The sequence below is a fragment of the Streptomyces sp. NBC_00503 genome (assembly GCF_036346895.1).
Lineage (GTDB): Bacteria > Actinomycetota > Actinomycetes > Streptomycetales > Streptomycetaceae > Streptomyces.
This window is the reverse complement of sequence record NZ_CP107855.1, coordinates 3179742-3237412: the sequence shown is the minus strand read 5'-3', so window position 1 is coordinate 3237412 and position 57671 is coordinate 3179742. Positions and strand designations below refer to the sequence as shown.

Annotated in this window: 48 protein-coding genes and 1 tRNA gene (2 of these 49 cut by a window edge); 32 read left to right on the top strand and 17 right to left on the bottom strand. The window is 72.1% G+C overall.

Translation table 11 applies throughout. The features are described from left to right. Together OG490_RS14975 and OG490_RS14970 are read left to right on the top strand one after the other, a co-directional pair. Positions 1–578, top strand: partial view of a TetR/AcrR family transcriptional regulator gene (locus tag OG490_RS14975; protein ID WP_330296780.1) — the 3' portion only. The gene continues 13 nt to the left of window position 1, outside the view; only the last 578 of its 591 coding nucleotides appear in the window; the start codon falls outside the window, past its left edge; it ends in the stop codon at positions 576–578. Positions 579–750: 172 nt separating this feature from the next. Then, positions 751–2961, top strand: a complete 2211-nt coding sequence (locus OG490_RS14970; RefSeq protein ID WP_330296779.1) for an MMPL family transporter — start codon at positions 751–753, stop codon at positions 2959–2961. Between the two features lie 96 nt (positions 2962–3057). Here OG490_RS14970 and OG490_RS14965 read toward each other — a convergent pair whose 3' ends face one another. Further along, entirely contained in the window at positions 3058–3474 is a 417-nt protein-coding gene (locus OG490_RS14965) for an SsgA family sporulation/cell division regulator (protein WP_330296778.1), read from the bottom strand. 202 nt (positions 3475–3676) lie between these two features. Between OG490_RS14965 and OG490_RS14960 the strand changes: the two genes are divergently transcribed. From OG490_RS14960 to OG490_RS14940, 5 genes are all read left to right on the top strand, one after another. Next, positions 3677–4741 carry an energy-coupling factor ABC transporter permease gene (locus tag OG490_RS14960; protein WP_330296777.1) on the top strand — a complete coding sequence of 355 codons (1065 nt, stop codon included), beginning with the start codon at positions 3677–3679 and terminating at the stop codon, positions 4739–4741. Between the two features lies 1 nt (position 4742). Further along, positions 4743–5504 (top strand): cobalt ECF transporter T component CbiQ, encoded by a 762-nt coding sequence (gene cbiQ / locus OG490_RS14955; protein ID WP_330296776.1) that lies wholly within the window; start codon positions 4743–4745, stop codon positions 5502–5504. Further along, the gene (locus OG490_RS14950; RefSeq protein WP_330296775.1) at positions 5492–6277 is read left to right on the top strand and encodes an energy-coupling factor ABC transporter ATP-binding protein; all 786 of its coding nucleotides are present in this window, start codon (positions 5492–5494) and stop codon (positions 6275–6277) included. The genes cbiQ and OG490_RS14950 overlap by 13 nt, the downstream gene beginning before the upstream one ends. Before the next feature lie 173 nt (positions 6278–6450). Then, the gene (locus OG490_RS14945) at positions 6451–7608 is read left to right on the top strand and encodes a serine hydrolase domain-containing protein (RefSeq protein ID WP_330296774.1); all 1158 of its coding nucleotides are present in this window, start codon (positions 6451–6453) and stop codon (positions 7606–7608) included. 48 nt (positions 7609–7656) lie between these two features. Beyond that, positions 7657–8130: a YbaK/EbsC family protein gene (locus tag OG490_RS14940; RefSeq protein ID WP_330296773.1), complete on the top strand. Its 474-nt coding sequence runs from the start codon at positions 7657–7659 to the stop codon at positions 8128–8130. 63 nt (positions 8131–8193) lie between these two features. On the opposite strand, the gene OG490_RS14935 is transcribed toward OG490_RS14940, so the two are convergent. Both OG490_RS14935 and OG490_RS14930 read right to left on the bottom strand, forming a co-directional pair. Beyond that, positions 8194–9834 carry a penicillin-binding transpeptidase domain-containing protein gene (locus OG490_RS14935; RefSeq protein WP_330296772.1) on the bottom strand — a complete coding sequence of 547 codons (1641 nt, stop codon included), beginning with the start codon at positions 9832–9834 and terminating at the stop codon, positions 8194–8196. Positions 9835–9999: 165 nt separating this feature from the next. Beyond that, the gene (locus tag OG490_RS14930; protein WP_443065817.1) at positions 10000–11793 is read right to left on the bottom strand and encodes a dolichyl-phosphate-mannose--protein mannosyltransferase; all 1794 of its coding nucleotides are present in this window, start codon (positions 11791–11793) and stop codon (positions 10000–10002) included. 305 nt (positions 11794–12098) lie between these two features. Between OG490_RS14930 and rsmI the strand changes: the two genes are divergently transcribed. From rsmI to OG490_RS14865, 13 genes are all read left to right on the top strand, one after another. Beyond that, positions 12099–12962, top strand: coding sequence for a 16S rRNA (cytidine(1402)-2'-O)-methyltransferase (gene rsmI / locus OG490_RS14925; protein ID WP_330300934.1), 864 nt, complete (start codon positions 12099–12101; stop codon positions 12960–12962). Positions 12963–13244: 282 nt separating this feature from the next. Next, positions 13245–13622 (top strand): hypothetical protein, encoded by a 378-nt coding sequence (locus OG490_RS14920; protein WP_330300933.1) that lies wholly within the window; start codon positions 13245–13247, stop codon positions 13620–13622. Positions 13623–13632: 10 nt separating this feature from the next. Continuing rightward, positions 13633–14511: a TatD family hydrolase gene (locus OG490_RS14915; protein ID WP_330296771.1), complete on the top strand. Its 879-nt coding sequence runs from the start codon at positions 13633–13635 to the stop codon at positions 14509–14511. Between the two features lie 156 nt (positions 14512–14667). Then, the gene (locus tag OG490_RS14910) at positions 14668–16275 is read left to right on the top strand and encodes a ubiquitin-like domain-containing protein (protein ID WP_330296770.1); all 1608 of its coding nucleotides are present in this window, start codon (positions 14668–14670) and stop codon (positions 16273–16275) included. Beyond that, positions 16272–17183, top strand: coding sequence for a 16S rRNA (adenine(1518)-N(6)/adenine(1519)-N(6))-dimethyltransferase RsmA (gene rsmA / locus OG490_RS14905; RefSeq protein ID WP_330296769.1), 912 nt, complete (start codon positions 16272–16274; stop codon positions 17181–17183). Before OG490_RS14910 ends, rsmA begins: the two co-directional genes overlap by 4 nt. Beyond that, a complete protein-coding gene (locus OG490_RS14900) occupies positions 17180–18076 on the top strand; it encodes a 4-(cytidine 5'-diphospho)-2-C-methyl-D-erythritol kinase (protein ID WP_330296768.1) in 897 nt (298 codons plus the stop codon). Before rsmA ends, OG490_RS14900 begins: the two co-directional genes overlap by 4 nt. Before the next feature lie 159 nt (positions 18077–18235). Beyond that, positions 18236–19603 (top strand): acyltransferase family protein, encoded by a 1368-nt coding sequence (locus OG490_RS14895; protein WP_330296767.1) that lies wholly within the window; start codon positions 18236–18238, stop codon positions 19601–19603. Positions 19604–19631: 28 nt separating this feature from the next. Continuing rightward, on the top strand, positions 19632–21431 hold the full coding sequence (locus OG490_RS14890; protein WP_330296766.1) for an ABC-F family ATP-binding cassette domain-containing protein: 1800 nt from the start codon (positions 19632–19634) through the stop codon (positions 21429–21431). Between the two features lie 152 nt (positions 21432–21583). Further along, positions 21584–23287: an outer membrane protein assembly factor BamB family protein gene (locus OG490_RS14885; RefSeq protein WP_330296765.1), complete on the top strand. Its 1704-nt coding sequence runs from the start codon at positions 21584–21586 to the stop codon at positions 23285–23287. A 55-nt stretch (positions 23288–23342) separates the two neighbouring features. Continuing rightward, positions 23343–25145 carry an outer membrane protein assembly factor BamB family protein gene (locus tag OG490_RS14880; protein WP_330296764.1) on the top strand — a complete coding sequence of 601 codons (1803 nt, stop codon included), beginning with the start codon at positions 23343–23345 and terminating at the stop codon, positions 25143–25145. A 149-nt stretch (positions 25146–25294) separates the two neighbouring features. Continuing rightward, the gene (locus OG490_RS14875; protein ID WP_330300932.1) at positions 25295–25984 is read left to right on the top strand and encodes a response regulator transcription factor; all 690 of its coding nucleotides are present in this window, start codon (positions 25295–25297) and stop codon (positions 25982–25984) included. A gap of 96 nt (positions 25985–26080) precedes the next feature. Beyond that, positions 26081–27067, top strand: a complete 987-nt coding sequence (galE, locus tag OG490_RS14870; protein WP_330296763.1) for a UDP-glucose 4-epimerase GalE — start codon at positions 26081–26083, stop codon at positions 27065–27067. Positions 27068–27556: 489 nt separating this feature from the next. Then, positions 27557–28357 carry a response regulator transcription factor gene (locus OG490_RS14865; RefSeq protein WP_330296762.1) on the top strand — a complete coding sequence of 267 codons (801 nt, stop codon included), beginning with the start codon at positions 27557–27559 and terminating at the stop codon, positions 28355–28357. Here the strand turns inward: OG490_RS14865 and OG490_RS14860 are convergent. Then, entirely contained in the window at positions 28316–28813 is a 498-nt protein-coding gene (locus tag OG490_RS14860) for a MarR family winged helix-turn-helix transcriptional regulator (protein WP_330296761.1), read from the bottom strand. The genes OG490_RS14865 and OG490_RS14860 overlap by 42 nt on opposite strands. 161 nt (positions 28814–28974) lie before the next feature. Here OG490_RS14860 and OG490_RS14855 point away from each other — a divergent pair, with 161 nt between their 5' ends. Then, positions 28975–29835, top strand: coding sequence for a trans-aconitate 2-methyltransferase (locus OG490_RS14855; protein WP_330296760.1), 861 nt, complete (start codon positions 28975–28977; stop codon positions 29833–29835). 2 nt (positions 29836–29837) lie between these two features. Further along, a complete protein-coding gene (locus tag OG490_RS14850) occupies positions 29838–30203 on the top strand; it encodes a VOC family protein (protein WP_330296759.1) in 366 nt (121 codons plus the stop codon). Positions 30204–30281: 78 nt separating this feature from the next. Here the strand turns inward: OG490_RS14850 and OG490_RS14845 are convergent, their stop codons facing one another. The 3 genes from OG490_RS14845 to OG490_RS14835 all read right to left on the bottom strand — a co-directional run bounded on the left by OG490_RS14845 (position 30282) and on the right by OG490_RS14835 (position 33980). Next, positions 30282–32045, bottom strand: coding sequence for an FG-GAP repeat domain-containing protein (locus OG490_RS14845; protein WP_330300931.1), 1764 nt, complete (start codon positions 32043–32045; stop codon positions 30282–30284). Positions 32046–32328: 283 nt separating this feature from the next. Next, positions 32329–33000, bottom strand: a complete 672-nt coding sequence (locus OG490_RS14840) for a TetR/AcrR family transcriptional regulator (protein ID WP_330300930.1) — start codon at positions 32998–33000, stop codon at positions 32329–32331. Next, positions 33000–33980 carry an acyl-CoA desaturase gene (locus OG490_RS14835; protein ID WP_330296758.1) on the bottom strand — a complete coding sequence of 327 codons (981 nt, stop codon included), beginning with the start codon at positions 33978–33980 and terminating at the stop codon, positions 33000–33002. Before OG490_RS14835 ends, OG490_RS14840 begins: the two co-directional genes overlap by 1 nt. A gap of 364 nt (positions 33981–34344) precedes the next feature. Between OG490_RS14835 and ppc the strand changes: the two genes are divergently transcribed. Beyond that, positions 34345–37110, top strand: coding sequence for a phosphoenolpyruvate carboxylase (gene ppc / locus OG490_RS14830; protein ID WP_443065816.1), 2766 nt, complete (start codon positions 34345–34347; stop codon positions 37108–37110). Positions 37111–37210: 100 nt separating this feature from the next. Here ppc and pth read toward each other — a convergent pair whose 3' ends face one another. From pth to OG490_RS14805, 5 genes are all read right to left on the bottom strand, one after another. Next, the gene (gene pth / locus OG490_RS14825; RefSeq protein WP_330296757.1) at positions 37211–37801 is read right to left on the bottom strand and encodes an aminoacyl-tRNA hydrolase; all 591 of its coding nucleotides are present in this window, start codon (positions 37799–37801) and stop codon (positions 37211–37213) included. A 91-nt stretch (positions 37802–37892) separates the two neighbouring features. Continuing rightward, positions 37893–38468, bottom strand: coding sequence for a 50S ribosomal protein L25/general stress protein Ctc (locus tag OG490_RS14820; RefSeq protein ID WP_330296756.1), 576 nt, complete (start codon positions 38466–38468; stop codon positions 37893–37895). 194 nt (positions 38469–38662) lie between these two features. Beyond that, entirely contained in the window at positions 38663–39640 is a 978-nt protein-coding gene (locus tag OG490_RS14815) for a ribose-phosphate diphosphokinase (protein WP_215025702.1), read from the bottom strand. 133 nt (positions 39641–39773) lie between these two features. Continuing rightward, positions 39774–41219: a bifunctional UDP-N-acetylglucosamine diphosphorylase/glucosamine-1-phosphate N-acetyltransferase GlmU gene (gene glmU / locus OG490_RS14810; protein ID WP_330296755.1), complete on the bottom strand. Its 1446-nt coding sequence runs from the start codon at positions 41217–41219 to the stop codon at positions 39774–39776. A gap of 110 nt (positions 41220–41329) precedes the next feature. Beyond that, positions 41330–41401 (bottom strand) — tRNA-Gln (locus tag OG490_RS14805). A gap of 206 nt (positions 41402–41607) precedes the next feature. Between OG490_RS14805 and OG490_RS14800 the strand changes: the two genes are divergently transcribed. Both OG490_RS14800 and OG490_RS14795 read left to right on the top strand, forming a co-directional pair. Beyond that, complete coding sequence (locus OG490_RS14800) at positions 41608–42864, top strand: sensor histidine kinase (RefSeq protein WP_330296754.1); 1257 nt, start codon at positions 41608–41610, stop codon at positions 42862–42864. A 4-nt stretch (positions 42865–42868) separates the two neighbouring features. Next, positions 42869–43057 (top strand): hypothetical protein, encoded by a 189-nt coding sequence (locus OG490_RS14795; RefSeq protein WP_330296753.1) that lies wholly within the window; start codon positions 42869–42871, stop codon positions 43055–43057. Here OG490_RS14795 and OG490_RS14790 read toward each other — a convergent pair. Together OG490_RS14790 and OG490_RS14785 are read right to left on the bottom strand one after the other, a co-directional pair. Then, positions 43054–43563, bottom strand: coding sequence for an SUKH-3 domain-containing protein (locus tag OG490_RS14790; RefSeq protein WP_330296752.1), 510 nt, complete (start codon positions 43561–43563; stop codon positions 43054–43056). The genes OG490_RS14795 and OG490_RS14790 overlap by 4 nt on opposite strands. A 5-nt stretch (positions 43564–43568) precedes the next feature. Further along, positions 43569–44135: a YwqJ-related putative deaminase gene (locus tag OG490_RS14785; RefSeq protein ID WP_443065954.1), complete on the bottom strand. Its 567-nt coding sequence runs from the start codon at positions 44133–44135 to the stop codon at positions 43569–43571. Positions 44136–44470: 335 nt separating this feature from the next. Between OG490_RS14785 and OG490_RS14780 the strand changes: the two genes are divergently transcribed. The 3 genes from OG490_RS14780 (at position 44471) to OG490_RS14770 (ending at position 49036) form a co-directional block, all read left to right on the top strand. Then, on the top strand, positions 44471–45484 hold the full coding sequence (locus OG490_RS14780) for an SMI1/KNR4 family protein (RefSeq protein ID WP_330296751.1): 1014 nt from the start codon (positions 44471–44473) through the stop codon (positions 45482–45484). Positions 45485–45491: 7 nt separating this feature from the next. Beyond that, positions 45492–48020 (top strand): SUKH-4 family immunity protein, encoded by a 2529-nt coding sequence (locus tag OG490_RS14775; protein WP_330296750.1) that lies wholly within the window; start codon positions 45492–45494, stop codon positions 48018–48020. A gap of 143 nt (positions 48021–48163) precedes the next feature. Then, entirely contained in the window at positions 48164–49036 is an 873-nt protein-coding gene (locus tag OG490_RS14770) for a DivIVA domain-containing protein (protein ID WP_330296749.1), read from the top strand. Between the two features lie 101 nt (positions 49037–49137). On the opposite strand, the gene OG490_RS14765 is transcribed toward OG490_RS14770, so the two are convergent. Continuing rightward, the gene (locus OG490_RS14765) at positions 49138–49701 is read right to left on the bottom strand and encodes a CGNR zinc finger domain-containing protein (RefSeq protein WP_330296748.1); all 564 of its coding nucleotides are present in this window, start codon (positions 49699–49701) and stop codon (positions 49138–49140) included. A 96-nt stretch (positions 49702–49797) separates the two neighbouring features. On the opposite strand from OG490_RS14765, the gene OG490_RS14760 reads away from it, so the two are divergent. Further along, positions 49798–50664: an alpha/beta fold hydrolase gene (locus OG490_RS14760; RefSeq protein WP_330296747.1), complete on the top strand. Its 867-nt coding sequence runs from the start codon at positions 49798–49800 to the stop codon at positions 50662–50664. Positions 50665–50701: 37 nt separating this feature from the next. On the opposite strand, the gene OG490_RS14755 is transcribed toward OG490_RS14760, so the two are convergent. Both OG490_RS14755 and OG490_RS14750 read right to left on the bottom strand, forming a co-directional pair. Then, a complete protein-coding gene (locus OG490_RS14755; RefSeq protein ID WP_330296746.1) occupies positions 50702–51523 on the bottom strand; it encodes a hypothetical protein in 822 nt (273 codons plus the stop codon). A gap of 125 nt (positions 51524–51648) precedes the next feature. Then, positions 51649–53262 carry an MFS transporter gene (locus tag OG490_RS14750; RefSeq protein WP_330296745.1) on the bottom strand — a complete coding sequence of 538 codons (1614 nt, stop codon included), beginning with the start codon at positions 53260–53262 and terminating at the stop codon, positions 51649–51651. A gap of 354 nt (positions 53263–53616) precedes the next feature. Here OG490_RS14750 and OG490_RS14745 point away from each other — a divergent pair, with 354 nt between their 5' ends. The 3 genes from OG490_RS14745 to mfd form a co-directional block, all read left to right on the top strand. After that, complete coding sequence (locus OG490_RS14745) at positions 53617–54393, top strand: ABC transporter ATP-binding protein (RefSeq protein WP_443065815.1); 777 nt, start codon at positions 53617–53619, stop codon at positions 54391–54393. Continuing rightward, positions 54390–56963 (top strand): ABC transporter permease, encoded by a 2574-nt coding sequence (locus OG490_RS14740; protein WP_330296743.1) that lies wholly within the window; start codon positions 54390–54392, stop codon positions 56961–56963. The genes OG490_RS14745 and OG490_RS14740 overlap by 4 nt, the downstream gene beginning before the upstream one ends. A gap of 203 nt (positions 56964–57166) precedes the next feature. Continuing rightward, on the top strand, positions 57167–57671 hold the 5' end (the start) of the coding sequence (gene mfd / locus OG490_RS14735) for a transcription-repair coupling factor (protein ID WP_330296742.1). The gene runs 3032 nt beyond the window's last position; only the first 505 of its 3537 coding nucleotides appear in the window; it begins with the start codon at positions 57167–57169; the stop codon falls past the right edge of the window.

The window sequence follows — 57671 nt, the reverse complement described above, 5'->3', positions numbered from 1 at the left end:
TCATGTCGCGCCGCAGCCGGATCACCCCCGAGCGGGAAGCCGAACTCCACGGGGCGGTCCTCGACCTCCTGCGCGAGGTCGGCTACGAGGCGCTGACCATGGACGCGGTCGCCGCCCGTACGAAGTCCAGCAAGGCCACCCTCTACCGCCAGTGGGGGAGCAAGCCCGAACTGGTCGCCAAGGCCCTGCGCTGCACCCAGCCGGTCTCCCTCCGGGAGATCGACACGGGCAGCATCCGCGGGGACTTCGCCGTCATGGTCGAGAACTCCGACGACGCCCAGATGGCGAAGGACACCGCGCTGATGCGGGGTCTGACCCATGCGGTCCACGAGAGCCCGGAGCTCCACAAGGCGCTGCGGGAACTGCTGGTCGACCCGGAGATCACGGGTCTGCAGGCGATGCTCCAGAGGGCGGTGGACCGGGGCGAGATCGCCGCGGGCTGTCCGGCCCTGGCCTTCGTCCCGCACATGCTCATCGGGGCGTTCATCGCGCTCCCGCTCATCGAGGACCGGTCCGTCGACCGGCGTTTCCTCGGTGACTTCATCGACGCCGTGGTCTTCCCCGCCCTCGGCGTCTGATCCCACACCGTCCGGTCCCACACCGTCCGGTCCCACACCGTCCGGTCCCCACACCGTCCGGCCGAGCTGTCCCCGCGCTCGATTCCTGCTGCCTCTGACACGCCGCTCTCGTCGTCGGAACGGCATTCCATGCCCTGATCCATCCCACGACCCGAACGGGAGAACCACCGACGTGGCCACCTTCCTCTACCGACTCGGCAGGGGTGCCTTCCGGCGCCGCCGATTCGTCGCACTCGTCTGGGTGGCGCTGCTGTTCGCCGCCGGCTTCGGCGCGGCTACGGCTTCCGCACCCACCTCAGGCTCGTTCTCGATACCCGGCACGGAGGCCCAGAAGGCCTTCGACCTGCTGGACCAGCGCTTCCCGGGGATGGCCGCCGACGGCGCCACCGCCCGCATCGTCATCAAGGCCCCGGCGGGCGAGAAGGTCGACTCCCCGGCCTCCAAGGCCCAGGTCGAGAAGATCGTCACCAGCCTGAAGGACGGCGCCGGCAAGGACCAGGTCTCCTCGGTCGCCGACCCGTACGAGGCGAAGGCCGTGAGCCAGGACGGCTCCACCGCCTACATCAGCGTCAAGTACAAGGTCAGCGGTATGGAGCTGACCGACCCGACCCGAGAGGCCCTGACGGGCGCCGGTACGCAGGCCAAGGCCGCCGGGCTGAACGTCCAGATCGGCGGAGACGCCCTGATGGCGGCCCCGAAGACGGGCTCCGGCGAGATCATCGGCGTCGTCATCGCCGCGATCGTCCTGGTCATCACCTTCGGCTCGCTGATCGCGGCCGGACTGCCGCTGCTGACCGCGCTGATCGGCGTGGGCATCGGCGTCTCCTCCGTCACCGCGCTCGCCAACGTGCTGGACCTCGGCTCCACCACCTCCACCCTCGCGATGATGATCGGCCTCGCGGTCGGCATCGACTACGCGCTCTTCATCGTCTCCCGCTACCGCGCGGAGCTCGCCGAGGGCCGCGAGCGCGAGGAGGCCGCAGGCCGCGCCGCCGGAACCGCCGGCTCCGCCGTCGTCTTCGCCGGTCTGACCGTGGTCATCGCCCTCGTGGGCCTGGCCGTCGTCAACATCCCGATGCTGACCAAGATGGGCTTCGCCGCCGCCGGCACCGTGGTCATCGCCGTCCTCGTCGCCCTGACGCTGGTCCCGGCCCTCCTCGGTTTCGCGGGCAAGAAGGTCCTGCCCGCCGGCACGAAGAGCAAGCTGTTCGGCAAGGGCAAGCCGGCTCCCGCCCAGGGCGTCGAGCCCAAGCCCAACGGCGGCACCCGCTGGGCCCGCTTCATCCTGCGCCGCCCCGTCATGGTGCTGCTCGCGGGTGTGATCGGCCTCGGCGTCATCGCGATCCCGGCGAGCAAGCTGGAGATGGGCCTGCCGGACGACGGCTCGCAGCCGGTGTCCACCTCGCAGCGCCAGGCGTACGACCTGCTCTCCGAGGGCTTCGGCCCCGGTTTCAACGGCCCGCTGATGGTGGTCGTGGACGGGGACAAGGCGCTCGCCGACAAGACGGTCGACCGGGTCAAGGGCCTGGACGGCGTGGTCGCGGTGACCCCGCCGCAGCTCAACAAGGCCGGGGACGCCGCCATCATCACGGTCATCCCGAAGGACCGCCCGTCCTCCGTGGAGACCGAGAACCTGGTCCACGAGATCCGTGCGGGCAGCGGTGACGACGTCCTCGTCACCGGTGCGACCGCGATGAACATCGACTTCTCGCAGAAGATGAACGACGCGCTGGTGCCCTACCTGGCACTCGTCGTCGGCCTCGCCTTCCTGCTCCTGATGCTCGTCTTCCGCTCGATCCTGGTTCCGCTCAAGGCGGCCCTCGGCTTCCTGCTCTCGGTGGTCGCCGCCCTCGGCGCCGTCGTCGCGGTCTTCCAGTGGGGCTGGCTCGGCTCGCTCTTCGGGGTGGAGCAGACCGGTCCGATCATGTCGATGATGCCGATCTTCATGGTGGGCGTCGTCTTCGGTCTGGCCATGGACTACGAGGTCTTCCTGGTCACCCGCATGCGCGAGGCGTACGTCCACGGCGAGCGGCCGGGCCAGGCCGTCGTGACCGGGTTCCAGTACAGCGCCCGGGTGGTCGTGGCCGCGGCCGTCATCATGATCGCGGTGTTCTCGGGCTTCATCGGAGCCAGCGAGCAGATGATCAAGATGATCGGCTTCGGTCTGGCCGTCGCCGTCTTCTTCGACGCGTTCGTCGTCCGGATGACCATCGTCCCGGCCGTCCTGGCGCTGCTCGGCCACAAGGCCTGGTGGCTGCCGAAGTGGCTCGACCGGATCCTGCCGAACGTGGACGTGGAGGGCGAGAGCCTGCGCAAGCACCTCGGCGAGTCCTCCGACGGCTCCGACGGCTCGGACAAGGACCGCGAGCTGGTCAAGGTCTGACCCGTCGGGCGCCGGGCACTGCCCGGCGCACCAGGCACACGAGGCCGGCCCCGCACCCGAGAGGTGCGGGGCCGGTCCCGTTCGGGCGGGTTGGGCCTAACGGGTGGCCGAGGCCGTGGCGGCGGATGCGGCCGCGGGCGCGGGTGCGTTCGTACGGCGCAGGAAGCGGCGCAGCGCGGCGATGTCGAACTGGACCACCGCGACGCCCTCGGGGGAGTGGAACTCGACCACGGCCTGGACCCGCCCGCAGGGCCAGACGCGTACGTCGCCGGTCCCGGTCGGGGCCTGCAGACCGGCCTCCAGGAGGGCGCGGGGGAAGACCCACTCGTTGTCGGTGCCCTCGGGGGAGAGATCGGCGGGGAAGACGATCCGCACGGCCAGGGGTTCGGCGGGGACGAAGCGCAGCGCGACCGGGATGGCCCGGTAGAGCGGGTCGTCGGTGATCACGCGGGCCCGCACCCGCTCCTCCACGTAGGGCGTGGTCGCGGGCGGATTCTCGGCGGTCGCTGACATCGACAAGACTCCTCGAATCGGAACATATGCGTCCGTATTTCCCCCCAGCCTTGCACATTCCGACGAATCCGCACGAACCTATTTGTGGCACGGCCGCTGTTGCCAACGGTTCGCAATTGGGCACTATTCTTGAACGGTTAAAGATTTTCCCGGTTCAAGATCGCTTCAGGGACCGCCGGACCGCAGGAAGCGGAGCAAAACCATGCATGTGCCCGACGGCTTCATCGATGCCCCCGTCTCCGTGGCCGCAGGTGTCGTCGCCGCCGGAGCCGTGGCGGTCAGCCTCCGCGGCGCCCGCCGCGAACTCGACGACCGCACCGCCCCGCTCGCCGGCCTCGTCGCCGCCTTCATCTTCGCCGTCCAGATGCTGAACTTCCCCGTCGCCGGCGGCACCAGCGGCCACCTCCTGGGAGGCGCGCTCGCCGCGATACTCGTCGGCCCCTGCACCGGCGTGCTGTGCGTGTCCGTGGTCCTCCTCATGCAGGGCGTCCTCTTCGCCGACGGCGGCCTGACCGCCCTCGGCGTCAACATCACGAACATGGGCGTCGTGACCGTGGTCGTCGCCTACGCCGTCTTCCGCGGGCTCCTGAAACTGCTGCCCGACACCCGCCGCTCGGTCACCGTCGCCGCCTTCGCCGGAGCCCTGCTCTCCGTCCCCGGCGCCGCCGTCATGTTCACCCTCTTCTACGCCCTCGGCGGCACCGCCGACGTGTCCACGGACAAGGTCTTCGGCGCCATGGTCGGCGTCCACGTCCTCATCGGCATCGGCGAGGCCGTCATCACCGCAGCCACCGTCGGCGCCGTGATCGCCGTACGCCCCGACCTGGTCCACGGCGCCCGCGGGCTGTCCGCCCCGCTGAAGCTGCGCATCGGCGGCGAACTGGTCGACGCCCCGGTCGCCGCCGCGCCGGCCGCCCCGGCAGGCCTCGCCGCCCGCTCCACGAAGCCCGTGTGGATCACCGGCCTGGTCACCGCCCTCGTCCTGGCCGGCTTCGTCTCCTTCTACGCCTCCTCCAGCCCCGACGGACTGGAGAAGGTCGCCGCCGACAAGGGCATCGACCAGAACGTCACCGAACACGCCTCCGCCGACTCCCCGCTCGCCGACTACAGCGTCAAGGACGTCTCCGACGCCCGCCTCTCCGGCGGCCTCGCCGGGATCATCGGCGTCGGCGCGACCGTCCTCGTCGGCACCGGGATCTTCTGGACCGTGCGGCGCCGCCGCAGCGCCGACCTGACGGCCGCCGCCACGACCGCACCGGTCGCCTGACGTGGGCGCGGGCCACGCCCACCGGCTCTACCGGCACGGGCACTCGCCGGTCCACGACCTGCCGCCGCACTGCAAGCTGGCCGCGACCTTCGCCTTCGTGGTCGTCGTCGTCTCCACCCCGCGCGAGGCGGTGTGGGCCTTCGGGCTGTACGCCGTCCTCATCGCGGCGGTGGCGGCCGTCGCCCGGATCCCGGCCGCCTTCCTGCTGCGCCGGCTCCTGATCGAGGTGCCCTTCGTCGCCTTCGCCGTCCTGATGCCCTTCGTGGCGCAGGGCGAGCGGGTTGAGTTCCTCGGCATGTCGCTCAGCGTCTCCGGCCTCTGGGGCGCCTGGAACGTCCTGGCCAAGGGCACCCTCGGCGTGGCCGCGTCCGTGCTCCTGGCCTCCACCACCGAACTGCGGGCCCTGCTGCTGGGCCTGCAACGGCTCAAGCTGCCGCCGCTCCTCGTCCAGATCGCCTCCTTCATGATCCGGTACGGCGACGTGATCACCGACGAGCTGCGCCGGATGTCCATCGCCCGGCGCTCCCGCGGCTTCGAGGCGAGCGGGATCCGGCACTGGGGGGTCCTGGCCAAGACGGCCGGAGCCCTGTTCATCCGCTCCTACGAGCGCGGCGAGCGGGTCTACCTCGCGATGGTCAGCCGCGGCTACGCCGGGTCCATGCCCGTGATCGACGAAGTGGCCGCCACCCGCACCCAGTGGGCGTACGCGGCCGCGCTCCCCGTGACGGCGCTCGCCGTCTGCCTGATGGGATGGACCCTGTGAACGCACCCTCCGCCCCCGCACCCTCGCTCGAAGTGGCCGGCCTGGCCTACGCCTACCCCGACGGCCACCAGGCCCTCTTCGGGGTCGACCTGACCGTCGGACAGGGCGAGCGGGTGGCGCTGCTCGGACCCAACGGCGCCGGCAAGACCACGCTCGTGCTGCACCTCAACGGCATCCTGAGCGGCGGCGTCGGCACCGTGTCCGTGGCGGGGCTGCCCGTGGAGAAGCGCAACCTCGCGGAGATCCGCCGCCGGGTCGGGATCGTCTTCCAGGACCCCGACGACCAGCTCTTCATGCCGACCGTCCGGGAGGACGTGGCCTTCGGCCCGGCCTCCGCCGGGATGCGCGGCGCCGAGCTCCAGGAGCGGGTGCGCGAGGCCCTGGACCTGGTCGGCATGACCGCCTTCGCGGACCGGCCCCCGCACCACCTGTCCTTCGGGCAGCGCCGCCGGGTCGCGGTGGCGACCGTACTGGCCATGCGGCCCGAGATCCTGGTCCTGGACGAGCCCTCCTCCAACCTGGACCCGGCCTCGCGGCGGGAGCTCGCGGACATCCTGCGCTCCCTCGACGTCACGGTGCTGATGGTGACGCACGACCTGCCGTACGCGCTGGAGCTCTGCCCGCGCGCGGTGGTCCTCAGCGACGGCACCCTCGTGGCGGACGGCCGGACGCAGGACCTCCTGTGCGACGAGGAGCTGATGCGCGCGCACCGGCTGGAGCTGCCCTTCGGCTTCGACCCGCGCACGCCCCTCTTGGCGCGCCCCTCGCACTGATCGGCACTGGCGCGCCTCCCAGGCTTCGGGCCGCTGCGTCGGACTCCGTCCGCCGGTCGGGGGCCGGGCCCGGCGGGCCGCCTCGGGGACTCGGGAAGCAGGGCCGTCAGGCGGGCGTTGCATCCTGTCGTAGGCGCCGTCGGGGCGTCGCGGCACAGTGCTGGGAGTCAAACGTGGATGTCCACGGGACGGTGGCGGAGGGCTTCGAGCCCGTCAGGGACGCGTTCGTACGCAACTTCCAGGTGCTGGGGGACCGGGGCGCGGCCGTGTCCGTGTACCGGGACGGGCGCAAGGTCGTGGACCTGTGGGGCGGTACCAAGGACGCGAACGGCACGGAGCCGTGGGCCGAGGACACCGTGCAGATCGTCCGCTCCGTGACCAAGGGCGTGGCCGCCGCCGTACCACTGCTGCTCCAGCAGCGCGGACTGCTCGACCTGGACGCGCCGGTGGGCTCGTACTGGCCGGAGTTCAAGGCCGGCGGCAAGGAGCGCACCCGGGTCAGGGACCTGCTCGCGCACCGTGCGGGAGTCCCGGCCCTGGACCGCGGACTGACCGTGGCCGAGGCCGCCGACGGGGTCTCGGGACCGCGCGCGGTCGCGGCCCAGCACGCCTTCTGGGAGCCCGGCACCGAGCACGGCTACCACGCGCAGACCTTCAGCTGGCTGCTGAACGAGCTCGTGCTGCGGGCGACCGGCCGTTCGCTGGCCGGCATCCTGGCCGAGGAGATAGCCGAGCCGCTGGGCCTGGACTTCTGGATCGGCCTGCCGGAGGCCGAGGCCCACCGGGTGGGCCGGGTGGCGCCCGTCGATCCGCCGGAGGGCGCCGGCACCTTCAGGACCCGGCCGAGGCGAAACGTTTCCGAGGCCTACGCCGATCCGGACTCACTCACCCGCCGCGCCTTCGCGGCCGTCTATCCGCTGCCGGACGAGAACGACCCCGCCTACCGCGCCGCCGAACTGCCGGCCTCGGCCGGCATCGGCACGGCCCGCGCACTGGCCCGCTTCTACGCCGCCACCATCGGGGTGGTCGAAGACGGCGCGCGGATCTTCACCCCGGCCACCACCGCGCTCGCGGGCAAGGAGTTCTCCTCCGGCCCGGACCGCGTGCTGGTGGTCAACACGCGCTTCGGCCCCGGCTACATGCTGCACGGCCCCGCCTCACCGCTGCTGTCCCCGACCTCCTTCGGGCACCCCGGGCGCGGCGGCTCGCTCGCCTTCGCGGACCCGGAGTCGGGCATCGGCTTCGGCTACGTCACCAACGCCCACGCCAAGTCGGTCACCGCCGACCCCCGCGCCCAGGCCCTGGTCCGGGCCCTGCGCTCGGCGCTGTAGCGCGCAAATGGCCCGCACGGGCCCGGCGTGCCGCGTTAGCGTGCCCGTATGACGACGACCATGCATCCGCGTTTCGCCGAAGCCCTCGCCGAGCTGGGCCTGGAGCCGGACGTACGCACCTTCCCCGACGGCACCCGGACCGCGGCCGACGCGGCGGCCGCGATCGGCTGCGAACTCAGCCAGATCGTGAAGTCGCTGATCTTCGCGGCGGACGGGGTCCCCGTGCTGGTGCTCATGGACGGGGCCTCGCGGGTGGACGTGGAGGCGGTCCGAAAAGAGCTCGGCGCGACCGCTGTGACCAGGGCCGACGCGGCGCTGGTCCGAGAGACCACCGGGTACGCCATCGGCGGCGTACCGCCCTTCGGGCACCGGACCCGCACCCGGGTCCTGGCCGACCGGGCCCTACTGGCCCACACGCAGGTGTGGGCGGCGGCCGGGACCCCGCACACGGTGTTCCCGATGGCCCCGCGCGAGCTGATCGCGCACGCGGGGGCCGTACTGGCCGACGTACGGGAGCGCTGACCGGGGCGGCCTGCCCGCCGCCGGTGTCAGCCCGCCGCGACGTCGGCCTGCTGCCGGGCCGTGTCAGCCCGCGTTCAGGACCGTCGCCACGATCGGGCCGGCCGCGTCGCCGCCGTGGCCGCCGCCCTCGACCATCGCGGCGGCCGCGACGTCACCGCTGAACCCGGTGAACCAGCTGTCCGGGTTCTGCGCGCCGTCGACCTCCGCCGAGCCGGTCTTCGCTCCCTTGTCGGAGCCGCCGACCGCGGACATCGCGCCCCGGGCCGTACCGCTGGTCGCCGTCAGCTTCATCATCCGCACCAGCTGCGCCGTCACCGACGGCTTCATCGGCCGGGAGGCCCTGGCGAGCTCGCGGTCGTCCATGGAGGCCTTGACGACGACCGGCTGACGGAACACCCCGGTCCGGGCGGTGGCCGTGATCGAGGCCATGGTCAGCGGGTTCATCTGGATCTGGCCCTGGCCGATGTACGCGGCGGCCGCCGACGCACCGGTGGCGTCCGGGACCTTGCCGTCCACGGTCGCCACCCCGACCTTCCATTCGACGCCGATGCCGAAGACCTCCCGGGCCTCCTTCGGGAGCGCGCCGTCGTCGTTGACGGGCTTGATCTGCTTGATGAAGGCGGTGTTGCAGGACTGGGCGAAGCTCGTCGCGAAGGTCTCGTTGTCGAGCTTGAAGCCGTTCAGGTTCTTGAAGGTCCGGCCTCCCCACGACACTTCCGCAGGGCATTCGGCGACCTTGTCCGCGGAGACCAGGCCCCGGTCCAGCAGCATCGCGGCGGTCACGATCTTCATCGTGGAGCCGGGTGCCCGGCCGCCGCTGATGGAGGCGGAGAAGCCGTCCGACCGGTGGTCGGCGATGGCCAGGACGTTCCCGGTGCTGGGCTGGACGGCGACCACCGAGGCCTGCGGGAACTTCAGGACCGCCTTCTCGGCCGCCGCCTGCACATCGGCGTCCAGGACGGTCTCGATCCGCCCCGGGGTGCCTTCGACCAGCGTCAGCAGGGACCGCCGGGGGGCGTCCGCGGCGGCCGGCTGGATCCACAGCTCGGCGCCGCCCGTGCCGCCCAGCTTGGCCCCGTACTTCTGGCGCAGGTCGTCCAGGACCTTGCGCAGCGAGGGGTACTTCTCGGCCGTCAGCTCCTTGCCGTTGCGGTCGACGGCCTTGACGGGCGGGCTGGCGGGGGTGCCCGCGCGCAGCCGCTCGTCCTTCTGGAGCTGCGGGTGGAGCACCGAGGGCTGCCAGTCGACCAGCGGCTTGCCGGAGGTGTTGCCGCGCACCACGGTGAGCTTGGACTCGTAGGCGAGGGGCTTGGTGATCCCCTCGTACGTCACCTCGGCGGCGACGGAGTACGCGATCGTGGTCCCGGTCTGTGCGCCGGGGGTGATCGCGACCTTGGACACGTAGGCCGCGGTCTTGAAATCGCCCAGGGCGCCCTGGGCCGCCGCCGGGTTGTTCGTCAGGTCGGCGCCCGCCCGGGAGTCCCCGGCCGACCAGGCGGCGAAGAAGGCCTTGGCCGTCTCCGCCGTCTCCTTGTCCGTGACCGGCCCGGTGCCCTTCCCGGGCACCGGGGCTCCGGTCGTGCTCGTGCTCTTCGCGTCGTCCCCGCCGTCGCCCCCGACCAGCGTGTACATCCCGTATCCGGCTCCGCCCACCATCGCGAGGAACACCCCGCCGACGATGGCCCCCTTCGCCGCCCCGTTCATTGCCACTGCTCCGTCCCCCGTGCCCCGTACCGCGGCTCCCCGGTCGCTGAACGCGTTCAAGGAACCCTTGGTGTGGACCTTACTCGGAGCCCGTGACGGTCCGCAGGGCTGTTATCGGACCGGAACAGCCCCGCCGTGCAGGCCGCGGGAGGGGGATCAGCCGCTTCAAACCCACGTGTCCAGCCACATTCGGTTTCTCCAGGAGTCCATCGGGATGGACTCGCCCGTGTAGATCGGCCAGAAGTAGATGAAGTTCCAGACGATCAGGAGGACCAGGACGCCCGCACCCACCGCGCCCAGGGCGCGGCGGCGTTCCGAGGAGCCGGCCGGGCCGAGGAGGGCGCCGATCAGCATGGCCACCGCCAGGCAGAGGTAGGGGATGAAGACCACCGCGTAGAAGAAGAAGATGGTCCGCTCCTGGTAGTTGAACCAGGGCAGCAGGCCCGCGCCGAGTGCGCACGCGATCGCGCCCGCCCGCCAGTCGCGGCGGAAGAACCACCGCCACAGCACGTACAGCAGGGCGAAGCAGCCGGTCCACCACAGCAGCGGGGTGCCCAGGGCCAGCACCTCGCGGGCGCACTTGGCGCTCTCGCTGGCCGGGCAGCCGTCCGTGCCCGGCGCGGGGGATTCGTAGAAGAAGGAGACGGGGCGGCCCAGGATCAGCCAGCTCCACGGGTTCGACTCGTAGGTGTGGCCGGAGGTCAGGCCCACGTGGAACTTGTAGACCTCGGTCTCGTAGTGCCACAGGCTCCGCAGCCACTCCGGCACGAAGGACCACGAGCTGTGCTGGTCGTTCTTGGCGGCCCAGTCGCGGAAGTAGCCGCCCTTGCCGTTGTCGGGGGAGAGGATCCAGCCGAGCCACGAGGCCAGGTAGACGGAGATCGCCACGGGGACGATGGAGAGGAAGCCGGGCAGGCCGTCGCGGCGCACCATCGCCTTGTACGGGGTGCCCGCGCCCGCGGTGCGGCGCGAGGCCGCGTCCCACATCACGGTCAGCACGCCGAAGAAGGCCAGCACGATCAGGCCGTTCCACTTCGTGCCGAAGGCCAGCCCCAGGCAGATCCCGGCCAGGATCCGGTACGGGCGCCAGCCCAGCTTCAGCGTCTCGGCGATCCGGGCGTCCGGGCGGGTCCGCCCCTCCTCGTCCACGGGGAGCGCCGCCGCGAGCCGGGCCCGCGTCCGGTCCCGGTCGATGAGCAGCGAACCGAAGGCCGCCAGCACGAAGAACATCAGGACCAGGTCGAGCAGCGCGGTGCGGCTCATCACCAGGTGCAGGCCGTCCACCGCCATCAGCAGGCCGGCCAGGCAGCCCAGGAAGGTGGAGCGGAACAGTCGCCGGCCGATCCGGCACAGCATCAGAACGGACAGGGTGCCCAGCAGAGCGGTCATGAACCGCCAGCCGAACGGGTCGAAGCCGAACATCCACTCGCCCAGACCGATCACCCACTTGCCGACCGGCGGGTGCACGACGTACCCGGGGTCCAGGGGGAGGGCCACCCCGTCCGGGTTGGCGAGGATCGACTTGTCGATCTCCTTGGGCCAGCTCGCCTCGTAACCCTGCTGGATCGTGGCCCAGGCGTCCTTGGCGTAGTACGTCTCGTCGAATATCACCGCCTTCGGGGTGCCCAGGTGGGCGAACCGCAGCGCCCCGGCGACCAGCGCCACCAGCACCGGACCGGCCCAGGCCAGCACCCGCTGCCAGATCACGGCGGCGGCCGGGGAGATGCCCAGGGTCGCCCAGAGCTGAACGGACGGCCGGGCGTACGGGGGCACCAGCCGGGTGGCCACGTCCGACCGCTCGGCCGCCCCGGTGGGGGGCACGTACCCGAAGCCGCGCAGTCGGCGCAGCCAGGCTGACGGCCGGTCGGCGGGTCCGGATCCGGGGTCGGGGTCGGACCCCGCCGATGAGGCGGGCGGGGCCCCCGCGGGGCTGGGCGGCGGCGTCGCGGTACTGGTCACCGGGTCATCGTAGGGAACGAGGCTGTGCCAGACCCAGGGGGACGGGAGCGTCGGGGTGAGCCGGGTGGGACGGCTGAGAGGATGGGGCGGTGACCATTGACCGGCCCCGCGCCTCCGAAGCCCCCTCCGAAGCCCTTTCCGGGGCTCCTTCCGAAGCCTCCGCCGAGGGCGGTTCGGAGGTCTTCCCGGCGGCTGCCGAAGCCGAGGCCGAAGTCGAAGCCGCTGAGGGGGCCGAAGCGGAAGCCGCTGACGAAGCCGCTGACGAGGCCGATCTCGCACCGGTCCGGGCGGCTGTTGCCTCCGGTGTGCCCGGGGCCGGTGTGCTCGTCCTCGCCGGGACGCCCATCGGCGACCTCGCCGACGCGCCGCCGCGGCTCGCCACCGAGCTGCTGGCGGCCGACGTGATCGCCGCCGAGGACACCCGGCGGCTGCGCCGGCTGACGCAAGGGCTCGGCGTGTACACCACCGGGCGCGTCCTGTCGTACTTCGAGGGCAACGAGTCCGCGCGCACGCCCGAGCTGGTCGAGGCCCTGGAGGCGGGCAAGCGCGTCGTGCTGGTGACCGACGCGGGCATGCCCTCGGTCTCCGACCCCGGCTACCGGCTGGTCGCCGCCGCCGTGGAGAAGGACATCAAGGTCACGGCCGTACCAGGCCCCTCCGCCGTCCTCACCGCACTCGCCCTGTCCGGGCTGCCGGTCGACCGCTTCTGCTTCGAGGGGTTCCTGCCGCGCAAGGCCGGCGAACGCCTCAGCCGGCTCCGCGAGGTCGCGGGGGAGCGCCGCACCCTCGTCTACTTCGAGGCCCCGCACCGGCTCGACGACACCCTGGCCGCGATGGCCGAGGTCTTCGGCGCCGAGCGCCGCGCCGCCGTCTGCCGCGAGCTGACCAAGACGTACGAGGAGGTCAAGCGCGGCGGGCTCGGCGAGCTGGCCGCCTGGGCCGCCGAAGGGGTGCGCGGGGAGATCACCGTGGTCGTCGAGGGGGCGCCCGAGGCGGCCCCCGGAGACGTGGACGCCGAGGAGCTGGTGAACCGGGTACGGGTGCGCGAGGAGGCGGGCGAGCGGCGCAAGGAGGCCATCGCGGCGGTCGCGCTGGAGGCCGGAGTACCCAAGCGCGAGGTCTTCGACGCGGTGGTCGCGGCAAAGAATGCGGCACAAAAGGTGCCGTAGGTCGGTAAAGAGCTAACCTGAAAAGCAAAGCTCAGACCGCGCACCGGGCACTTTTGGCATGAGTCGCCCAAAGACCGTCCAACAGTCGACAGGGCCTGATGCGCTCCCGCCCGAAGAGGCGTCCACTGGCAATGCACCAGTGGAACAAGAGGAGCTGGCATGAGTGAGATCGCCGAACCCCCGGTACCCGTCGCCGCACCCACCGCGCCCACCGCAACCGCAGTACCCACCGCGACCGCTTCCGCAGTGCCGACCGTGCACGAGGCGTACGCCTTCGCGTGCATGAAGTGCGGATACGGCTGGGAGCAGGGATACGAGATCGAGCACCACGTCGACGGCATGGGACACCCGTTCATCGTCTACACCGTGAACGGGGAGCGGGTTCCGTCGCCGCTGTCCAACCCGACCTGCATGAACTGCGGCGGCCACGTGGTGCGCATCATGCGGGAGGGGCAGGTCAAGTCGGTCCTCGGAATGATCGACCAGCTCTACCACCACCGCGCCGCCCCCGGCATCGCCGGACCGGTGCCCGCGGGATACGAGGCCTCGAAAACCCCGAAGCAGCGCAGGGCCGGCCCGGCGCACGCGAGCCCCGGACCGGTACCGATGGAACGGCGCGGGCTGATGGCCCGGCTCCTCGGGTTCTTCCGCCGGTCATAAGATCGGCCGTATGAGCCGTAGTACGTCGAACGACGCGCCGCCCCCGTTGCCCGAACCGCTCCGGGTGGCGGTCGCCGACTCCCACACCCACCTGGACATGCAGTCCGGCACCGTCGAGGAAGGCCTGGCCAAGGCCGCCTCCGTCGGCGTGACCACGGTCGTGCAGGTGGGCTGCGACGTGAAGGGCTCCCGCTGGGCGGCCGAGACCGCCGCCGCCTACGAGAACGTCCACGCGGCCGTGGCCCTGCACCCCAACGAAGCCCCCCGCATCGTTCACGGGGACCCCGACGGCTGGTCCCGCCAGGGCGCCCGGCAGGGCGGCGGGGAAGCCGCCCTCGACGAGGCGCTCGCCGAGATCGAAGCGCTCGCGCAGCTGGCGCACGTCAAGGCGGTCGGCGAGACCGGGCTGGACTTCTTCCGGACCGGACCGGAGGGAATGGCCGCGCAGGAGCGTTCCTTCCGCGCCCACATCGAGATCGCCAAGCGGCAGGGCAAGGCCCTGGTCATCCACGACCGCGAGGCCCACGCGGACGTGCTGCGCGTGCTGCGCGAGGAGGGCGCGCCCGAGCGGACCGTCTTCCACTGCTACTCCGGAGACGCCGACATGGCCCGGGAGTGCGCGGCCGCCGGGTACTACATGTCCTTCGCGGGAACCGTCACCTTCAAGAACGCCCAGCCGCTGCGCGACGCGCTCGCCGTGGCCCCGCTGGAACTGGTCCTCGTGGAGACCGACGCCCCCTACCTCACCCCGGCCCCCTACCGTGGACGGCCCAACGCCCCGTACCTCATTCCGCTGACGGTCCGGGCCATGGCCGCGGTCCGCGGGATCGACGAGGACGCCATGGCCACGGCCCTGGCATCGAACACGGCACGCGCCTTCGACTACTGAGGCCGTTTTCCGCCCGGCTCCGCCCCCGTGCGGAGCCGGGGACCGATGCTCTCACCCGTTCGCCACAGTACGTAGCCGTCCCGCTTTGTTGCGTGACATCCGCTCCGCTAGGGTGCCGTGCCCGAAGCAGCGGGACGGACCAGGGGAGCGAGCGTCATGAGCGATACCCGAGAGGCCTGGCCGGCCGGTGGACGGGATCCCTGGGCTCCGGATCCGGACCCGGGAACCGCGGGCGTCGTCGGCTGGGCGGACGCGATGGCCGCCCAGGCCGTGGCCGCGCCGCTCGAGCAGCCGCCGGGCACGGCCGCGGCGGACCTGGCCCCGAGCCCGTACGCGGACCCGTACGCGGATTCCTACGCCGACCCCGACCCGCACCCGGACCCCCGCCCGGAGCCCGGGGTGCCCGCCCCACGCGGAGGCTCGCGACGGCGCAGGGCGGCCGCACCCGTGCCGGACACCGCCCCGCCACCGGAGCCCGCCACCGCGCCCGGCACCGGCCGCCGCAGGGGCGGACTCGACACGGTGCCCGCCCCGGCGGGCCCCGGGCCCGGCCCCGGCAGCGGGCGCCGTCGGGCGGCCGGCGAAGCGGTGGTGGCCCCGGCGGGTCCCGGGCGGCGGCGGGGGACCGACCGCGAGCGGCGGCGACGGCAGGCGGGCACGGGCGGAGCCTCCCTCGAGAGCTGGCGGCGGATCGTGCCGCAGGCGCTGGTCGTGGCGTTCCTGGCGGGCGGCACCACCGCCTTCGTCGCCGCCGACAAGGAGGTGCGCCTCACCGTGGACGGGGTCCCGCAGACCCTGCACACCTTCGCCGGCGACGTCGACACCCTGCTCGCCGCCCAGCGGCTCGGCGTCGGCCCCCACGACCTCGTCGCCCCGGCCGGCCGCACGGCCCTCGACGACGGCGACGAGATCGTCGTCCGCTACGGCCGCCCGCTGCGCCTGACCCTCGACGGGCAGCGCCGCGAGGTGTGGACCACCGCCCGCACCGTGGACGGGGCTCTGCGCCAGCTCGGGATCCGCGCCGAGGGCGCCTACCTCTCGGCCCCCCGCGCCGCCACCGTCCCCCGCACCGGCTTGGACCTCGCCGTCCGCACCGAACGCAGCATCACCTTCATGGCCGACGGCCGCGAGAGCACCATCCGCACCAACGCCGCCACCGTCCAGGAGGCCCTGGACCAGGCCGGGATCACGCTCCACGGCGAGGACACCACCTCGGTGCCCCCCGGCGCCTACCCCCGCGACGGCCAGACCGTCACGGTGCTCCGCATCACCGGCACCCGCGAAGTCCGCGAGGAACGCATCCCGTACGAGACCGAGACGGTCAAGGACCCCGCCCTCTTCGCCGGCACCGAAGTCGTCGAACGCGCCGGGCGGCCCGGGGCGCGCAGGGTCACGTACGGCCTGCGGACCGTCAACGGCGTCCGCCAGAAGCCCCGCAAGCTCGCCGAGGAGACCGTCCGCGAGCCCGTCACCCAGCTCGTCAAGGTCGGCACCAAGCCGCTGCCGGACTCCGTCGAGGGCGCGGACGGCCTGGACTGGAGCGCGCTGGCCCGGTGCGAATCCGGCGGCCGCCCCGGCGCCACCGACGCGTCGGGGACCTACGGGGGGCTCTACCAGTTCGACGTCCAGACCTGGCAGTCCCTCGGCGGCAGCGGCCGCCCCCAGGACGCCCCGGGCCAGGAACAGACGTTCCGCGCGAAGAAGCTCTACGTGCAGCGGGGGGCGAGTCCGTGGCCGCACTGCGGCCGTACCCTTTATCGGTGAGCACCGCAGAGCAGCAGCCCGAGCCCGACCAGCCCGAGACCCCCACCGCCCTCCTCGGCGCGGCCGACATCCGGGAGCTGGCCGCCGTACTCGGCGTACGGCCGACGAAGCAGAAGGGCCAGAACTTCGTCATCGACGCCAACACGGTGCGCCGCATCGTGCGCACCGCCGGGGTACGGCCGGACGACGTGGTCGTCGAGGTCGGTCCGGGCCTCGGCTCGCTGACGCTCGCGCTGCTGGAGGCCGCCGACCGGGTCGTCGCCGTGGAGATCGACGACATCCTGGCCGCCGCGCTGCCCGCCACCATCGAAGCGCGGATGCCCGAGCGCAAGGACCGCTTCGCGCTGGTCCACTCCGACGCGATGCTGGTGAAGGAACTGCCCGGCCCGGCGCCGACCGCGCTCGTCGCCAACCTCCCGTACAACGTGGCCGTGCCGGTGCTGCTGACCATGCTCGACCGCTTCCCGAGCATCGAGCGGACCCTGGTGATGGTGCAGGCGGAGGTCGCCGACCGGCTCGCCGCCAAGCCCGGCAACAAGGTCTACGGGGTCCCCTCGGTCAAGGCCAACTGGTACGCGGACGTCAAGCGGGCCGGCTCCATCGGCCGCAACGTCTTCTGGCCCGCGCCGAACGTCGACTCCGGCCTCGTCTCGCTCGTACGCCGCGCGGAGCCGGTCAAAACCACCGCCACCAAGTCCGAGGTCTTCGCCGTGGTCGACGCCGCCTTCGCGCAGCGCCGCAAGGGCCTGCGCGCCGCGCTGGCCGGCTGGGCCGGCTCCGCGGCGGGCGCCGAGGCCGCGCTGATCGCGGCCGGGATCGCCCCGCTGGCGCGCGGCGAGTCCCTGACCGTCGAGGAGTTCGCGGCGATCGCCGAGCACAAGCCGCCGGCGGAGAGGCCGGCCCTGTGAGCAGCGCGGTCACCGTACGGGTCCCCGCGAAGGTCAACGTCCAGCTGGCGGTGGGCGCGGCGCGGGCCGACGGCTTCCACGACCTGGCCAACGTCTTCCTCGCGGTCTCGCTGTACGACGAGGTGACGGCGGCCCCGGCCGCCGAGCTGACGGTGAGCTGCGCGGGCCCGGACGCGGACCAGGTCCCGCTGGACCGCACCAACCTCGCGGCCCGGGCGGCGGAGATCCTGGCGGCGAGGAACGGCCTGGCCCCGGACGTCCACCTGCACATCGACAAGCGGATCCCGGTCGCGGGCGGCATGGCGGGCGGCAGCGCGGACGGGGCGGCCGCCCTCCTCGCCTGCGACGCGCTCTGGGGTCTGAAGACCCCGCCCGAGGAGCTCCTGGCGATCTGCGCGGAGCTCGGCAGCGACGTGCCGTTCAGCCTGGTCGGCGGGGCGGCGCTGGGCACCGGGCGCGGGGAGATCCTGACCCCGGTGGCGGCCGGAGCCTTCCACTGGGTGTTCGCGGTCGCCGACGGCGGTCTCTCCACCCCGGCGGTGTTCCGCGAGTTCGACCGCCTCACCGCCGGTACGCAGGTCCCCGCACCGGAAGCCTCCCCGGCGCTGCTGGCCGCCCTGGCCTCCGGCGACCCGGACGCCCTGGCGGCGACCCTGGCCAACGGCCTCCAGCCCGCGGCCCTTTCGCTGCGCCCGCAACTGGCCGACACCCTGGCCGCGGGCACGGACGCGGGAGCCCTGGCCGGCCTGGTCTCCGGCTCGGGCCCCACGACGGCCTTCCTGGTCCGCGACGCGGAGTCGGCGGCAAAGGTAGCGGCCGCCCTGGAAGCCTCCGGCACCTGCCGCAGCACGCACACGGCAACCAGCCCGGCCCCGGGCGCGACGCTGCTCTGAGCATTTTCAGCCCCTCCGGCGTTTGAGGAGCGGGGTCCGGGGCGGAGCCCCGGGGAACGGCGGAAGGGCGGGGAGGGGCAGGCCCCGCGCAGCGGTACTCACCCCGAAGTGAGTAGCCGAGCCCTGTTCCCGCCGAGCCCCACGCGGGACCGTAAGGCCATGGGAGCCACCGCAAGCGAAATCGCCGCAGCCACCCCCGCCGCACGGGACCGTTACGTGGACCTGCTCAGGGTCGCCTCGCTCGGGACCGTGATCGCCGGGCACTGGCTGATGGCCGCGGTCAGCGGCGACGGCATAGGGAACCTGCTCGCGATCGTGGAGCCGCTCCAGGTGCTCACCTGGGGGCTGCAGGTCATGCCGGTCTTCTTCTTCGTCGGAGGGTTCTCGCACGCCCTCTCCTACCGCTCCCTCGCCCGCAGGACCGAGGGGCCCGTCTACGCCGCCTTCCTGCGGGCGCGGCTGCGCCGGCTGCTGCGGCCCACGCTCGTCTTCGTCGCCGTCTGGACGGGCTTCGCGCTCACCGTGCAGCTGCTCGGCGGTGGCGGCGGGCGGCTGTCGGGGGCCGCGCTGCGCCTGGTCACGCAGCCGTTGTGGTTCATCGGGATCTACCTCGCGATGGTCGCCTTCACCCCGCCCCTGCTCAGGCTCCACCAGAGGTGGGGGTGGGGCGCGTTCGGAGCGCTGGCCGGGGCCGCCGCCCTCGTCGACCTGCTGCGGTTCGCGGGCGGGGTCCCGTACGTGGAGTTCCTGAACTTCGCCTTCGTCTGGCTCGCCGTCCACCAGCTCGGCTTCCTGCGCGCCGACGGCCGCATCCGGCGCCCCGGCGCCCTCGCCGCCGCCGGACTGGCCGGGGCCGTCGCGCTCGTGGCGTACGGGCCGTACCCGCTTTCCATGGTCGGGATGCCCGGCGAGAAGGTCTCCAACATGGCCCCGCCCACCCTCGCCCTGCTCGCACACGGGATCTGGCTCGTCGGGGCGGTGGAACTGCTCAAGGCCCCCGCGACCGCCTGGCTGGCCCGGCCCCGCGTGTGGCGCCGGGTGGTCGCCGCCAACGGGGTGGCCATGACCGCCTTCCTCTGGCACCTCACCGCGATGCTCGCCGTCTACGCGGCCCAGCTCGGCCTCGGGCTCCGGCTGCCCGAGCCCGCCGGAGCCCTCTGGTGGGCCCAGGTGCCGGTGCGGTTCGCGGCGGCCGCCGCGCTGACCGGCGCACTCGTGGCGCTCTTCCGCCGCTTCGAGGCCCCGGCCGCCAGCAGCGGTCCGGCCGCCGGCACGAGCAGCGGTACGGGCCGCGGTCCGGGCCGCGCCGCCACCGGCTCCGGCCCCCGCGCGGCCCTGGGGACCGCCCTCTGCCTGCTCGGGATCCTCGGCTTGTCCTCGACCGGCCTCGGCGGGCTCCTGCACGGGCACAGCGCCACGCTGATCGCCGTCCCGGTCACCGCCCCGGCGGCGATCGCGATGGCACTGGGCGGCTGGCTCCTGGTCGAACGCTCGGGCACTTCCCGGACGGTTAGGCTGGGGAGCTGATCCACCCCCCTTCCCTGGAGCGCTCCTGATGGCCGTCAACCTGGTCAATGTCGAGGCAGTCAGCAAGGTGTACGGAACCCGTACCCTGCTCGACGGCATCTCCCTCGGCGTATCGGAGGGGGACCGGATCGGTGTCGTCGGCCGCAACGGCGACGGCAAGACCACCCTCATCCGGATGCTCGCCAAGCTGGAGGAACCGGACACCGGCCGGGTCACCCAGTCGGGCGGGCTGCGCATGGGCGTCCTCACCCAGCACGACTCCCTGGACCCCAAGGCCACCGTCCGGCACGAGATCATCGGGGACATGGCCGACCACGAGTGGGCCGGCAACGCCAAGATCCGCGACGTGCTGACCGGACTCTTCGGCGGGCTGGACCTGCCCGGCTTCGGACAGGGCCTCGACACCGTCATCGGCCCGCTCTCCGGCGGTGAGCGCCGCCGCATCGCGCTCGCCCAGCTCCTCATCGCCGACCAGGAACTCCTCGTACTCGACGAGCCCACCAACCACCTCGACGTCGAGGGCATCTCCTGGCTGGCCAAGCACCTCCAGGAGCGCCGCTCCGCGCTCGTCTGCGTCACCCACGACCGGTGGTTCCTCGACCAGGTCTGCACCCGCATGTGGGACGTGCAGCGCGGTGACGTCCACGAGTACGAGGGCGGCTACAGCGACTACGTCTTCGCCCGCGCCGAGCGCGACCGCATCGCCGCCACCGAGGAGTCCAAGCGCCAGAACCTGATGCGCAAGGAGCTGGCCTGGCTGCGCCGCGGCGCCCCGGCGCGGACCTCCAAGCCGCGCTACCGCATCGAGGCCGCCAACGAGCTGATCGCCGACGTGCCGCCGCCGCGCGACAAGTCCGCGCTGATGAAGTTCGCCAACGCACGCCTGGGCAAGACGGTGTTCGACCTGGAGGACGTGACCGTCCAGGCCGGGCCCAAGACCCTCCTCAAGCACCTGACCTGGCACCTCGGCCCCGGCGACCGCGTGGGTCTCGTCGGCGTCAACGGCGCCGGCAAGACCTCCCTGCTGCGCGCCCTCGGCGAGGCCGCCCGCACCCAGGGCGAGGTCCAGCCGGCCGCCGGCACCGTGACCGTCGGCAAGACGGTCAAGCTGGCCTACCTCTCTCAGGAGGTCGGCGAACTCGACCCGTCCCTGCGGGTCCTGGAGGCCGTGCAGCGCGTGCGCGACCGGGTCGACCTCGGCCAGGGCCGGGAGATGACGGCGGGCCAGCTGTGCGAGCAGTTCGGTTTCACCAAGGAGAAGCAGTGGACGCCGGTCGGCGACCTCTCCGGTGGTGAGCGGCGCCGGCTGCAGATCCTGCGCCTGCTGATGGACGAGCCCAACGTCCTCTTCCTCGACGAGCCCACCAACGACCTCGACATCGAGACCCTGACCCAGCTGGAGGACCTCCTCGACGGCTGGCCCGGGTCGATGATCGTGATCTCGCACGACCGGTTCTTCATCGAGCGCACCACCGACACGGTGATGGCCCTGCTCGGAGACGCGAGCCTGCGGATGCTGCCGCGCGGCCTCGACGAGTACCTGGAGCGCCGCCAGAAGATGATCGAGGCGGCCTCCCCGGCCCCCGCCGCGGGCTCCGCGGCCAAGTCCTCCTCCTCCGGGGACTCCCGCGCCGCGAAGAAGGAACTGCAGAAGATCGAGCGGCAGCTCAACAAGATGTCGGACCGCGAGAGCAGCCTGCACGCGCAGATCGCCGAGAACTCCACCGACTTCGACAAGGTCGCCAAGCTCGACGCGGAACTGCGGGAACTCATCTCGAACCGGGACGAGTTGGAGATGCGCTGGCTGGAGCTGGCCGAGGAGGCGTAGGTTCCGCCCCCGCCGGCCCCAACTGGCCGGATAACGACGGCATCACGGGCCGGTCCTCCCTTGGGAACAGGGGGTGACCGGCCCGGCGCTTTTCTCGCCGTCAGTGATAGAAAGGTCATCCTCCCACCACCCGAATCCGAAGGTATGCGCTGATGACCGAGCCGCCCCAGCCGCCGAACCAGCCGCCGTCACCTTCGGGTTACGGGCACCTGCCCGGACCGCCGCAGCCGGGTTACGGGTATCCGCCGCAGCAGGGCGAGAACCCGTACGCCCAGCAGCCCCAGCAGGCGCCGCAGGGTCCGTACGGCCAGCAGCCGCCCCAGGCGCCGCAGGGCCCGTACGGCCAGCAGCCCCCCGGCGGCTACGGCTTCCCGCCGCCGCCCCCCGGCATGCCCCCGATGCCGCCCGTGCAGCCGGGCCCGTCCTCGTCGCAGGGCAAGAAGCGCAACGTGGTGATCGCGGCGGCCGTCGCCGGCGTGCTCCTCCTGGGCACCGGCGGCTACTTCCTCTTCACGGGCGACAGCAAGGGCAAGGACCATCCCGTCGCGCAGGACTCCACGGCGCCCGCCGACGACAAGGCCTCCCCGTCCCCTTCCGTGGACAAGGGCGACGGCAGCGGCAACGGCAGCGGCGACAACGAGGACCTCAACGCCGGGCGCAAGCCGGGCGAGGACAAGGTCCTCTGGTTCAAGACCAGCAAGATCGACGGCCCGGGTGCGGGCGTGGACGCCAAGGGCCAGTGGGTCGTCGGCGACACCGTCGTCAAGACCGCCTGGAAGACGATCACCGGTTACACGGTCGCGGACGGCAAGCAGAAGTGGACCCTGACCCTGCCCACCGCGATCTGCTCGGTCACCGACGGCACCACCGAGGACGGCAAGACCGTCGTCATGTACAAGGACGGCGAGTCCGACAGCGCCACCTGCAACCAGATGCGGATGATCGACCTCAAGGCCGGCAAGGAGGGGTGGTCGCACGAGGTTCCCAAGGAGGGCCTCTTCGACATCTTCACCACCCCCGACCTCGCCCTCACCGGGGACGCCCTCGTCGTCAACCGGATGGGCATGAGCAGCGCCTTCAAGGTCAGCACGGGGGACAAGCTCTTCGACAACAAGCGCGACGAGGGCTGCCAGCCCGGCGACTTCGCCGCCGCCAACGGCAAGATGCTCGCCGTCGCCACCTGCCAGGACGCCGACAAGACCGTCGAGGTCATGGACGCGAACCCGGCCACCGGCAAGAACACCTGGATCTACAAGCTCCCCAAGGGCTTCGACGTCAAGACCGTCTACTCGCTCGACCCGATCGTCCTCGACATCGGCAACAGCGCGAAGGAACGCTCCATCGTGGTCCTGGGCCCCGACGGCAAGCAGCGCGCCACCGTCTCCGGCGAGGGCAGCTTCCCGGTCGGCTGCGGCGGCCTCTTCGGCGGCTCCTTCGGCCGCGGCCTGCAGAGTTGCGGCTCCTCCTACGTGGACGCGAACACCCTCTACCTGCCGACCTCGGCCGATGTGGGCAAGGCGAACGAGATCGTCGCCTTCGACCTGACCACCGGCAAGCAGAAGTGGCGCACCCCGGCCGGTGACGGCCGCACCATCACCCCGCTCAAGGCCGCGGGCGGCCAGGTGGTCGTCTACCGCAGGGCGGACAGCGACAAGGGCGGCGAGGTCCTCACGATCCCGGCCGCCGGAGGCACCCCCACGGTGGTCCTGCGCAACCCCTCCGGGGCCTCCGCCCCCGTCGAGAGCTCTTTCTTCGCCCCGAAGGTGGCCTACGCGGACGGACGGCTCTTCCTCTCCGTCGACCACCTCACGGCCCAGAACAAGGACGAGAAGTTCCTGATGGTCTTCGGCAAGTGAGCCATTCCCAGCGAACGAGTCCGCCGAGCCGCCCACCGAGAGGCAGTAGCACCAGATGAGTACCCCGCCGCCCCCCAGTCAGCCGCCGTCCGGCGGTTTCGGCGCGCCCGAGGACCCCCGGCAGGGCGGCTTCGGCGCCACCCCGCCGGCGCCCCCCGTGCCGCCGGCCATGCCCCCGGCGCCCCCGCAGCAGCCGGCCCAGCCGCCGACGGTCCCGGCCGGGCAGCCCGCGCCGGGTGCGCCGCCCGCCGCGCCCGCGCCCGGTGCGCCGGCCGTCGCGCCCGGTGCGTCGTCCGCCGAGCCCGCGTACGGGTATCCGCAGGCGGCCTACGGCTACCCGCAGGAGCAGCAGCCCGCCACCACGCCCATGTACGCGGCCCAGCCCGCGGGCGCGGCCGGCGGCACGGGCTCCGGCGGCGGCAACGAGGTCCGCACCCAGCTGATGATCGTCGGCGCGGCCGTCCTGGCCATCGTCCTCATCGTCGCGGGCGGCTTCTGGTACACCTCCGGCGACGGCAAGGACGGCGGCACGCAGCCCGTCGCCGACGGCACGGCCAGCCCGGGCACCGGCGGCGACAAGCCGGGCGCCGGCGGCAGCGAGAAGGTGCCCGCCAGCACCAAGTCCAAGACGCTGTTCAACCTCCCGATGCCGGCCTCGGACGACATCGTCCAGATCCCGGGCTCCTGGGTGACCGACTCCACCTACGTCAAGTCGGACGTGTCCAAGGTGGTCGGCTACAACCTCGCCGACGGCGCCAAGAAGTGGGAGACCCCGCTCAACGCGAACGTCTGCGGCGCCAGCCGCTTCTCCTCCGACAACAAGGCCGCGATCCTCTTCGACGCGGCCCTGCCGACGGCGGACAAGAAGTACCAGCCGTGCAACCAGGTCGGCGTCATCGACCTGATCAGCGGCAAGCTCCTGTGGTCCGGCACCGCCAAGTCCCAGACCGGCGGCGACAAGCCCGTCACCTTCGACGAGATCACCGTCAGCGGCCAGACCGTGGCCGCGGGCGGCACCTCCGGCGGCGCCGCCTGGAACCTCGCCGACGGCAAGCCGCTGTGGGCGCCCAAGACCGACACCGACAACTGCGAGGACCTCGGCTACGGCGGCGGCCCCGCCCTCGCCGCGATCCGCCGGTGCGGCCAGTACCCGAACTACACGATGTACGCGCAGGCCCTCGACCCGGTCACGGGCGCGCAGAAGTCCTCGTACAAGCTCTCCGCGGGCATCGAGTACGGCAAGATCGTCTCCACCAAGCCGCTGATCGTCGCGGCGGACGTCAACAACACCGCCAAGAACGCCTCGGGCGTCAGCGACCTGTTCGTCATCGACGACGGGGGCCAGCTCAAGGCGCACATCCCCCTCACCTCGGGCAACTACGCCATGAAGTGCGGCAGCACCGAGGTCGAGGACTGCCGCCTCGCCGTCGTCGGCAACGGCAAGCTCTACCTGCCGACCGAGGACCACAAGGGCAAGGCCGAGTACGGGGACACCAACGAGCTCGTCTCCTTCGACCTGGAGACCGGCAAGCAGACGGCCGACCGCGCCGACGCGGGCGAGCGCTACTCGATGGTGCCGCTGCGGATGGACGGGTCGAACGTCATCGCCTACAAGGCCCCGCCCTACGACGGCGGCGGCCAGGTGGTCTCCATCGACGGCAAGACGATGAAGGAGACCGTCCTCATGCAGAATCCGGCGACCAAGGAATCCCAGCGCGCGGAGTCCCAGTACCTGGTGGACAGCGGGGAGTACCTCTTCCACAACGGCAGGCTGTTCATCGCGCGCAATGCCGTGATGACGAAGTCCACCGTGGCCACCGACCCGTACTACTCCTTCGTCTCCTTCGCGACGAGCTGACCCGCGGCACGTTCCGCTTCAACGTTCCGCTTCACCCCCGGAGCCCCCGGAAGGTCCGTCCTTCCGGGGGCTTCTGCGCGGTATCCGCACCACACCGTCGAACAAGCGTGTAGCTTGCCGGGTCAGAAGGGTCGGGGGTGGGTGCCTCAATGGGCGTACGGGTCATGGTGGTCGACGAGCACCGGCTACTGGCCGAGGCGCTCGCCTCGGCCCTGAAACTGCGCGGCCACCGGGTCCTGGCGGCCGCCGCCCCGGCCGCGGGCGCCGCCGAACTGGTCATCAGCCGGGCCCCGGAGGTCTGCCTGCTGGGCACCGCCACCCCCGCCGAGCCGGGGGTCTTCGAGCCGATCGTCCGGATCAAGCGGGAGCGTCCGCAGATCGCCGTGGTCGTCCTGGGGCCGGTGCCGAGCCCGCGCGGCATCGCGGCGGCCTTCGCCGCGGGCGCCTCGGGGTACGTGCGCCACGACGAGCGCATCGAGGGCGTGGAGCGGGCCCTGGCCAAGGCCCGGGCCGGGGAAGTGGCCATCGCCCCGCAGCTGTTGCAGGGGGCGTTCGCCGAACTCCTCAACCCCTCGGCCCAGCCCGACGACGAGGGCGGCAGGCTGCTGCGGCTGCTCACCCCGCGGGAGGTGGAGGTCCTGGTCCGGGTCGCGGAGGGCGAGGACACCCGGCTGATCGCCGCGGGCATGGCCATCGCGCCGAGCACCGCGCGCACGCACGTGCAGCGGGTGCTGATGAAGCTGGGCGTGGGCTCCCGGCTGGAGGCGGCCGCGCTGGCCGCCCGTACCGGGCTGCTCGACCGGGCCGTACTGCCGCGACCCGGGGCCGCTTCCCTCTGATGCGGTCCGCGGATTTCCCCGACGGGGCGAGATCGGGTAAGCCGGTCACCAGCATGCGTACCGTGCATGCGGTCCCCGGCGAGAGGCAGTAGGCACGTGAGTGAGACGGCGTCTTCCAAATACCTGGTCACCGGCGGAGCCGGATACGTGGGCGGCGTGGTCGCCGCCCATCTCCTGGAGGCGGGCCACGAGGTCACGGTCCTCGACGACCTCTCCACCGGATTCCGCGAAGGGGTGCCGGCCGGCGCCACGTTCGTCGAGGGCCGGATCCAGGACGCGGCCGAGCACCTGGACCCCTCCTACGACGCGGTCCTGCACTTCGCGGCCTCCTCGCAGGTGGGCGAGTCCGTGGCGAACCCCGGCAAGTACTGGGCGAACAACGTCGGCGGCACCATCGCCCTGCTGGCCGCGATGCGCGAGGCGGGCGTGGCCAAGCTGGTGTTCTCCTCCACCGCCGCGACCTACGGGGAACCGCGCGGCGACGGACCCCTCAGCGAGTCCTCGGTGACCGCGCCGACCAACCCGTACGGGGCTTCGAAGCTGGCCGTCGACCACATGATCGCGGGGGAGTGCGCGGCCCACGGCCTCGCGGCGGTCTCCCTGCGCTACTTCAACGTGGCGGGCGCCTACGGGCGGTTCGGCGAGCGCCACGACCCCGAATCGCACCTGATCCCGCTGGTCCTGCAAGTGGCCCTGGGCGAGCGGGAGTCGATCTCGGTGTTCGGGGAGGACTACCCGACCCCGGACGGCACCTGCGTGCGCGACTACATCCACGTCGCCGACCTGGCGGAGGCCCACCTGGCCGCCCTGCGGGTCGCCGCTGCCGGGGAGCACCTGGTGTGCAACCTCGGCAACGGCAGCGGGTTTTCGGTCCGCGAGGTCATCGAGGCCGTCCGCAAGGTCACCGGCAAGGAGATCCCCGAGGTCCTCGCCCCGCGCCGGGCCGGCGACCCGGCGGTGCTCGTCGCCTCCGCCCGGACGGCCCACGAGCGCCTCGGCTGGACCCCGAGCCGCTCGGACCTCACCGGGATCGTGACGGACGCCTGGGACTTCCTGCGCGCCCACCGCGCCCGAACCAGCTGATTCCTTACGAGGCTTCGGGCACCCCGGTGCCCGCGCGCCCCCGTGCCCGCACGCCTTCCGGCGTCGGCGCGGGGGCGTGTGCGTGTTCGCGGTGCGCCGTGAGCGGGCGCTGTGCGCGGGCGCCCAGCGTGCACACGCCGGGTGAAATGCACCCCGTGCAACTGCCCGTGGCACACCCCGGTCCGGAATGCCTCTTCCGGGCTTTGCGGGCAGTCGATTTCAAGCCATCACAAAGCTCCCCGGAGGACGCCCCGCCGGAAAATCCCTCGAAAAACTTCTGCAATTCGGCCAACCACGAGACGCCCCCGGCCCTACGCTGATGCGTGACACCGGTGGGGGCCGGTGTTGATTCAGGGGTCGAGACAAGTCGGGTACGACGTCCGGTCCGGGGTAGTGCAGATATGTCACGGCGGCGGCCGCGGCGACTGCGGATCACCCGGTCCGGGCGCCGTACCCGCAGCTGTCCGTTCCCCGACCCTTGGGGGTTTTGTGGTCCGTATCCGGGTACTCGTGGTCGACGATCACCGCATCTTCGCCGAATCTCTCGCCGCCGCACTCGCGGCCGAACCGGACGTGGACGTGTCCGCGGCCGGCAGCGGCCCGGCCGCGCTGCGCTGCCTCGAACGCGCCGTCACCGAGGGCCGCCGCTTCGACGTGCTCCTGGTCGACGCCGACCTGACCGCCGCCGCCGGAGCCGTCCCCGCCCAGCGGGAGGCCGGTTCCGGGCCGCAGCCGCCCGGCGCCGACGGGATCGCACTGGTGGCGGGCGTGCGGGTCTCGCACCCCGGGGTCCGGGCGGTGGTCCTCGCCGAGCGCGACGACCCGCGCCGGGCCGCCCTCGCACTCCAGGCAGGGGCCTCCGGGTGGGTGGCGAAGGACTGCTCGCTCTCGCGGCTCCTCGCCGTCATCCGCGGAGTCCTGCGCGAGGAGACGCACCTTCCGCCCGCGCTGCTCACCGGAGTGCTCCGTGAACTGACCGCGGCACGAAAGCACCGTACGGACAGCGAACGGCTCGTGGAGTCCCTGACGCCGCGGGAGCACGAGGTGCTGCGCTGCATGGTCGCCGGGCTGGGCCGCAAGGACGTGGCCGCGCGGCTGTTCCTCTCCCCGCACACGGTCCGCACCCACATGCAGAACGTGCTGGGCAAGCTCGGCGTCCACTCCACGCTCGCGGCGGTCGCCCTGGCCAGGCGGGCCGGCGTACGCCCCGCGGACCTGCCCGGACTGCCCGGCATGCCGGGCCCCGGGCTAGCCGGGGAGGTTGTCGAACGGAGCGGTCAACTGGCGTAGCAGCGCGGCGAGATCGCCACGCTGGGTACGCGAGAGCTGGGCCAGGATCGCCCGCTCCTGGGCCAGCAGCCCGGCGAGCGCCTGGTCGGCGCGGTCGCGGCCCTCGGGAGTGAGCCGGACGAGGACCCCGCGCCGGTCGCTGGGGTCGGGCAGCCGCTCGACGAGGCCCTTCTTGGCGAGCCGGTCGATGCGGTTGGTCATGGTGCCGGAGGTGACCAGGGTTTGGGTCAGCAGTTGGCCGGGGGAGAGCTGGTAGGGCGCTCCCGCGCGCCGCAGCGAGGTCAGCACATCGAACTCCCACGGCTCCAGGCCGTGCTCGGAGAAGGCCAGCCTGCGGGCGCGGTCGAGGTGGCGCGCGAGCCTGCTGACGCGGCTGAGCACCTCGAGTGGTTCCACGTCGAGGTCAGGGCGTTCCCGCCGCCATGCCGCGACCAGTCGGTCGACCTCGTCCTCCATGTCGATCAGTGTAAAGGGTCTGTCGACATGAAGTCTCTTCAAATCGAGTATCTCGAGATCGTGTATCTTGACGTCAAGATATATTCTGCGCCAGCATGGGGCATGGAGGGGGCCGGAGCGGCTTCCGCTTCCGACCGCATTGCCAGCAAGGAGGCTCGAACATGCATTCCGACACCGCATCCGCCAGCGTGCCCACAGCGCCCACGGCGCCCACAGCACCCACCTGGGACCCGCAGCAATACCTCCGGCACGCCGGACACCGGGCCAGGCCCTTCCTCGATCTCCTGACCCGCATACCGGAGCTCCCCTCCAGGCCGGCCCGGGTCGCCGACCTCGGCTGCGGCCCCGGCAACGTCACCGCGCTCATCGCCGACCGCTGGCCCGAGGCCCGCATCACCGGATACGACCTCTCCCCGGAGATGCTCGACCGCGCGAGCGCCGAGTACGCCGGCCCCACCAGCGGTGGCGGCCGGCTCGACTTCCGCCACGGAGACCTGGCCGACTGGGTCCCCGAGGAGCCCTACGACCTGATCGTCTCCAACGCCGCCCTCCAATGGGTCCCGGGCCACCCCGGATCCTTCGCCGCCTGGATCAACGGACTGCGCCCCGGCGGCACCTTCGCCTTCCAGATCCCCGGCAACTTCACCGCCCCCAGCCACCGGATCCTCGCCGAGCTGTGCGACACCCCGCGCTGGCGGGCCCGGCTGGCCGGACACGGGGCCCGCTACATCCACATCCTCGAACCGGCCGGATACCTGGAGCGGTTCACCGAGCTCGGCTGCGACGCCGACGTCTGGGAGACCACCTACTACCAGCTGCTCGAAGGCCCCGACCCGGTGCTGGACTGGGTCAAGGGCACCGCGCTGAGGCCCGTCCTGACCGCACTGGGCGAGGACCGCGAAGCCGTGGACGTCTTCCTCGCGGAGTACCGCACCCTGCTGCGCCACGCCTACCCGCCGGGCCCGCGCGGCACCGTCTTCCCCTTCCGGCGGATCTTCGCCGTAGCCCGCAAGGAGGCCTGACCATGCTCGCCGCGGTCGACCACGTACAGCTCGCCGTGCCGCCCGGATCGGAGGACCGGCTGCGCACGTACTACATCCACGTGCTCGGTATGACCGAGATACCCAAGCCACCGGTGCTCGCGGCCCGCGGAGGCTGCTGGTTCGCCGCCGGGCCCGTCCAGCTCCACCTCGGCGTCGAGGAGGACTTCCGGCCAGCCCGCAAGGCCCACCCGGGGCTCAGGGTCGACGGCATCGAGGCGTACGCGAGCAGACTGGAGGAACGCGGCGCCGAGGTCGTCTGGGACCACGACCTCCCGGGCCACCGCCGCTTCTACTCCGAGGACCCGGTCGGCAACCGGCTCGAGTTCCTGGAGCCGCTGACCGGCTGACGGGCAGCGGCGCACACACGACGGCGCCCCGTCACCGGATCTCCGGTGACGGGGCGCCGTCGTGTGGTGCGGGAGCGCTTAGAAGAGCTCGCCGTAGGTGTTCCAGCCGCCACCGACGACGGCGCGGTCCGAGAAGGTGCTCAGACCCTGCAGACCGGTCGCCGCGTAGCGGTAGGCGGTACCCGAGGAGTCGACGGCCAGCAGGTCGCCGCGGCCGTCACCGGTGATGTCACCGACGGCGGCGAGCTTGTTGAAGCTGTTCCAGCCGCCGGAGCCGATCTGCACGCGATCGGTGAGCGGAGCGGAGCCGGAGCCGGTGCCCGGGTAGACCCACAGCTTGCCGTCGGTGCCGCGGGCCAGCAGGTCCGCGCGGCCGTCACCGGTGAAGTCACCGGCGCCGAGGAGCTTGTTGTAGGAGCCCCAGCCGCCGCCGACGCGGATGCGGTCGGCGAAGTTCTGGGCGTTGCCCTGGCTCGGGTAGAGCCACAGGACGTTCGAGTTGTCCAGGGCGAGGAGGTCGCCGTAGCCGTCGTTGTCCAGGTCGCCGACGCCGAGGAGGGACTTGTAGATGCCCCAGCCGCCGCCGATCGTGCCGTTCGGGCCGTACAGGACGCCGTCGTAGGTCAGCAGCAGGTGGCCGTGGTCGGCCTTGGACAGCGAGGACGCGAGGGTCAGGCCGAAGTCCAGGTCGTATTCGCCCGCGTCGCCGATCTGCTCGCGGTCGACGAAGTTGCCGTTCTGCTTGCCGAGGTAGGCGTACAGGGAGCCGCCGGCGGTGCGCCCGAAGACCTCGCCCTTGCCGTGGTCGGCGATGGCGCCCTGGCCGGCCAGCAGGTCGGTGTACTCCCAGTCGCTGCCGAACCGCACGCGGTCGCCGAGCTGGCCGTTGCCCAGGCTCGGGTACAGGTAGGCGGTGCCGCTCAGCTCGCGGGCGAGGACCCAGGTCTTGCCGCCCTTGTCGACGAGCGGGCTGAGCTGGTTGTACATCGTCCAGCCCGAGCCGGTCTTCACGCCGTCGGCGAAGGGGGAGCCGATGTTCCCCGTGCCCGCGTAGAAGTACATCGCGCCGGTGGGCGTCGTGGCCAGCACGTCCGCGATGCCGTCGGCGTTGTAGTCGGCGCCGCCGAGGATCTGGTCGAACATGCCCCAGCCGGAGCCGACCTGGACGCGGCCGTCGTACGGGGTGTCGGACCCGGCCCGGCCGTTGCCCGGGTACAGGTAGAGCGTCCCGTTGGGGGTGCGGGCCAGCAGGTCGGCGTTGCCGTCGCCGGTCAGGTCGCCCGCGGCGATGAGCTTGTTGTACGCGTTCCAGCCGCGGCTGGACCACGTCACGCCGGTCGTGCCGATCGTGGACCCGGCCTCGGTCATGGAGAGCGTGCCGTTGACCGACAGGGTCAGCAGTTCCGGATACCCGTTGTGGTTGAGGTCGCCGGCCGGGAGGAGGTCCTTGAAGGCGTCCTGGTAGTCGGCCTTCGAGACGTTGAACTTTTCGTCGGCGACGGACGAGCTCGACTGGGCCAGGTAGGTGGCGCCGCCGATGGTGCGGTAGACGATGTCGTCCGCACCGTCGTGGTCCACGTCGAACCGGGCCGGGACGGTCTTGCCGACCGTGGCCGTGGCCGGAGCGTCGGCGCCGCGCTGGAGCTGCTGCTTGGACGGGGTGCCGGCCGTGGGCGCGGCCTTCGGCAGTTCGCCGTGGCCGCGCATGTCGACCTTGGGCAGCGGGCGCTCGGTCACCGGCTTCGGTACGCCGTCGGCGGACGCGGGGCCCGCCAGGAGCATGCCCGCCGCGAGGGCGATGGCGGTGGAGGCCGCGAGTCGGGCGGAGCGCTTGGGGCGCATGAAAGACAAGAGGTCTCCCTGTTGGAAAAGCAGGCGAAACCGGGTTGAAGGCGCTCGTGCAGGGCGCGCGGAGGCGCAGCACATTGCACGGGGATTTGCCATTCCCCCCCGGGAAGTAACCGAAGAGTACATCTGTGACGGGAGTGGCAGAAGCAATTTTCCCGAGGATTTTGATCGCGTTCAGAACCGGCTTCCGGAAATGCCGGTGCCCGGGCCGCCGGGACCCGGGCACCCACACGGTTCCACCGCGCTCTCGGCTCGACGCAAACACCAAACGTCCAGCTCAGCTCTTGCGGTGGCCCACCAGCCGCGGCTTCGCCTCCAGGTTCTCCAGGCCGTGCCAGGCCAGGTTCACCAGGTGCGCCGCCACCTCCGCCTTCTTCGGGCGGCGCGTCTCCAGCCACCACTGACCGGTCAGCGCCACCATCCCCACCAGCGCCTGCGCGTACAGCGGGGCCAGCTTCGGGTCGAAGCCGCGGGCCTTGAACTCCAGGCCCAGGATGTCCTCGACCTGCGTGGCGATATCGCTGATCAGCGAGGCGAAGGTGCCCGTCGACTGGGCGACCGGGGAGTCCCGGACCAGGATCCGGAAGCCGTCCGTGTAGTTCTCGATGTAGTCCAGCAGCGCGAACGCCGCCTGTTCCAGGAGCTCCCGGGGATGCCCGGCCGTCAGCGCCCCCGTCACCCCGTCCAGCAGCTGGCGCATCTCCCGGTCCACGACGACCGCGTAGAGGCCCTCCTTGCCGCCGAAGTGCTCGTAGACCACCGGCTTGGACACCCCGGCCTTGGCCGCGATCTCCTCCACCGACGTGCCCTCGAAGCCCTTCTCGGCGAACAGGGTGCGGCCGATGTCCAGCAGTTGCTGGCGCCGCTCCGCGCCCGTCATCCGGACCCGGCGGGACCGCCTGGGCTTGTCGCTGCTGGAACTGCTGCCGTCGATCGCCACGCCCCCCATCATGCCGCGTTCGACGTCTCTTCCTTGCGCCGGGCGTCGATGCGCTCCTCGGACGGCCAGCGCACGTCGGACGCCCATCCCAGCTGTTCGAACCAACGGATCAGCCGCGCACTGGAGTCGACCTGTCCGCGCAGCACGCCGTGCCGGGCCGAGGTCGGATCCGCGTGGTGCAGGTTGTGCCAGGACTCGCCGCAGGACAGCACGGCTAGCCACCAGACGTTCCCGGAACGGTCACGGGACTTGAACGGGCGCTTGCCCACGGCGTGACAGATCGAGTTGATCGACCACGTCACGTGGTGCAGGAGCGCGACCCGCACCAGAGAGCCCCAGAAGAACGCCGTGAACGCCCCCCACCACGACATGGTCACCAGACCGCCCACGACCGGCGGGATCGCCAGCGAGAAGATCGTCCACCAGACGAAGTCGCGCGAGATGCGGCGGATCGCCGGGTCCTTGATCAGGTCCGGGGCGTACTTCTGCTGGTTGGTCTGCTCCTCGTCGAAGAGCCACCCGATGTGCGCCCACCACAGCCCCTTCATCAGGGCCGGCACCGTCTCGCCGAACCGCCACGGCGAATGCGGGTCGCCCTCGTGGTCGGAGTACTTGTGGTGCTTGCGGTGATCGGCCACCCAGCGCACCAGCGGCCCCTCCACCGCCATCGACCCCATGACCGCCAGCGCGATCCGCAGCGGCCGCTTCGCCTTGAAGGAACCGTGCGTGAAGTAGCGGTGGAAGCCGATGGTGATGCCGTGGCAGGCCAGGAAGTACATGAAGACCATCAGGCCCACGTCCAGCCAGCTCACCCCCCAGCCCCAGGCCAGCGGGATCGCACCCAGCAGGGCGACGAAGGGAACGGTGATGAACAGCAGCAGCGCCAGCTGCTCGACGGACCTCTTGTTCTCACCGCCGAGGGTCGCGGAGGGAGCGGACGCGTCGGAGGGCGCCGAGGCGTCCTCGATCACGTCGGGACTGATGGTCATGGGGTCCCCTGAGGGTGAGGAGTCGGCAGGCGCGCCGCCCGGCCACGATCCCTACGGACCCGTAACCTACGGCAACGTAAGTATGGCAAAGGTCCCGCGCGCGGCAAGGGGAGCGCGCCCGCCGCCGTGTCCTCGGACCCGGCGCCCCGGGCCCATCGGCCCCTCTCGCCCCACCGTCACCGCGGTGCCGTCCCGCCTGATGACACATATACCGAGGCACGAGGACGGGCCACCTATCCTGGTGACGTCGGACAGCGCGGTCCGCACGGGCAGCCCGAGCTGCGCATCAGGAAGCGGCGAAGCCGCGCGCAGTCCCGGAGCCCACCTCCCAGTAGCGCTCGAAACACTGCAAGGAGCCGCACCTGTGAGCAGTGCCGACCAGGCCCCCTCCACCGAGGCCCTCTCGAACACCGCCGTCGCAGCCGCCAACGCCGAGCTGCGCGCCGACATCCGCCGCCTCGGCGACCTCCTCGGCGAGACGCTCGTACGCCAGGAGGGCCAAGACCTCCTCGACCTGGTCGAACGCGTCCGGGCCCTCACCCGCACCGACGGCATCGCCGCTGCCGCGCTGCTCGGCGACACCGACCTGGAGACCGCCGCCAAGCTGGTGCGCGCCTTCTCCACCTACTTCCACCTCGCCAACGTCACCGAGCAGGTGCACCGCGGCAAGGAGCTGCGCGCCCACCGCGCCGCCGAAGGCGGGCTGCTGGCCCGCACGGCCGACATGCTCAAGGACGCCGACCCCGAGCACCTGCGCGAGACGGTCAAGAACCTCAACGTCCGCCCGGTCTTCACCGCGCACCCCACCGAGGCCGCCCGCCGCAGCGTCCTGAACAAGCTGCGCCGCATCGCCGCGCTGCTCGAGGAGCCCGTCGCGGGCGCCGGCGAGCGCCGCCGCCACGACCTGCGCCTCGCCGAGAACATCGACCTCGTCTGGCAGACCGACGAGCTGCGCGTGGTCCGCCCCGAGCCCGCCGACGAGGCCCGCAACGCCATCTACTACCTCGACGAGCTGCACGCCGGCGCCGTGGGCGACGTACTCGAGGACCTGGCCGCCGAGCTCCAGCGCGTCGGCATCGAGATCCCCGCCGGCACCCGCCCCCTCACCTTCGGCACCTGGATCGGCGGCGACCGCGACGGCAACCCCAACGTCACCCCCGAGGTGACCCGGGACGTGCTGATCCTCCAGCACGAGCACGGCATCACCGACGCACTGGAACTCATCGACTTCCTGCGCGGACTGCTGTCGAACTCCATCCGCTACACCGGCGCCACCGAGGAACTCCTCACCTCCCTCCAGGCCGACCTGGAGCGCCTCCCCGAGATCAGCCCGCGCTACAAGCGGCTGAACGCCGAGGAGCCGTACCGCCTCAAGGCCACCTGCATCCGCCAGAAGCTCGTCAACACCCGCGAGCGCCTCGCCAAGGGCACCCCCCACGAGGAAGGCCGCGACTACCTCGGCACCGCCGAGCTGCTCACCGACCTCACCCTCATCCAGACCTCCCTGCGCGAACACCGCGGCGCGCTCTTCGCCGACGGCCGCATGGACCGCACCATCCGCACGCTGGCCGCCTTCGGCCTCCAGCTCGCCACCATGGACGTACGCGAGCACGCGGACGCCCACCACCACGCCCTGGGCCAGCTCTTCGACCGCCTCGGCGAGGAATCCTGGCGCTACGCCGACATGCCCCGCGACTACCGCGGCAAGCTGCTGGCCAAGGAGCTCCGCTCGCGCCGTCCGCTGGCGCCCACCCCGGCCCCGCTCGACGCCGCCGGACAAAAGACGCTGGGCGTCTTCGGCGCCATCAAGGACGCCTTCGAGAAGTTCGGCCCCGAGGTCATCGAGTCCTACATCATCTCGATGTGCCAGGGCGCCGACGACGTCTTCGCCGCGGCCGTCCTGGCCCGCGAAGCCGGCCTCATCGACCTGCACGGCGGCTGGGCCAAGATCGGGATCGTCCCGCTCCTGGAGACCACCGACGAGCTCAAGGCCGCCGACGTCATCCTCGACGAGATGCTGGCCGACCCCTCCTACCGGCGCCTGGTCTCCCTGCGCGGCGACGTCCAGGAGGTCATGCTCGGCTACTCCGACTCCTCCAAGTTCGGCGGCATCACCACCTCCCAGTGGGAGATCCACCGCGCCCAGCGCCGGCTGCGCGACGTGGCCCACCGCTACGGCGTCCGCCTGCGCCTCTTCCACGGCCGCGGCGGCACCGTCGGCCGCGGCGGCGGCCCCTCGCACGACGCGATCCTCGCGCAGCCCTGGGGCACGCTCGAGGGCGAGATCAAGGTCACCGAGCAGGGCGAGGTCATCTCCGACAAGTACCTCGTGCCTTCGCTGGCCCGCGAGAACCTGGAGCTGACCGTCGCGGCCACCCTCCAGGCCTCCGCCCTGCACACCGGGCCCCGGCAGTCCGACGAGGACCTGGCCCGCTGGGACGAGGCCATGGACACCGTCTCGGACGCGGCGCACAACGCCTACCGCGCGCTCGTCGAGGACCCGGACCTGCCGGCGTACTTCTTCGCCGCCACCCCCGTCGACCAGCTCGCCGACCTGCACCTGGGCTCGCGCCCCTCGCGCCGCCCCGACTCGGGCGCGGGCCTCGACGGCCTGCGCGCCATCCCGTGGGTCTTCGGCTGGACCCAGTCCCGCCAGATCGTCCCCGGCTGGTACGGGGTCGGCTCGGGCCTCAAGGCCCTGCGCGAGGCCGGCCAGGGCGACGCGCTGACCGAGATGGGCGAGCGCTGGCACTTCTTCCGCAACTTCCTCTCCAACGTCGAGATGACGCTGGCCAAGACGGACCTGCGGATCGCCCGCCACTACGTCGACACCCTCGTGCCCGAGGACCTCAAGCACGTCTTCGCCCGCATCGAGGCCGAGCACGAGCTCACCGTCCGCGAGGTCCTGCGGATCACCGGGGGCGAGAAGCTCCTCGACTCCAACCCGGTCCTCCAGCAGACCTTCTCGGTCCGCGACGCCTACCTGGACCCGATCTCCTACCTCCAGGTCTCCCTGCTGGCCCGCCAGCGGGCGGCAGCCGAGCGCGGCGAGGAGGCGGACCCGATCCTGTCGCGGGCCCTGCTCCTGACCGTCAACGGTGTCGCGGCGGGCCTGCGCAACACCGGCTGAGGTTTCGTACGGCATGACAGAGGGGCCCGCACACCGTCCGGTGTGCGGGCCCCTCTGCGTCATGTCCGCTAGCTGTTGGCCGCGCTAACTGTTGGCGGTGCTAGCTGTTGTACGTGGACTGCGCCCGCTCCAGCCCCTCCTGGATCAGGCACTCCACGGCGTCCGCCGACCGGTCGACGAACCAGTCGAGCTCCTTGCGCTCCGTGGAAGAGAAGTCCTTCAGCACGAAGTCCGCGACCTCCATACGGCCCGGCGGGCGGCCGATGCCGCAGCGGACCCGGTGGTAGTCCGGGCCCATGGACTTCGTCATCGACTTCAGGCCGTTGTGGCCGTTGTCCCCGCCGCCCAGCTTCAGGCGCAGCGTCGGGTAGTCGATGTCCAGCTCGTCGTGGACCGCGATGATCCGGTCGAGCGGAACCTTGTAGAAGTCCCGCAGCGCCGTCACCGGGCCGCCGGACAGGTTCATGAACGACATGGGCTTGGCCAGCACCACCCGCCGGTTCAGAGGTCCGGGCGGGCCCATCCGGCCCTCCACCACCTGTGCGCGGGCCTTGTGCGCCTTGAACTTCCCGCGCATCCGCTCCGCCAGCAGGTCGGCCACCATGAAACCGATGTTGTGGCGGTTGCCCGCGTACTCCGCACCCGGGTTCCCGAGCCCCACGATCAGCCAGGGCGCCGCGTCGTCCGACATCAAAAGCTCCTTATACGAAGACGACCGCCGTCCCGCTCCAGTGGAGCCGGACGGCGGTCGTTCAGCAAGTGCTGAGGGGGAGAGGCGAGACTCAGGCCTCGGAGCCCGCGGCAGCCGGCTCCTCGCCCTGCGGGGCGACGACCTGGAGGACGGCGAGGTCGCCGTCGACGGCCAGCGTGGTGCCGGCCGGCAGGACCAGGTCCGCGGCGGTGATGGTGGCGCCGGCCTCGAGGCCCGCGATGGAGACGGTGACCTCGGTCGGGATGTTGGTGGCCTCGGCCTCGACGGAGATCGTGTTCTGGAGGGTCTCCAGCATGTTGTTGCCCGCGGCCAGGTCGCCCTCGGTGACGATCGCGACGTCGACGGTGACCTTCTCGCCCTTCTTGACGATCAGGAAGTCGACGTGGGAGATCGAGCGCTTCAGCGGGTGCTTCTGCACGGCCTTCGGGATGACCAGCTCGGTGCCGCCACCCGCGATGTCCAGGGAGATCAGGACGTTGGCGGTGCGGAGCGCCAGCTGCAGGCCGTGGGCCTCGACGTTGACGTGCTTCGGCTCGGTGCCGTGGCCGTAGATGACGGCGGGAACCAGGGCGTCACGACGGGCCTGGCGGGCAGAGCCCTTGCCGAAGGTGTCGCGGACCTGGGCGGAAAGCTTGATCTCGGACATGCTCACTCCTCGTGGGGTGACGGAAATGGACAACGGTCACCCGGCCGGAACACGGCCTGCTACGAAGAGCGCGTCGATAACGGAGCACCGGAACCCGTTCGAAAACAGGTACGGCCTCCCTCGCCGAGCAACTCAAGGAGTGTACCCGGCGGGGAGGCCGTACCCAAAAAGGATCTAGCGCTGAGCGGTGGAGCCTACTGCTGCTCTTCGAACAGGCTGGTGACCGAGCCGTCCTCGAAGACCTCGCGCACCGCGCGGGCGATCATCGGGGCGATGGACAGCACCGTGATCTTGTCGAGCTCCAGGTCGGACGGGTCCGGCAGGGTGTTCGTGAACACGAACTCGCTGACCTTGGAGTTCTTCAGGCGGTCGGCGGCCGGGCCCGACAGGATGCCGTGCGTGGCCGTCACGATGACGTCCTCCGCGCCGTGCGCGAAGAGCGCGTCGGCGGCGGCGCAGATGGTGCCACCCGTGTCGATCATGTCGTCGACCAGGACGCAGACGCGGCCCTTGACCTCACCGACGACCTCGTGGACGGTCACCTGGTTGGCGACGTCCTTGTCGCGGCGCTTGTGGACGATCGCCAGCGGCGCGTCCAGGCGGTCGCACCAGCGGTCGGCCACGCGCACGCGGCCGGCGTCCGGGGAGACGATCGTCAGCTTGGCGCGGTCCACCTTGGCACCGACGTAGTCCGCGAGGACCGACAGGGCCGAAAGGTGGTCGACCGGGCCGTCGAAGAAGCCCTGGATCTGGTCCGTGTGCAGGTCGACCGTCAGGATGCGGTCGGCGCCCGCGGTCTTGAGCAGGTCGGCGACCAGACGGGCCGAGATCGGCTCGCGGCCCTTGTGCTTCTTGTCCTGGCGGGCGTACCCGTAGGACGGGACGATCACGGTGATGGAGCGTGCCGACGCGCGCTTGAGCGCGTCGATCATGATCAGCTGCTCCATGATCCACTTGTTGATCGGAGCCGTGTGGCTCTGGATCAGGAAGCAGTCCGCGCCGCGGGCGGACTCCTGGAAGCGGACGTAGATCTCGCCGTTCGCGAAGTCGAAAGCCTTGGTCGGCACGAGGCCGACACCGAGCTGGTGCGCGACCTCCTCGGCCAGCTCGGGGTGGGCGCGGCCGGAGAAGAGCATCAACTTCTTCTCGCCGGTCGTCTTGATCCCGGTCACAGCACAGTCTCCTCAGACGTGGGAAAGCTGCTCGCCCCCGTGTGCGTCCGTCCCGCACACGGTGAGCCAGCCGAATTGCGTGCACCTATCACGGTACGCCGTCTCGGGCGTAGCCGTTTCCGGTCAGTTCACCTCAGCGTTCGTCGGAGTCCTCTTGGACCGCCGACTGAGCCGCTGTCGCGGCGGCACTTCCCGGACGCTTGCGGGCCACCCAGCCCTCGATATTCCGCTGCTGGCCACGGGCCACGGCCAGCGCACCGGGCGGCACATCCTTGGTGATCACGGACCCGGCGGCCGTGTAGGCGCCGTCCCCGATGGTGACGGGAGCCACAAACATGTTGTCCGAACCCGTCTTGCAGTGTGAGCCGACGGTCGTGTGGTGCTTGTGTTCGCCGTCGTAGTTCACGAATACGCTGGCCGCGCCGATGTTCGTGTACTCGCCGATCGTCGCGTCGCCGACGTACGAGAGGTGCGGGACCTTGGTGCCCTCGCCGATCGTGGCGTTCTTCATCTCCACGTACGTGCCGGCCTTGGCCTTCGCGCCCAGGTTCGTGCCCGGACGCAGGTAGGCGAACGGGCCGACGGTCGCCGACTCGCCGACGACGGCGGTGTCCGCCACCGTGTTGTCCACACGGGCCCGCGGGCCGACGTGGGTGTCCGTCAGGCGGCTGTTCGGGCCGACCTCGGCCTCTTCGGCGATGTGGGTGGTGCCCAGGAGCTGGGTGCCCGGGTGGACGACGGCGTCGCGGCCGAAGGTCACGGTCACGTCGACGAGCGTGCTCGCCGGGTCGACGATCGTCACGCCGGCGAGCATCGCGCGCTCCAGCAGGCGGGCGTTGAGCAGCGCGCGGGCCTCGGCGAGCTGGACCCGGTTGTTGATCCCGAGGATCTGCCGGTGGTCCGCGCCCACGGCGGCGCCGACGCGGTGGCCGGCCTCGCGCAGGATGCCGAGCACGTCGGTGAGGTACTCCTCGCCCTGGCTGTTGTCGGTGCGGACCTTGCCGAGGGCGTCCGCGAGGAGGGCGCCGTCGAAGGCGAAGACCCCGGAGTTGATCTCGCGGATCGCCCGCTGGGCGTCGGTGGCGTCCTTGTGCTCGACGATGGCGGTGACCGCCCCGTCGGCGCCGCGGATGATGCGGCCGTAGCCGGTGGAGTCCGGCACCTCGGCGGTCAGCACGGTGACGGCGTTGCCGTCGGCCTCGTGCGTCGCCGTCAGTGCGGCCAGGGTCTCGCCGGTCAGCAGCGGGGTGTCGCCGCAGACGACGACCACGGTGCCGGCGGGCTCGCCGCCCAGCTCCTCGAGGGCCATCCGGACGGCGTGCCCGGTGCCGTTCTGCTCGTACTGGACCGCGGTGCGGACGTCGGCGTCGATGGCGGCGAGGTGCGCGGTGACCTGCTCGCGGGCGTGGCCGACGACCACGACGAGATGGGTGGGGTCCAGCTCGCGGGAGGCGGCGACTACGTGACCGACGAGCGAGCGCCCGCTGATCTCGTGCAGAACCTTGGGTGTGGCCGACTTCATGCGGGTGCCTTCACCCGCTGCGAGTACGACGACGGCTGCCGGGCGGTTGGCGCTCACGGGTGTGCCCTTCGGCTTCGGGTGGTGGACCCGTGAAGGATACCGGTGGGTCAGGATCCGGAAACGAGGCCGGGTCCCGACTGGAGAAGTCGGGACCCGGACCGGCGCAGCTCCCCCGTCAGGACTCGAACCCGAACTTAAGGCACCAAAAGCCTCAGTGCTGCCAATTACACCACAGGGGAGTGCATTTCAACCAAATCAGACATTACGTCCTCGTGGTTGATTTGACGGCTCCTACTATGCCGCACCAGGCGCCTCCAATGCGACGGTACAAATCGGAGCCCCCGAGGACACGTACCGAGAGGCAACCCCGGTACGTGTCGCCCACGTTCCTCCGGTCGGAATTTCGGTCGGCAGTGGGGCGGGAGCCCTGCGTACGCTGGACCGCATGACCAGTACGGGGGATGTCGTGGAAGGCCGCGCTGGGCCGCCTTTGTGGTGGGCGCGGCGGCGGGACGCCGTGGGGGACGTGGTGCTCGGCGGGGTGTCCGCCGTCGAGTGCGCCTGGGAAGGGGTCGGGTTCGCGCACGAGGCGGGGATCCCGGTCGTGCTCGGGGTGCTGTTCGGATTGCTGATCGGGGCCACGCTCGTGCTGCGGCGGCGCTGGCCGATCGCCGTGGTGCTGGTCGGGATCGCCGTGTCGCCCGCGGCCATGGGGTTCCTGCTCGGCGTGGTCGGGCTGTACACCCTCGCCACCTCCGAGGTGCCCCGGCGGATCACCGCGACCCTGGCGTCGATGTCGCTGGCCGCGACCTTCGTGGTGATGTACATGCGGACCCGCGGGGACGAGGGGGCCAGTCACACCCTCGTCATCGTGCTGTCCGTGTTCGTGGCGGTGGCGCTGACCGTGCCTCCGGTACTGCTCGGGCTGTACACGGCGGCCCGCAGACGGCTGATGGAGAGCCTGCACGAACGCGCGGACTCGCTGGAGCGGGAGCTGTCGCTGCTCGCGGACCGGGCGGAGGAACGGGCCGAGTGGGCCCGTACGGAGGAACGGACGCGGATCGCCCGCGAGATGCACGACGTGGTCGCGCACCGGGTGTCGCTGATGGTGGTGCACGCGGCGGCGCTGCAGGCGATCGCCCTCAAGGACCCGGCGAAGGCCGTGAAGAACGCCGCGCTGGTCGGGGACATGGGGCGCCAGGCGCTGACCGAACTGCGCGAGATGCTCGGGGTGCTGCGCGCGGAGGCGCCGAAGCCGGTGGCCGTGACCGCGCCCCTGGCCCTGGTGGGCGGCTTCGAGGACGGGCCGACGCTGGCGGAGCTGGAGGGGCTGGTCGGGCAGTCGCGGGCGGCCGGGATGACCGTGGAGCTGGACGTGCGGGGCGAGTGCGCGGCCGCGTACGCGGCGGAGGTGGAGCAGACGGCCTACCGGGTGGTCCAGGAGGCACTGACCAACTGCCACAAGCACGCTCCGGGCGCGCGGGTCGTCGTACGCCTCGCGCACCGGGCGGGCGAGGTGGCCATGCAGGTGGAGAACGGCCCGTGCGACGGCAAGGCCGCCGAACCGGGACTGCCGAGCGGCGGCAACGGCCTGGTCGGCATGCGGGAGCGGGTGCTCGGGCTGGGCGGGGTCTTCGTGTCCGGCCCGACGGACGAGGGCGGCTTCAAGGTCTCGGCGGTCCTGCCGAGCGACAGGGGGTAGCGGGATGGTCTGGGATCCGGTGGCGGAGCTGACGGACGAGCGTGGCCATGACGCCGCCGCCGGGGTCCGGGAGTTCCAGGCCTACCTCGCCGGCGGCCTCGCGGCCGATCTGCGGGCGTACCTCTTCCGGCTGGAGGAGGGCCGGGATCCGGAAGCCGGGGAGCGGCTTCCGGAGCTGGGCGAGGGCGGCTAGGCCGTTGTCAGGCGGGTCGGCTGGAGGCCGGTCAGGAGGAGGGTGAGGGCCTCGTCGAGGCCGGCTCCGAGGTACCAGTCGCCGGTGTGGTCCACGCAGTAGACCCGGCCCTCGCGGTCGAGGGCGAGGTGGGACGTTCCGTCGGCCTCGACGCCCAGCGGGCAGAGCTGGGTGGACAGGGCGCGGCCGAGGTCCGCGAAGGTGCGGGCCAGGTGGAGGCCCGTGAGGGGGTCCAGGCGGATCGCGGTGGGGGCGATCTGGCGGCCGGGGCCCGGGGCGGTGACGGTGAGGTTCCCGAACTCCGCCCAGGCTTCGACGGCCGCCGGGAAGACGGTGTGGCGGTGCCCGGCGGGGGTGGTGTGGTCGCGCAGGGCGTCGGCCCAGTACTCGGCCTGCTTGATGTCCCAGCGGCCGGGCTCCCAGCCGGCGGAGCGCAGGGCGGAGTCCACGGCGACCGGGAAGCGGGCGGCCGAGGAGCGGTCGTAGGAAGCGGAGGTGGCGGTCATGGTGGCTACTCGGGGTGGGTGAGGTCGACGGGGCGTACGCCGAAGTGGGCGAGGAGGGCCTCGCAGGAGCGGCAGGGAGGTGCGTAGCTGCCGTGGAGCGGGTCGCCGTCCTCGCGGATGCGGCGGGCGGTGATCTTGGAGTGCTTGAGGGAGCGGCGGGCCTCGCTCGGGGTGAGCGGCTTGCGCGAGGCGCGCTTGCTGCGGGCGCCCTCTACGGCGGCCAGGTGGCGGGAGAGCAGGATCGCCTCCGGACATCGGCCGGTGAAGCGTTCGCGCTGGCCGCTGGTGAGGGTGTCGAGGAAGTCCTGGACGAGGGCGTGCAGTACGGGGGGCAGGTCGGCCTTGCCGGCGGTGCCGGTGAGGGTTTCGCCGCGGACGGAGAGGGCGGCGGCCACGGTGGGCAGGATGCCGTCGCGGCGGAAGCGGAGCGCGGGCACGACGGGACGGCCGTCGCCGCTGCCCCAGCGCAGGCGGGGGTCGCCGGGTCCCTGCGCGGCCGCGCCGCCGGTGCCGTGGCCGGTGGTGGCTCCGGCCTGGTGGCCGGCGGGGTGGCCCTGTGCCGGTATGGACAGGGGATCGACGGTCGCTGTGGGGCCAACGGTTCCCGGGTGTCCGGGGGTTCCCATGGATCCCGATTCGGCGTCGGCCGGTTCTGTGCGAGTTGCCGTGTTCTGCATGGTTGCGCTTTCCCTCCCGTGGCCGCGGTGGTGGCCGCTGTCGCGCACGCCCCCGTGCCGTGGGGACAGCCTGTCAAATGTCCCCTGACATGTGGAAGCGGGGTCGAATATTCGTATCAATTCGGATCTTCCCGGCCCTCGCGCCGGTGCCCCGCTCGCGGGCGGGTGATGCCCTTGCCGGAGCACATAGGCTGTGGTGAACCAGCCAGATCCAGCAGGGGGCTACCGCCATGACGACAGGTCGGCTCGGGCATCAGGCCGCGCCACCCAACGCCGCTTACTCGGGGCAGGTCGTGCATTTCCCGGACCCCGTCCGGGCCGCTCGCCATCCCCACGGAGTCCGCGTCGACGCGAACGGACATCCCGACTTCGCGCCCTACGCGCGCGCGGCGGTGGAGATCGCCGATCCGCCGGAGGGCTTCGGCGTGGACGAGCTGCGCTTGACGGACTGCGTGTCCGCGAACGCCGCGATGCGGGCGACCGGCCACGAACTGTGGGACACGGTCGGCCCGGTGTCCACCCCGCACGGCTGGACCTGGCACCACGTGTCCGGCACCCGCCGGATGGAGCTGGTCCCGGTGGAGGTCAAGGCGCTGCTGCGCCACCACGCGGGCCTGGCCACGGCCGCGGTGGACCACGAGAAGCGCGGCACGCGGGCCTTGCAGGAGGTCCGCCCGGTGCACCTGGGGCTGCCCAAGACGGTGGTCTCGGTGTCCGAGCAGCAGGTGCAGGGGGTCGAGGAGGACCTCGGCTACCGGCTTCCGGAGGCCTACCGCTCCTTCCTCAAGGCGGCCGGCGGCTGCGCGCCCGTGGGTACGGGGCTGGACGTGGAGCTCGGCCTGCTGGTGGACCAGCCGTTCTTCACGGTGCGCGAGGAGGCGGCGGTCAACGACCTCGTCTACGTCAACAAGTGTCTGCGGGACCACCTCACGAAGGACTACCTCTGCGTGGCCTTCGTACAGGGCGGGCTCGTCGCGGTGAAGGTGCGGGGCGAGTCGATCGGTTCGATGTGGTTCTCCCCGTACGACGACGCGCGCGACCAGGACGGCTGGTCGGTCCAGGAGCGCGTGGAGCGGTTGCTGCTGCCGTGCGGTACGGATTTCGACGCCTTTCTGGAGCGGCTCGCGGGCAATCCGCCGGAGCTGGAAACGGTGGCCGGTCTGATGGTGGACGGCGGATTCGCACGCTCGGTTCCCGTGGCCGGGTCGGTTCCGGCGGCGGGTTCCGCGCCGGAAGAGGGGTGACGGCGCGATGGTGACGTTTGCGCAGGCGCAGGAGCGCGCCGAGGAGTGGATCAACGGGGACGTTCCCTCGTACCAGCACCGCGAGGTGCGGGTACGGGAGTTCGGGCTCGGATTCGTCGTGTGGGCGGAGGACCGCCCGGCCGGTCCCGTGTCCGGTGGCGGCCGGCAGCGGCTGGTCATCGCGCGGGACAGCGGGGAGGTGACCCTCTGGCCGGGACTGCCGGTGGGTGAGGTGATCCGCCGCTACGAGGAGGAGTACGGGGCTTCGGCCGCGCCGGCCGAGGCCTCGGTTCCGGTGCCGCGGATCGACTCGGAGCAGACCTCGTTCATGCTGAGTCCGCCGGAGTGGCTGCAGGAGGCGGCGGACCGGGCGGGCATCCCGCCGGCGACTCCCGCTGCTCCCGCCGCTCCGGCGGCGCCGGCAGCACCAGTGGCTCCGGCGGCTCCGGTCGGTTCCGGGGCCGCCGCGGAGCCGGTGCCGTTGCGGCGCGGGGGCGAGGTCCCCTACGAGCCGACGGCCAACGACGGGGTGCCGTCCGGGGCCACGCCCTGGGCCGGGACCGATGTGAAGGCCGACGACTCGGTGTCCGTGCCGCTGCCGGCGACGGTGTTCGCGCCGCCGCTGTCCGGGTCGGACCTGGAGGACGCCCCGCCGTCCTCCGGGGTGGGCCCGGAGGCCAGGACCACGCTGATGCCCAGGGGCAGCGAGCTGCCGAAGACGGCCGTGGCCACGCCCGCGCTGGACCTGAGCGCGGGTCAGCCGGCCGCCGCGGGGCCGGGACCGGTTCCGCAGTCGGCTCCCGCCCAGGCGCAGGCTCCCGCCCAGGCGCCGGGTCCGGTACAGGCGCCGGGTCCGGTACGGCCGCAGCCTCCCGCTCCGGGTGCGCCCTCCGGTGACATCGCCGACGCGCCGACGAGCAAGGCTCGGATCAACCGGCCCGCCGCCGCGCCCGTGACGCCGCCGGGTCCGCCCCGTGCGCCGGGCAGCGGTTCCGAGCAGCCTTCGTACGCCGCCACCATGCTCGCGAGCCCGGGCGGGCCCCAGCAGCCGACGCCTCCGGGTCCGCCCGGTGCCCCCGGTGCGCCCGGTGGCGGGCTGGACCATGCCGCGACGATGCTGGCCGGTCCGGCCGTGACCGGTCAGCCGATCGCGCCTCCCGGGCCGCCCGGTGCTCCCGGTGCGCCGGGTGCGTCTGGCGGGGGCGGAGCCTCGTACGCCGCCACCATGCTGGCGGCCCCCGGTGGCCCGCAGCAGCCCGGCCCGCCCGGTCCTCCCGGGGCGCCCGGCGCGGGTCAGCCGATCGCGCCCCCCGGCCCGCCCGGTGCTCCGGGTGCGCCCGGTGGCGGGCTGGACCATGCCGCGACGATGCTGGCCGGTCCGGCCGTGACCGGTCAGCCGCCCGCGGCTCCCGGCCCGCCGGGGGTTCCCGGTGCGCCCGGTGGCGGAGCGCACCAGGCCGCGACCATGCTCGCGGGTCCCGGCGCACCCCAGCAGCCCGGCCCGCCCGGCCCCGCGCCGCAGGCCCCCGTACCGCAGGCGTCCGCCCCGGCTTCCGGGGTGCCCACGGTCGGTCCCGGCTACCAGGCCGTCCTGCGCTACCGCGCGCCCGACGGCTCCGAGCAGCAGCTCATCCGTCGCTCCGCGCCCGGTACCCCGCACCCGGAATGGCAGATCCTGTACGAGCTGCGCGCGCTGAACGTGCCTCCGCAGCAGGTGCTGGAGCTGCACACCGAGCTGGCCTCGTGCGAGCTGCCCGGTGGCTACTGCGCCCGCATGATCCGGGAGACCTGGCCGCAGGTCCGGATCACGAGCGTGGCCCCGTACGGGACCGACCACGCGGGTCGCCAGCAGGGCATGCGGCATCTGCTGACCCACCAGGGCGAACTGCACCAGGTGGCGGACGGTCCGGCGCGTCCGGCGCCGGTCCGGGTGCCGCTGCCGCAGGTGCCGTTGCAGCCGGCGATCCCGCTGGACGCGATCGCGCAGGAGCTGGCGGGGGCGTTCGGGCCGCAGGGCGTGTTCCGCTTCGAGCAGCGCGCGGTGTCCCGTCAGGGTGTGCCGGAGATCGTGGCGCAGACGCTGATGTGGTCCGGACTGCCGGTCGATTTCGGGCCGTTCTTCTGGGCGCAGGCCGTACCGGGTGCCCCGCTGCCGACGCTGGCCGAAATGGCGGCGCAGCGGCAGGTGCAACCGGCTTCGGACGCGGGCTCGTACCTCGTGGTCGGCAGCGACTTCGGCAAGGCGCTGTGCGTGCAGTACGGGACCGCGCACATCGTCGCGGTGCCGGTCGAGGCCGGTCCGGGCGGGGCCCCGGTGCCTCCGCAGTTCGTGAACTCCTCGCTGCCGCAGTTCGTGCGGTCGCTGGCGATGCTGGGTCACATGTGGCGGCTGCGCCAGCATCTGACGCCGGAGCAGGCGGGCCGTTGGACCGTCGATTTCCAGGCGAATCTGGCCGGGCTCGACAGTGCGGCGCTGGCTTCGCCGGAGAACTGGTGGTCGGTCCTGCTGGAGCAGATGTGGGACGGACTTCTCTAATCGTCGCCCGCCGCGGCTGATCGCTCCCTGATCCGGATGGCCGGGTTGGGACCCTCGAACAGGGTCCCGGCCCGGCCATTCGGGCTTCTGCCATCAAATGACGCATCCTTGACAGGAATCCCCGCGAGAGAGGCGCTTCCAGGATGAGTGCACCCTTTACGACCGTGCGCGGCCGCGGCTACCGCATGGAAGAGGTGGACCGGTTCCTCGCGCGGCTGTCGGGGAGCCGGGACGAGGCCTGGGAGCGGGTGGCCCGGCTGACGGTGCTGGCCCGGCAGATGGAGGCGGAGGCGGAGCGGCTGGGCGCGGAGGTGTCAGCGCTGGCCCCGCAGACGTACGACGAGCTCAGCGAGCGCGCCCGGCGGATCCTGCTGCTGGCCGAGGAGGAGACCGAGACGCTGCGGCTGGACTCGCGCGCGGACGCGCTGGCGGCGGCGGGAGCCGCCGAGGCGCACGCCGACCGGGTGGCGGAGCTGGCGCGCACGGACGCGGAGGCGGTGCGCGAGCAGACCGAGGTCCGGGCCCGGCAGGGGCTGCTGCGGGCGGGGCGCGAGGCCGACGACGCGCGGTCGGAGGCCCGGGACGACGCGGCGGCGTGGCGGGCGGACGCGCAGGCGGCGCTGGCCGAGATGCGCCGCCGGTCGGACGCGCTGCTCGCGGAGCGCGAGCAGGAACACACCGAGCGGTGGGACGCGGCGGAACGGGAACTGGCGGCGCGGGAGGCGGAGCTGGAGGCCCGGCACGTGGAGCTGGAGCGCGGTGCGGAGTCCCGGCTGGCGGAGGCGAAGCGCGGGTTCGCGCAGGCGCAGGAGGCCGCGCGGCACGGGCAGGAGGACGCGGAGGCCAGGGGTCGGGAGCTGATCGCGGAGGCCCGGGTGCGGGAGGAGCGGGTCGGCCGGGAGACGGACCGGATCCTGCGCGAACACGCGGAGTCCCAGGAGGAGATGCGGGCCCACATGAACCACGTCCGCTCCAGCCTCGCCGCCCTGACGGGCCGGGCTCCGGCCGAGGGCTGAGGACTTGAGGACCGAGGAACGAGGGCTGAGGCTTGACGGCTGACGGCTGACGGCTGACGGCTGACGGCTGAGGGCTGAGCCCCTCCGGCCGTTCCGCGCGGCTACGTAGCGGGCTTGTGGCGGGCGTAGTAGCGGGCCACCCGGGCGCGGTTTCCGCAGATCGACGCCACGCACCAGCGGCGTCGCGGATGTGCCGGAAGGAACAGGAGCACGCAGTGTTCGCCCTCGCACTGGCGGACCTCCCCGATCCGCCCTCCGAGCAGCAGCTCCGCGACCGCCTCCGCCAGTTCCGCCGCGAGCCTGCGGGCGGCGGGCACTGCGGGTGCGCGGACGGTGGCGGCCGTCAGCCCGGCCGCGGGGGTCCAGGCGAGCTCCCGGTGGGAGGGGGCGGCGGCCAGTGCGGAGTTCAGGGCGCGCATCGCCCCGGCCGGGGGCTCGGCGCCGCCGCGGGCCGCGGTCAGCGCCGCGCGTGCTGCCTCCCGTACGGCATGGACGGCGGCGACCTCCGCCGCGCCCACCGGACCCGGCTCCGTCAGGCGGCCCCGCTGGGTCTCCAGCCAGTCCGCCAGGCCGGCCGGGTCCGCGACGAGGTCCCCGATCGCGGTGTCGGTGTTGAGGAGGTCCAGGGCGAGGGGTTCGCCGGTGAGGGGGAAAGTCGCAGTCATGGTTCCACTCTAGCCCCGACTAATGGGTGAGACAGGCCTTGACCCGTTAGTGATCTCCGGTGACACTAATGGAAACAATGCCCCTGGAGGAATGTGATGACCGCCGTGCCCGCCATCCGTCACCGCAGCGTCGACGTCGCCGGAGTCCAGGTCGCCTACCGCGAGAGCGGCCCGGCCGACGGCCCCGTCCTGCTTCTCCTGCACGGCTTCCCGACCTCCTCGCACCAGTTCGCCCGGCTGATGGACGCCCTCGGCTCCACCCCGTACCGGCTGATCGCCCCGGACTACCCCGGGTTCGGCCGCACCCAGGCACCGGACGGGTTCACGTACACCTTCGACCGGCTCGCGGACATCGTCGAGGGCTTCACCGACGCCCTCGGCCTGGACAGCTACGCCCTCTACGTCTTCGACTTCGGCGCCCCCGTCGGCCTGCGCCTCGCCGAGCGCCGGCCGGACCGGGTGACCGGCCTGATCGTGCAGAACGGCAACGCGTACGAGGAGGGCCTCTCCGACATGGCCCGGGAGTTCTCCGGGCTGCGCCGGGACGTACCGGGCAACGAGGAGCAGGTGCGCGGGCTGTTCGGCGAGGAGGGCACCCGGTTCCAGTACGAGGCGGGCGTCGCCGACACCTCCCTGATCTCCCCGGACAGCTGGACCCTCGACGTCCACTACCTGGGCCTGCCCGGACGCGCCGACGCCCAGGCCGACCTCGCCTTCGACTACCACTCCAACTTCGCCCACTACCCGGCCTGGCAGGCCTGGCTCCGGACGGCGGGCGTCCCGGTCCTCGTGGTCTGGGGCGAGGGCGACCCCTTCTTCCTGCCCGCGGGGGCGAAGGCCTACCAGCAGGACGTGCCGGACGCCGAGGTGCACGTCTTCGAGGGCGCCGGACACTTCGCGCTGGAGACGCACCTCGCGGAGATCGCCCCGCTGATCGAGGACTTCCTGGCGAAGCTGGGCTGAGCCCCGCCCCGCGCCCCGGGCCCCGGCGCGCCCCGGCCTAGGTCGCCTCGTGCCGGAAGGGGTCGCTGCGCAGCCCCCTGGCGCTGCTCACCACCACGGTGAAGGCGGCCGGCGGCGGGATGGGCAGAGCGGCCGTCAGGGTGGCGCCCGACGTGTCGACGGAGGTGCCGGCGGCCGGGAGCGGTACGGAGTCCAGCTCCACGCGCGGATCGCTCCCGAAGCCGCCGCCCCCGACGAGCAGTCGACCGTCGGCGACCGTGACCTGGGTGATGACCGGATTGGCCCGGGTCGCCATCTTGTTCACCAGGTAGGCCCCGGCCGGGGCTCCCGTCAGCGCCCACATCTGCTCCGGGAGCTTCGGCAGGCCGCCGCCGACGTCGGTCACGAAGAACGCCACCACGTAGAGCACCGTGACCGCGCTCAGGGCGACGTACTGCAGGTCGACCAGGTCGGTGCGCCCGCCGTCGTTCGAGATCAGGTCGTGCAGCGGGCGTCGCCCGGCGCCCTTCGGCGCGGGTTTGGCCATGCTGCCGTTCTCCACGCGAGTGCCGACCACCGCCTTCGCCCCGATCATGGCGGCGTACGGGCCCCCGAGCAGCGGGAGGTAGACGCTCGTCAGCGAGGACAGGGGGCCGTCGGGGCCCTGGAACCAGCCGACTCCGCCGCCCGCGGTGAGCCCGTAGGCGAGGATCGCGAGGAGCAGCCAGACCAGGATCACCGTCCAGGCCAGGGCCAGGGTGGTCGAGGTGGAGAGGCGGCCGTCGCGCCCGGTGACGAAGCCCGGGTGCCGGACGAGCCGCAGGGTGACGGGGCCGGCTACGGCGGCGAGTAACGCGAGTGCGAAGAGTGCGGAAAGCATGGTGTCCCCCGAGGAGTGTGTCTCCGCAAGAGGGTTACTCGTTCGGTCGGGTCATGACAAGTAATCCCCGCGCCACTCCTGTTCCCGCGGTTGCCCCTGTTCCCGCTGTTCCCGCGTCGCCGCTCCTACTCGCGCAGTTCGGGCAGGACCGGGAACCTGCGCGGCGCCACCAGCAGCAGCACCAGCGCCGAGGCGACCGCCGCCAGCGAGGCGCCGAAGAAGATGTGGTCCCCGGCGGCGTCCACCGCGCGCCGCAGGTAGTCGGAGGCGTCCGCGGGGATCAGCCCCGGCTGGGCCAGGGCCTTGGACACGTCGTCCAGGTGCGAGGGGAGTCCGGCCACCGGGGCGTCCGTCAGCCGGCCGGTGATGGTCGCGTTGGCGACGGCCCCGAGCAGGGCCGCTCCGATGCTCTGGCCGACGTTGCGGCAGAACAGCACCGAGGCCGTGGTGGTTCCGCGCTCCGCCCAGCCCACCGTGGACTGGACCCCGACGATCAGCGGGAGCTGGAAGAGCCCGAGGGCCCCGCCCAGCAGGAACATGATCAGCGCGGGCTGCCAGGGGGCGGCGGGGTAGGGGAGCAGGGTGAAGGAGAAGAGGATCACGGCGGCCAGCGAGACCCCGACGGCCGCGCTGTTGCGGAAGCCGATCCGCCGGTAGACGTGCTGGGCGAAGGCGGCGCTGATGGGCCAGCTCAGGGTCATCGCGGAGGTGACCAGGCCGGCGCCGGTGGGGCCGAGGCCGAGCACGCTCTGCGCGTAGGTCGGCATGAACACCATCGGGGCCACCATCAGCAGGCCGAGCGCGGCCATGGCGAGGTTGACGGCGGCGATGGTGCGCCGGCGCCACACCCAGCCGGGCAGGATCGGTTCCGCGGCCCGCCGTTCGATCCACACGACCAGGGCACCGAGCGCCGCGCTCGCGCCCAGCAGCCCCAGTGAGGGCGCGGACAGCCAGGGCCAGGCGACTCCGCCCTGGACGAGGGCGAAGAGCAGCAGCCCGCCGCAGGCGAAGACGCAGAGGGCTCCGGCCCAGTCGACGGGGCCCCGGCGGCCCGGGGCGCGGTGCGGCTCGGCCAGGTGGCGGCTGATGATCCACAGGGCGGCGGCCGCGGGCGGGAGGTTGAGCAGGAAGATCCAACGCCAGTCGGTGTACGAGGCGATGAGCCCGCCGAGCGCGGGGCCGGCCAGTGCGGAGGTGGCCCACACCACGGACATCCGGGCCTGGATGCGCGGGCGTTCCTTGAGCGGGTAGAGGTCGGCGGCCAGGGTCTGGACGGTCCCCTGCAGGGCGCCGCCGCCGAGGCCCTGGAGGATCCGGAAGGCGATGAGGGCGGCCATGTTCCAGGCGCCCGCGCACAGCAGCGAGCCGAGGAGGAAGAGGCTGATGCCGAAGAGCAGGACGGGCTTGCGGCCGTAGGTGTCGGAGAACTTGCCGTAGACGGGCAGGGTGACGGTTCCGGCCAGGATGTAGCCGGAGAAGATCCAGGAGAAGACGGCGAAGCCGCCGAGGTCGCCGACGATCTGCGGGACGGCGGTGGAGACGATGGCCCCGTCCAGGGCGACGAGCCCCATCGTCAGCATGAGCGCGGCGACGACGGCGGTACGTGGCCTCGCGGGCGCCCCGGCCTCGGCCGGGGCGCCGGGTATGCCGCCGGGCGGGCTGTCGCCGACGTCGCCGTCGGGCGGGCTGCTGCCGACGTCGCCGTCGGTACTTGCGCCCGTGCTCTCCCCTGAGGCCATGACCTCTCCTTCCCCCTGTGCGGTACCTGCGCGTACCTGCGCAGATACCTTCTCACCGCCCCGCGGCCGGGCGGTAACCCCCAGGGCGCGTCCTCCGGAAGGCCGAGAACCCCTAGGGGTTGCTCCTCACAAGGGGCCAGGGACGCTTCGTCCCGGCGGAGGAGGAACTCCGGCGCGCGCGGTCTTTAACTGGTTTCTACGGGGACGGGGAGTCCGGGGGGTAGGGCTAGCACCCCTATCAATACGGCGCTTGGCACCAGCGCGCCAGAGCCCCCCGCCCCGACAGACTTCAAGAACAACGCTTCGCGGACAACGGTTCGCATCGATCGAGGGGGACACACCGTGACAACGGCTATGACCGAAACCAGGCACGGGGGCACTGGAGGGCATGGAGCCGTCGCGGCGCGGGCACGGCAGGTCGTCAAGGCCTACGGCTCCGGCGAGACCCGGGTCACCGCCCTCGATTCTGTGGACGTGGACATCCAGGCAGGCCAGTTCACCGCGATCATGGGCCCCTCGGGGTCCGGCAAGTCCACGCTGATGCACTGCCTCGCCGGCCTGGACACGGTGACCAGCGGCCAGATCTTCCTGGACGAGACCGAGATCACCGGCCTCAAGGACAAGAAGCTCACGCAGCTGCGCCGCGACCGCATCGGCTTCATCTTCCAGGCCTTCAACCTGCTGCCCACGCTCAACGCCCTGGAGAACATCACGCTCCCCATGGACATCGCGGGCCGCAAGGCCGATACGGAGTGGCTCAACCGGGTCGTGGAGACGGTGGGTCTGGCGGGGCGCCTCAAGCACCGGCCGACCGAGCTGTCCGGCGGTCAGCAGCAGCGCGTGGCGGTCGCCCGCGCCCTCGCCGCCCGCCCGCAGATCATCTTCGGCGACGAGCCGACCGGAAACCTGGACTCCCGGGCCGGCGCCGAGGTGCTCGGCTTCCTGCGCCGCTCGGTGGACGAGCTGGGCCAGACCATCGTGATGGTCACCCACGACCCGGTCGCCGCCTCCTACGCGGACCGCGTCATCTTCCTCGCCGACGGCCGGATCGTCGACGAGCTGCACGCGCCCACCGCCGACCAGGTCCTCGACCGCATGAAGGACTTCGACGCGCGCGGGCGGACCTCATGACCGTCATGAAGACCGCGCGGCGCAACTTCTTCGCGCACAAGGGGCGGATGGCGCTCTCCGCCGTCGCCGTCATGCTCTCCGTCGCCTTCGTCTGCGGCACCCTGGTGTTCACCGACACCATGAACACCACCTTCGACAAGCTCTTCGCGGTCACCGGTTCCGATGTCACGGTGACCCCGAAGAAGGTCGAGACCAGCGGGGACACCGCCGCCAGCGGACTGCCCCGGACGCTGGCCGCCTCGGTCGTCGAGCAGGTGAAGAAGGCCGAGGGCGTGAAGTCCGTCGAGGGCGGCGTCACGTCGATGGCCGTCACCGTCGTCAACTCCAAGAACGAGAACCTCGGTTCCACCACCGGCGCCCCGACCTTCGCGGGCAACTGGACCGAGAACGAACTGAAGTCGATGAAGATCATCGAAGGTCAGGCCCCGCGCGGCCCCACCGACGTGATGATCGACGGCGACACCGCGAAGAAGCACCACCTGGGGCTCGGTGACGACATCAGGACCATCGCCGTCACCGGCGACATCCGTTCCAAGATCAGCGGCATAGCCGCCTTCACCGTGACCAACCCGGGTGCGACCGTCGTCTACTTCGACACCGCCACTGCCCAGCAGAAGCTGCTCGGTTCCCCCGACGCCTTCTCGCTCGTCAACGTCACCGCCAAGGACGGGGTCAGCGACGAGCAGCTCAAGCAGAACGTCGCTTCGGCCGTCGGGGCGGACGCGTACACGCTGCAGACCGCCAAGGAAGCCGCGGACTCCAACCGCAAGGACATGTCCTTCCTCGACATCATGAAGTGGGTGATGCTCGGCTTCGCCGGGATCGCCTTCCTCGTCGGCATCTTCCTGATCTTCAACACCTTCTCGATGCTGGTCGCCCAACGCACCCGCGAGATCGGCCTGATGCGCGCCATCGGCGCCAACAGCGGCCAGGTGCTCAAGTCGGTGGTCGTCGAAGCCTTCCTGCTCGGGGTCGTCGGTTCGGCCCTCGGGGTCGGGGCGGGCATCGGCCTGGCCGTCGGCCTGATGAAGCTCATGGGCAAGATGGGCATGAACCTCTCCACCGACGATCTGACCATCGCCTGGACCACCCCGGTCGCCGGCATGGTCCTGGGTGTCATCGTCACGGTGGTCTCCGCCTACATACCGGCCCGCCGGGCCGGCAAGGTCTCCCCGATGGCCGCCCTGCGCGAGGTCGGCACCCCCGGGGACAAGAAGGCCGGCCGGATCCGGGCCGCCATCGGCCTGGTCCTCACCGGCATCGGCGCCGCGGGCCTCTTCCTCGCCGCGACCGCCGACAAGGCGGGCCCCGGAGCCCTGTGGCTGGCCCTGGGCGTCCTGTTCACCCTGATCGGCTTCATCGTGATCGGCCCGCTCCTCGCGGGTGTCGTGGTCCGGGCCCTGTCGGCCCCGGTGCTGCGGCCCTTCGGGTCCATAGGCCGGCTCGCCGAGCGCAACGCCCTGCGCAACCCGCGCCGTACCGGCGCCACCGCCGCCGCGCTGATGATCGGCCTCGCGCTGGTCGCCTGCCTGTCGGTGGTCGGGTCCTCGATGGTGGCCTCCGCCACCGAGGAGCTCGACAAGTCGGTCGGCGCGGACTACATCGTCCAGTCGCCGGCCCAGCAGCCGGTCGTACCGCAGGCCGAGGCTGCCATCCGCAAGACCCAAGGGCTGGACCACGTCACGGCCTACCGGGAGGTGGACGTCAAGATCACGGCCCCCGACGGCACCACCGCACAGGACGGACTCGGCGTCCAGGAGTCCACGTACGCCAAGGACATCCGGCGCAAGATGATCGCCGGCGAGCACGCGGCGGCGTACGGGCCGGGCGCGATGTCGGTGGGCTCGGAGTACGCCACCCAGCACCACGTCAAGCTCGGTGACGAGCTGACGGTCGCCTTCACCGGCGGCAAGACCGCCAAGCTCAAGGTCGCGGCGATCACCAGCGACGAGGGCGGCATCGACAAGGGCATGAAGTACACCAGCCTCGCCGTGGCCGAGGCGAACCTCCCGGCCGACAAGCTGCCGATGCCGTTCATGCTGCTGGCCAGCGCGAAGGACGGACAGCAGGACGCCGCGTACAAGGCGGTCAAGGCGGCGCTGGCCGAGTACCCCCAGTACACGGCGCAGAACCAGACCGACTACAAGCAGGCGCTGAAGGACCAGGTCGGCCAGTTGCTGAACGTGGTCTACGCACTCCTCGCCCTCGCGATCATCGTCGCGATCCTGGGAGTCGTGAACACCCTGGCCCTCTCGGTGGTCGAGCGGACCCGCGAGATCGGCCTGATGCGCGCCATCGGCCTCTCCCGCCGCCAGCTGCGCCGCATGATCCGCCTGGAGTCGGTGGTCATCGCCCTCTTCGGAGCCCTCCTCGGCCTCGGCCTGGGCATGGGCTGGGGCGCCACCGCCCACCAGCTCCTCGCGCTCCAGGGCATGAAGGTCCTGGAGATCCCCTGGCCGACGATCCTCGGAGTCTTCGCGGGCTCCGCCCTGGTCGGTCTGCTCGCCGCGCTCTTCCCGGCCTTCCGGGCGGGCCGGATGAACGTCCTGAACGCGATCGCCAGCGAATAGCAGTGAGTAGCTAGGCGGTCGTACGGGGGAAACGCACCGGCCCCGGTCCACCCATTCGGGCGGACCGGGGCCGGTGTCGTGGTGCGCATCCCTCGCGCGAGTGACACACCCGCGTCGTAGGGTGGGAACCCCCGGCCCGTGAGACGTGTCGGGTCCTTCGCGTTGCCGCTCCACGGCACCTCACCGGATGGAAAGCCGCCTTCATGAGCCTGCACGGACTGCTCGATGCCGTCACCCGGGACCCCGCACTCGCCGAGGCGGTCACCGCGGCCGGGGACGGCACCCGCATGCACGTGGACCTTGTCGGCCCGGCCGCCGCGCGGCCCTTCGCCATCGCCGCGCTGGCCGCCCGTACCGAGCGCACCGTCCTCGCGGTCACCGCCACCGGCCGGGAGGCCGAGGACCTCGCCGCCGCGCTGCGCTCGCTCCTGCCTCCGGACGAGGTGGCGGAGTACCCCTCCTGGGAGACGCTGCCCCACGAGCGGCTCTCGCCGCGCAGCGACACCGTGGGCCGCCGGATCGCGGTCCTGCGCCGGCTCGCGCACCCCAGCAAGGACGATCCGGCCGCCGGACCCGTCTCGGTGGTCGTCGCGCCGATCCGCTCGGTGCTCCAGCCGCAGGTCAAGGGGTTGGGGGACCTGGTTCCGGTCAGCCTGCGGCAGGGCGAGAGCGTGGACCTGGGCGAGGTGACGCACGCGCTGGCCGCAG

What these genes read in the sequence shown, in the direction of transcription:
- OG490_RS14765 (WP_330296748.1), bottom strand. Translation starts at nt 49,701, where the DNA reads ATGACTGCGACTTTCCCCCTCACCGGCGAACCCCTCGCCCTGGACCTC.
- OG490_RS14760 (WP_330296747.1), top strand. Translation starts at nt 49,798, where the DNA reads ATGACCGCCGTGCCCGCCATCCGTCACCGCAGCGTCGACGTCGCCGGA.
- OG490_RS14890 (WP_330296766.1), top strand. Translation starts at nt 19,632, where the DNA reads ATGGCCGTCAACCTGGTCAATGTCGAGGCAGTCAGCAAGGTGTACGGA.
- OG490_RS14950 (WP_330296775.1), top strand. Translation starts at nt 5,492, where the DNA reads ATGGACCCTGTGAACGCACCCTCCGCCCCCGCACCCTCGCTCGAAGTG.
- OG490_RS14750 (WP_330296745.1), bottom strand. Translation starts at nt 53,262, where the DNA reads ATGGCCTCAGGGGAGAGCACGGGCGCAAGTACCGACGGCGACGTCGGC.
- OG490_RS14755 (WP_330296746.1), bottom strand. Translation starts at nt 51,523, where the DNA reads ATGCTTTCCGCACTCTTCGCACTCGCGTTACTCGCCGCCGTAGCCGGC.
- OG490_RS14915 (WP_330296771.1), top strand. Translation starts at nt 13,633, where the DNA reads ATGAGCCGTAGTACGTCGAACGACGCGCCGCCCCCGTTGCCCGAACCG.
- OG490_RS14965 (WP_330296778.1), bottom strand. Translation starts at nt 3,474, where the DNA reads ATGTCAGCGACCGCCGAGAATCCGCCCGCGACCACGCCCTACGTGGAG.
- OG490_RS14920 (WP_330300933.1), top strand. Translation starts at nt 13,245, where the DNA reads ATGAAGTGCGGATACGGCTGGGAGCAGGGATACGAGATCGAGCACCAC.
- OG490_RS14935 (WP_330296772.1), bottom strand. Translation starts at nt 9,834, where the DNA reads ATGAACGGGGCGGCGAAGGGGGCCATCGTCGGCGGGGTGTTCCTCGCG.
- OG490_RS14860 (WP_330296761.1), bottom strand. Translation starts at nt 28,813, where the DNA reads ATGGAGGACGAGGTCGACCGACTGGTCGCGGCATGGCGGCGGGAACGC.
- OG490_RS14820 (WP_330296756.1), bottom strand. Translation starts at nt 38,468, where the DNA reads ATGTCCGAGATCAAGCTTTCCGCCCAGGTCCGCGACACCTTCGGCAAG.
- OG490_RS14740 (WP_330296743.1), top strand. Translation starts at nt 54,390, where the DNA reads ATGACCGTCATGAAGACCGCGCGGCGCAACTTCTTCGCGCACAAGGGG.
- OG490_RS14770 (WP_330296749.1), top strand. Translation starts at nt 48,164, where the DNA reads ATGAGTGCACCCTTTACGACCGTGCGCGGCCGCGGCTACCGCATGGAA.
- OG490_RS14875 (WP_330300932.1), top strand. Translation starts at nt 25,295, where the DNA reads ATGGGCGTACGGGTCATGGTGGTCGACGAGCACCGGCTACTGGCCGAG.
- OG490_RS14855 (WP_330296760.1), top strand. Translation starts at nt 28,975, where the DNA reads ATGCATTCCGACACCGCATCCGCCAGCGTGCCCACAGCGCCCACGGCG.
- OG490_RS14745 (WP_443065815.1), top strand. Translation starts at nt 53,617, where the DNA reads ATGACCGAAACCAGGCACGGGGGCACTGGAGGGCATGGAGCCGTCGCG.
- OG490_RS14780 (WP_330296751.1), top strand. Translation starts at nt 44,471, where the DNA reads ATGACGACAGGTCGGCTCGGGCATCAGGCCGCGCCACCCAACGCCGCT.
- OG490_RS14840 (WP_330300930.1), bottom strand. Translation starts at nt 33,000, where the DNA reads ATGGGGGGCGTGGCGATCGACGGCAGCAGTTCCAGCAGCGACAAGCCC.
- OG490_RS14775 (WP_330296750.1), top strand. Translation starts at nt 45,492, where the DNA reads ATGGTGACGTTTGCGCAGGCGCAGGAGCGCGCCGAGGAGTGGATCAAC.
- OG490_RS14795 (WP_330296753.1), top strand. Translation starts at nt 42,869, where the DNA reads ATGGTCTGGGATCCGGTGGCGGAGCTGACGGACGAGCGTGGCCATGAC.
- OG490_RS14885 (WP_330296765.1), top strand. Translation starts at nt 21,584, where the DNA reads ATGACCGAGCCGCCCCAGCCGCCGAACCAGCCGCCGTCACCTTCGGGT.
- OG490_RS14940 (WP_330296773.1), top strand. Translation starts at nt 7,657, where the DNA reads ATGACGACGACCATGCATCCGCGTTTCGCCGAAGCCCTCGCCGAGCTG.
- OG490_RS14850 (WP_330296759.1), top strand. Translation starts at nt 29,838, where the DNA reads ATGCTCGCCGCGGTCGACCACGTACAGCTCGCCGTGCCGCCCGGATCG.
- OG490_RS14960 (WP_330296777.1), top strand. Translation starts at nt 3,677, where the DNA reads ATGCATGTGCCCGACGGCTTCATCGATGCCCCCGTCTCCGTGGCCGCA.
- OG490_RS14895 (WP_330296767.1), top strand. Translation starts at nt 18,236, where the DNA reads ATGGGAGCCACCGCAAGCGAAATCGCCGCAGCCACCCCCGCCGCACGG.
- OG490_RS14790 (WP_330296752.1), bottom strand. Translation starts at nt 43,563, where the DNA reads ATGACCGCCACCTCCGCTTCCTACGACCGCTCCTCGGCCGCCCGCTTC.
- OG490_RS14910 (WP_330296770.1), top strand. Translation starts at nt 14,668, where the DNA reads ATGAGCGATACCCGAGAGGCCTGGCCGGCCGGTGGACGGGATCCCTGG.
- OG490_RS14880 (WP_330296764.1), top strand. Translation starts at nt 23,343, where the DNA reads ATGAGTACCCCGCCGCCCCCCAGTCAGCCGCCGTCCGGCGGTTTCGGC.
- OG490_RS14835 (WP_330296758.1), bottom strand. Translation starts at nt 33,980, where the DNA reads ATGACCATCAGTCCCGACGTGATCGAGGACGCCTCGGCGCCCTCCGAC.
- pth (WP_330296757.1), bottom strand. Translation starts at nt 37,801, where the DNA reads ATGTCGGACGACGCGGCGCCCTGGCTGATCGTGGGGCTCGGGAACCCG.
- OG490_RS14845 (WP_330300931.1), bottom strand. Translation starts at nt 32,045, where the DNA reads ATGCGCCCCAAGCGCTCCGCCCGACTCGCGGCCTCCACCGCCATCGCC.
- OG490_RS14800 (WP_330296754.1), top strand. Translation starts at nt 41,608, where the DNA reads ATGACCAGTACGGGGGATGTCGTGGAAGGCCGCGCTGGGCCGCCTTTG.